At 58.8% G+C, this 57,671-nt stretch carries 36 protein-coding genes and 28 pseudogenes (1 of these 64 running past the window's edge); 30 read left to right on the forward strand and 34 right to left on the reverse strand.

Annotation, left to right across the window (positions count from 1 at the left end; translation table 11 throughout):
- Nucleotides 1-2: 2 nt before the first annotated feature.
- Nucleotides 3-92, forward strand: a pseudogene (locus EIO60_RS01955) (TetR family transcriptional regulator); the annotation flags it as partial.
- Here EIO60_RS01955 and EIO60_RS01960 read toward each other — a convergent pair.
- Entirely contained in the window at nt 52-219 is a 168-nt protein-coding gene (locus EIO60_RS01960) for a YnfA family protein (RefSeq protein ID WP_374058102.1), read from the reverse strand. The pseudogene EIO60_RS01955 and the gene EIO60_RS01960 overlap by 41 nt on opposite strands.
- 149 nt (nt 220-368) lie before the next feature.
- Here EIO60_RS01960 and EIO60_RS01965 point away from each other — a divergent pair, with 149 nt between their 5' ends.
- The 3 genes and pseudogenes from EIO60_RS01965 to EIO60_RS01975 all read left to right on the forward strand — a co-directional run.
- Nucleotides 369-644 carry a DUF1283 family protein gene (locus EIO60_RS01965; RefSeq protein WP_258575772.1) on the forward strand — a complete coding sequence of 92 codons (276 nt, stop codon included), beginning with the start codon at nt 369-371 and terminating at the stop codon, nt 642-644.
- A gap of 49 nt (nt 645-693) precedes the next feature.
- Nucleotides 694-804 (forward strand): annotated as a pseudogene (locus tag EIO60_RS17050) (DUF1161 domain-containing protein); the annotation flags it as partial.
- A 154-nt stretch (nt 805-958) separates the two neighbouring features.
- Nucleotides 959-1,045, forward strand: a pseudogene (locus tag EIO60_RS01975) (CBS domain-containing protein); the annotation flags it as partial.
- A gap of 180 nt (nt 1,046-1,225) precedes the next feature.
- On the opposite strand, the pseudogene EIO60_RS01980 reads toward EIO60_RS01975, so the two are convergent.
- The 3 genes and pseudogenes from EIO60_RS01980 to EIO60_RS01990 all read right to left on the reverse strand — a co-directional run.
- Nucleotides 1,226-1,585 (reverse strand): annotated as a pseudogene (locus EIO60_RS01980) (solute carrier family 23 protein); the annotation flags it as partial.
- 33 nt (nt 1,586-1,618) lie between these two features.
- A complete protein-coding gene (gene mlc / locus EIO60_RS01985; RefSeq protein WP_258575773.1) occupies nt 1,619-2,824 on the reverse strand; it encodes a sugar metabolism global transcriptional regulator Mlc in 1,206 nt (401 codons plus the stop codon).
- 135 nt (nt 2,825-2,959) lie between these two features.
- A complete protein-coding gene (locus EIO60_RS01990; RefSeq protein ID WP_374058103.1) occupies nt 2,960-3,121 on the reverse strand; it encodes a hypothetical protein in 162 nt (53 codons plus the stop codon).
- 125 nt (nt 3,122-3,246) lie between these two features.
- On the opposite strand from EIO60_RS01990, the gene EIO60_RS01995 reads away from it, so the two are divergent.
- A complete protein-coding gene (locus tag EIO60_RS01995) occupies nt 3,247-4,167 on the forward strand; it encodes a LysR substrate-binding domain-containing protein (RefSeq protein WP_258575774.1) in 921 nt (306 codons plus the stop codon).
- Here the strand turns inward: EIO60_RS01995 and EIO60_RS16435 are convergent.
- Nucleotides 4,164-4,346: a Smr/MutS family protein gene (locus EIO60_RS16435; RefSeq protein ID WP_374058104.1), complete on the reverse strand. Its 183-nt coding sequence runs from the start codon at nt 4,344-4,346 to the stop codon at nt 4,164-4,166. The genes EIO60_RS01995 and EIO60_RS16435 overlap by 4 nt on opposite strands.
- A 153-nt stretch (nt 4,347-4,499) precedes the next feature.
- Between EIO60_RS16435 and EIO60_RS02005 the strand changes: the two are divergent.
- Nucleotides 4,500-4,954: pseudogene (locus EIO60_RS02005) on the forward strand (helix-turn-helix domain-containing protein); the annotation flags it as partial.
- Nucleotides 4,955-5,127: 173 nt separating this feature from the next.
- Nucleotides 5,128-6,084 carry a universal stress protein UspE gene (uspE, locus tag EIO60_RS02010; protein ID WP_258575775.1) on the forward strand — a complete coding sequence of 319 codons (957 nt, stop codon included), beginning with the start codon at nt 5,128-5,130 and terminating at the stop codon, nt 6,082-6,084.
- Nucleotides 6,085-6,129: 45 nt separating this feature from the next.
- On the opposite strand, the gene pntB is transcribed toward uspE, so the two are convergent.
- Together pntB and pntA are read right to left on the reverse strand one after the other, a co-directional pair.
- Nucleotides 6,130-7,518: a Re/Si-specific NAD(P)(+) transhydrogenase subunit beta gene (gene pntB, locus EIO60_RS02015; protein WP_258575776.1), complete on the reverse strand. Its 1,389-nt coding sequence runs from the start codon at nt 7,516-7,518 to the stop codon at nt 6,130-6,132.
- 3 nt (nt 7,519-7,521) lie between these two features.
- Entirely contained in the window at nt 7,522-9,054 is a 1,533-nt protein-coding gene (gene pntA / locus EIO60_RS02020; RefSeq protein ID WP_258575777.1) for a Re/Si-specific NAD(P)(+) transhydrogenase subunit alpha, read from the reverse strand.
- A 527-nt stretch (nt 9,055-9,581) separates the two neighbouring features.
- Here pntA and ydgH point away from each other — a divergent pair.
- Nucleotides 9,582-10,525: pseudogene (gene ydgH / locus EIO60_RS02025) on the forward strand (DUF1471 family protein YdgH).
- A 183-nt stretch (nt 10,526-10,708) separates the two neighbouring features.
- Nucleotides 10,709-11,785 (forward strand): annotated as a pseudogene (locus EIO60_RS02030) (amino acid permease).
- On the opposite strand, the pseudogene EIO60_RS02035 reads toward EIO60_RS02030, so the two are convergent.
- Nucleotides 11,782-12,086: pseudogene (locus tag EIO60_RS02035) on the reverse strand (hypothetical protein). The pseudogenes EIO60_RS02030 and EIO60_RS02035 sit on opposite strands and share 4 nt — an antisense overlap.
- 173 nt (nt 12,087-12,259) lie before the next feature.
- Between EIO60_RS02035 and EIO60_RS17200 the strand changes: the two are divergent.
- The 4 genes and pseudogenes from EIO60_RS17200 (at nt 12,260) to EIO60_RS02060 (ending at nt 15,277) form a co-directional block, all read left to right on the forward strand.
- Nucleotides 12,260-12,556: an ATP-binding protein gene (locus EIO60_RS17200; RefSeq protein WP_508278730.1), complete on the forward strand. Its 297-nt coding sequence runs from the start codon at nt 12,260-12,262 to the stop codon at nt 12,554-12,556.
- Between the two features lie 115 nt (nt 12,557-12,671).
- Nucleotides 12,672-13,935 (forward strand): annotated as a pseudogene (locus EIO60_RS02050) (carboxypeptidase M32).
- Nucleotides 13,936-14,073: 138 nt separating this feature from the next.
- A pseudogene (locus tag EIO60_RS02055) lies at nt 14,074-14,278 on the forward strand (hypothetical protein); the annotation flags it as partial.
- A 287-nt stretch (nt 14,279-14,565) separates the two neighbouring features.
- Nucleotides 14,566-15,277, forward strand: a pseudogene (locus tag EIO60_RS02060) (trypsin-like serine peptidase).
- 211 nt (nt 15,278-15,488) lie between these two features.
- Here EIO60_RS02060 and hrpA read toward each other — a convergent pair.
- Entirely contained in the window at nt 15,489-19,382 is a 3,894-nt protein-coding gene (gene hrpA / locus EIO60_RS02065; protein WP_258575778.1) for an ATP-dependent RNA helicase HrpA, read from the reverse strand.
- Between the two features lie 333 nt (nt 19,383-19,715).
- On the opposite strand from hrpA, the gene EIO60_RS02070 reads away from it, so the two are divergent.
- A complete protein-coding gene (locus tag EIO60_RS02070; RefSeq protein WP_258575779.1) occupies nt 19,716-20,708 on the forward strand; it encodes a 2-hydroxyacid dehydrogenase in 993 nt (330 codons plus the stop codon).
- Nucleotides 20,709-20,717: 9 nt separating this feature from the next.
- Here EIO60_RS02070 and EIO60_RS02075 read toward each other — a convergent pair.
- Together EIO60_RS02075 and EIO60_RS02080 are read right to left on the reverse strand one after the other, a co-directional pair.
- Nucleotides 20,718-20,988: pseudogene (locus EIO60_RS02075) on the reverse strand (putative hemolysin).
- Between the two features lie 163 nt (nt 20,989-21,151).
- Nucleotides 21,152-21,599: pseudogene (locus tag EIO60_RS02080) on the reverse strand (ABC transporter substrate-binding protein); the annotation flags it as partial.
- 17 nt (nt 21,600-21,616) lie between these two features.
- Between EIO60_RS02080 and tpx the strand changes: the two are divergent.
- Nucleotides 21,617-22,067, forward strand: a pseudogene (gene tpx / locus EIO60_RS02085) (thiol peroxidase).
- A 21-nt stretch (nt 22,068-22,088) separates the two neighbouring features.
- Here tpx and tyrR read toward each other — a convergent pair.
- The 7 genes and pseudogenes from tyrR to pspA form a co-directional block, all read right to left on the reverse strand.
- Nucleotides 22,089-23,672, reverse strand: coding sequence for a transcriptional regulator TyrR (tyrR, locus tag EIO60_RS02090; protein WP_258575780.1), 1,584 nt, complete (start codon nt 23,670-23,672; stop codon nt 22,089-22,091).
- A gap of 121 nt (nt 23,673-23,793) precedes the next feature.
- Nucleotides 23,794-24,763, reverse strand: a pseudogene (locus tag EIO60_RS02095) (TIGR01620 family protein).
- A pseudogene (locus EIO60_RS02100) lies at nt 24,760-26,154 on the reverse strand (YcjX family GTP-binding protein). The pseudogenes EIO60_RS02095 and EIO60_RS02100 overlap by 4 nt, the downstream one beginning before the upstream one ends.
- On the reverse strand, nt 26,138-26,383 hold the full coding sequence (gene pspD / locus EIO60_RS02105; RefSeq protein ID WP_258575781.1) for a phage shock protein PspD: 246 nt from the start codon (nt 26,381-26,383) through the stop codon (nt 26,138-26,140). Before pspD ends, EIO60_RS02100 begins: the two are co-directional and overlap by 17 nt.
- Nucleotides 26,384-26,439: 56 nt before the next feature.
- Entirely contained in the window at nt 26,440-26,787 is a 348-nt protein-coding gene (pspC, locus tag EIO60_RS02110) for an envelope stress response membrane protein PspC (RefSeq protein ID WP_258575782.1), read from the reverse strand.
- A 2-nt stretch (nt 26,788-26,789) separates the two neighbouring features.
- On the reverse strand, nt 26,790-27,008 hold the full coding sequence (gene pspB / locus EIO60_RS02115) for an envelope stress response membrane protein PspB (RefSeq protein WP_258575783.1): 219 nt from the start codon (nt 27,006-27,008) through the stop codon (nt 26,790-26,792).
- 37 nt (nt 27,009-27,045) lie between these two features.
- The gene (gene pspA / locus EIO60_RS02120) at nt 27,046-27,711 is read right to left on the reverse strand and encodes a phage shock protein PspA (RefSeq protein ID WP_258575784.1); all 666 of its coding nucleotides are present in this window, start codon (nt 27,709-27,711) and stop codon (nt 27,046-27,048) included.
- A gap of 162 nt (nt 27,712-27,873) precedes the next feature.
- On the opposite strand from pspA, the gene pspF reads away from it, so the two are divergent.
- Entirely contained in the window at nt 27,874-28,890 is a 1,017-nt protein-coding gene (pspF, locus tag EIO60_RS02125; RefSeq protein ID WP_258575785.1) for a phage shock protein operon transcriptional activator, read from the forward strand.
- 574 nt (nt 28,891-29,464) lie between these two features.
- Here the strand turns inward: pspF and EIO60_RS02130 are convergent.
- Nucleotides 29,465-29,773: a hypothetical protein gene (locus tag EIO60_RS02130; RefSeq protein ID WP_258575786.1), complete on the reverse strand. Its 309-nt coding sequence runs from the start codon at nt 29,771-29,773 to the stop codon at nt 29,465-29,467.
- 225 nt (nt 29,774-29,998) lie between these two features.
- Between EIO60_RS02130 and fabI the strand changes: the two genes are divergently transcribed.
- Nucleotides 29,999-30,787 (forward strand): enoyl-ACP reductase FabI, encoded by a 789-nt coding sequence (gene fabI, locus EIO60_RS02135; RefSeq protein WP_258575787.1) that lies wholly within the window; start codon nt 29,999-30,001, stop codon nt 30,785-30,787.
- A 232-nt stretch (nt 30,788-31,019) separates the two neighbouring features.
- Here the strand turns inward: fabI and EIO60_RS02145 are convergent.
- Nucleotides 31,020-32,490: pseudogene (locus EIO60_RS02145) on the reverse strand (PTS transporter subunit EIIC).
- 249 nt (nt 32,491-32,739) lie between these two features.
- Here EIO60_RS02145 and EIO60_RS02150 point away from each other — a divergent pair.
- The 4 genes and pseudogenes from EIO60_RS02150 (at nt 32,740) to EIO60_RS02165 (ending at nt 38,344) form a co-directional block, all read left to right on the forward strand.
- Nucleotides 32,740-34,750, forward strand: a pseudogene (locus EIO60_RS02150) (FdhF/YdeP family oxidoreductase).
- 122 nt (nt 34,751-34,872) lie between these two features.
- Nucleotides 34,873-36,807: an exoribonuclease II gene (locus EIO60_RS02155; RefSeq protein ID WP_258575788.1), complete on the forward strand. Its 1,935-nt coding sequence runs from the start codon at nt 34,873-34,875 to the stop codon at nt 36,805-36,807.
- Nucleotides 36,808-36,988: 181 nt separating this feature from the next.
- Nucleotides 36,989-38,067 (forward strand): annotated as a pseudogene (locus EIO60_RS02160) (carbon starvation CstA family protein); the annotation flags it as partial.
- A 12-nt stretch (nt 38,068-38,079) separates the two neighbouring features.
- Nucleotides 38,080-38,344: pseudogene (locus tag EIO60_RS02165) on the forward strand (YbdD/YjiX family protein).
- A 218-nt stretch (nt 38,345-38,562) separates the two neighbouring features.
- On the opposite strand, the gene EIO60_RS02170 reads toward EIO60_RS02165, so the two are convergent.
- From EIO60_RS02170 to pgpB, 7 genes and pseudogenes are all read right to left on the reverse strand, one after another.
- Nucleotides 38,563-38,733, reverse strand: coding sequence for a hypothetical protein (locus tag EIO60_RS02170; RefSeq protein WP_258575789.1), 171 nt, complete (start codon nt 38,731-38,733; stop codon nt 38,563-38,565).
- A 156-nt stretch (nt 38,734-38,889) separates the two neighbouring features.
- Nucleotides 38,890-39,275: pseudogene (locus EIO60_RS02175) on the reverse strand (class II aldolase/adducin family protein).
- Between the two features lie 103 nt (nt 39,276-39,378).
- Nucleotides 39,379-39,495 (reverse strand): annotated as a pseudogene (locus EIO60_RS02180) (SUI1 family translation initiation factor); the annotation flags it as partial.
- Between the two features lie 22 nt (nt 39,496-39,517).
- Entirely contained in the window at nt 39,518-40,249 is a 732-nt protein-coding gene (gene pyrF / locus EIO60_RS02185; RefSeq protein ID WP_258575790.1) for an orotidine-5'-phosphate decarboxylase, read from the reverse strand.
- Nucleotides 40,250-40,435: 186 nt separating this feature from the next.
- Nucleotides 40,436-41,605 carry a lipopolysaccharide assembly protein LapB gene (gene lapB, locus EIO60_RS02190; protein WP_258575791.1) on the reverse strand — a complete coding sequence of 390 codons (1,170 nt, stop codon included), beginning with the start codon at nt 41,603-41,605 and terminating at the stop codon, nt 40,436-40,438.
- A gap of 6 nt (nt 41,606-41,611) precedes the next feature.
- Nucleotides 41,612-41,920 (reverse strand): LapA family protein, encoded by a 309-nt coding sequence (locus EIO60_RS02195; RefSeq protein WP_258575792.1) that lies wholly within the window; start codon nt 41,918-41,920, stop codon nt 41,612-41,614.
- Nucleotides 41,921-42,048: 128 nt separating this feature from the next.
- Nucleotides 42,049-42,813 carry a phosphatidylglycerophosphatase B gene (pgpB, locus tag EIO60_RS02200; protein WP_258575793.1) on the reverse strand — a complete coding sequence of 255 codons (765 nt, stop codon included), beginning with the start codon at nt 42,811-42,813 and terminating at the stop codon, nt 42,049-42,051.
- Between the two features lie 230 nt (nt 42,814-43,043).
- Here pgpB and ribA point away from each other — a divergent pair, with 230 nt between their 5' ends.
- Complete coding sequence (ribA, locus tag EIO60_RS02205; protein ID WP_258575794.1) at nt 43,044-43,640, forward strand: GTP cyclohydrolase II; 597 nt, start codon at nt 43,044-43,046, stop codon at nt 43,638-43,640.
- Between the two features lie 204 nt (nt 43,641-43,844).
- Here the strand turns inward: ribA and EIO60_RS02210 are convergent, their stop codons facing one another.
- From EIO60_RS02210 to topA, 4 genes are all read right to left on the reverse strand, one after another.
- Entirely contained in the window at nt 43,845-44,024 is a 180-nt protein-coding gene (locus EIO60_RS02210; RefSeq protein WP_258575795.1) for a YciX family protein, read from the reverse strand.
- 42 nt (nt 44,025-44,066) lie between these two features.
- A complete protein-coding gene (locus tag EIO60_RS02215; protein WP_258575796.1) occupies nt 44,067-44,186 on the reverse strand; it encodes a YmiA family putative membrane protein in 120 nt (39 codons plus the stop codon).
- A gap of 493 nt (nt 44,187-44,679) precedes the next feature.
- Nucleotides 44,680-45,654: an HTH-type transcriptional regulator CysB gene (gene cysB, locus EIO60_RS02220; RefSeq protein WP_258575797.1), complete on the reverse strand. Its 975-nt coding sequence runs from the start codon at nt 45,652-45,654 to the stop codon at nt 44,680-44,682.
- A gap of 192 nt (nt 45,655-45,846) precedes the next feature.
- The gene (gene topA / locus EIO60_RS02225) at nt 45,847-48,444 is read right to left on the reverse strand and encodes a type I DNA topoisomerase (protein ID WP_258575798.1); all 2,598 of its coding nucleotides are present in this window, start codon (nt 48,442-48,444) and stop codon (nt 45,847-45,849) included.
- Between the two features lie 332 nt (nt 48,445-48,776).
- Here topA and EIO60_RS02230 point away from each other — a divergent pair.
- Together EIO60_RS02230 and cobO are read left to right on the forward strand one after the other, a co-directional pair.
- Nucleotides 48,777-48,974 (forward strand): annotated as a pseudogene (locus EIO60_RS02230) (YciK family oxidoreductase); the annotation flags it as partial.
- A gap of 50 nt (nt 48,975-49,024) precedes the next feature.
- Nucleotides 49,025-49,528 (forward strand): annotated as a pseudogene (gene cobO, locus EIO60_RS02235) (cob(I)yrinic acid a,c-diamide adenosyltransferase).
- A 34-nt stretch (nt 49,529-49,562) separates the two neighbouring features.
- Here the strand turns inward: cobO and rluB are convergent.
- Nucleotides 49,563-50,444, reverse strand: a complete 882-nt coding sequence (gene rluB, locus EIO60_RS02240) for a 23S rRNA pseudouridine(2605) synthase RluB (protein WP_258575799.1) — start codon at nt 50,442-50,444, stop codon at nt 49,563-49,565.
- Between the two features lie 271 nt (nt 50,445-50,715).
- Here rluB and EIO60_RS02245 point away from each other — a divergent pair.
- The 3 genes and pseudogenes from EIO60_RS02245 to EIO60_RS02255 form a co-directional block, all read left to right on the forward strand.
- Nucleotides 50,716-51,388, forward strand: a pseudogene (locus EIO60_RS02245) (MFS transporter); the annotation flags it as partial.
- A gap of 26 nt (nt 51,389-51,414) precedes the next feature.
- Nucleotides 51,415-51,726 carry a hypothetical protein gene (locus tag EIO60_RS02250; protein ID WP_258575800.1) on the forward strand — a complete coding sequence of 104 codons (312 nt, stop codon included), beginning with the start codon at nt 51,415-51,417 and terminating at the stop codon, nt 51,724-51,726.
- Between the two features lie 403 nt (nt 51,727-52,129).
- Nucleotides 52,130-52,702, forward strand: a pseudogene (locus EIO60_RS02255) (serine protease); the annotation flags it as partial.
- A 14-nt stretch (nt 52,703-52,716) separates the two neighbouring features.
- On the opposite strand, the pseudogene EIO60_RS02260 reads toward EIO60_RS02255, so the two are convergent.
- Together EIO60_RS02260 and rnm are read right to left on the reverse strand one after the other, a co-directional pair.
- Nucleotides 52,717-53,125, reverse strand: a pseudogene (locus EIO60_RS02260) (L-threonylcarbamoyladenylate synthase); the annotation flags it as partial.
- Nucleotides 53,126-53,147: 22 nt separating this feature from the next.
- Complete coding sequence (gene rnm, locus EIO60_RS02265) at nt 53,148-54,032, reverse strand: RNase RNM (protein ID WP_258575801.1); 885 nt, start codon at nt 54,030-54,032, stop codon at nt 53,148-53,150.
- Between the two features lie 278 nt (nt 54,033-54,310).
- Between rnm and EIO60_RS02270 the strand changes: the two genes are divergently transcribed.
- From EIO60_RS02270 to trpCF, 3 genes and pseudogenes are all read left to right on the forward strand, one after another.
- Nucleotides 54,311-55,873, forward strand: a complete 1,563-nt coding sequence (locus EIO60_RS02270; protein ID WP_258575802.1) for an anthranilate synthase component 1 — start codon at nt 54,311-54,313, stop codon at nt 55,871-55,873.
- Nucleotides 55,873-57,467 (forward strand): annotated as a pseudogene (gene trpD, locus EIO60_RS02275) (bifunctional anthranilate synthase glutamate amidotransferase component TrpG/anthranilate phosphoribosyltransferase TrpD). Before EIO60_RS02270 ends, trpD begins: the two are co-directional and overlap by 1 nt.
- 2 nt (nt 57,468-57,469) lie before the next feature.
- Nucleotides 57,470-57,671, forward strand: partial view of a bifunctional indole-3-glycerol-phosphate synthase TrpC/phosphoribosylanthranilate isomerase TrpF gene (gene trpCF, locus EIO60_RS02280; RefSeq protein WP_258575803.1) — the 5' end (the start) only. It continues 1,160 nt past the right edge of the window; the window shows 202 of its 1,362 coding nt (coding positions 1-202); the start codon lies at nt 57,470-57,472; its stop codon lies beyond the right edge, outside the window.

Below are 57,671 nucleotides of genomic sequence, written 5' to 3' on the forward strand. Positions count from 1 at the left end.
AACTGATTGACGCAACCCTGGAGACCATCAACGAAGTGGGGATCAACGACGCTACCATCGCGCAGATTGCGCGGCGCACGGGAGTCTCATCAGCATGCCGCAAAAGGCCACCAGCGCTCCGCTCCAGTCCCAGATGCTCAGCCTGACGCCATCTACCAGCCGCAGCCAGGGCAGAAAGCAGCCGACGATCTCCGCCACGGCGGTCAGAAAAAAGAGCAACGAGGTTTTGCTCAGTACGACATCCTCACAGTAAGGTAAACAGGCGGCTTACATCTGGTGAGCAAATTAAGCGCGATGATATACTAACCCGCGTCCGACGTAATCCTTCCCCATCGTCACGCGCCGGACGTCAACCGAAGGAAAATACAATGAAAAGCTTATTTCCGACCCTGATCGCCGCGCTGCTGACCGGCAGCGTTCGCGCCGCCAGCAACGAAGCGGCGCGTCAGAGTAAAGAGCAGTGGAATGACACGCGCAACCTGCGCAACAAGGTGAATACCCGCGTAGAGAAAGAGTTCGACAAGGCAGACCGCGCGTTCGACACCCGCGACGCCTGCGAGAAGAGCTACAACGTTAACGCCTACTGGGAGCCGAACACCCTGCGCTGCCTGGATCGCCGCACCGGCCGCCCGGTAGCCCTCTGATTGTTAGCGGGCTGCTATAGTCAGTAAGGTTCAATAAGGTTCAATAAGCAAGGTTATGGGTCACTGCAATGACACGCAGAAAATTGTCTATAAACGTGTGGCACGCGGCGACGAAAGCAGCGTGCCAGACAGCGCGGGCAGCTCGCAGGACGCCCCCGCCGCCCTTTTTGCCCGCCCGCTGTTCCCCGCGCTAGTCAGCGGCCAGCTGAACTGCTCTACCAGCCAGGCACCGGTGAGCGGACCGATAATCGCCGCCATTTCGCTGATCGGTCAGGGCATCGGCGCGCTGCCCGCCATCACTGCGGTGTTTATCTGACGGTCGCTACAGCGACGAGATTTCCTAGGACTATATCGCCGACTATCTCAGATCCGGTCGTACCCGCCGCCGCCTGAATCCCTGACGGGCCAGCGGCGTCTGCCTGACCAGCGCTGCGGTCCGCGTCGCAGAGGGCGCGGGCCGGCAGCAAGACCTAATGCGCCAGGCGCGTCTTGTAAGCCGCGCCGTCAGATTTCTGGCCGCCCGCCGTTTTGCCCTGCGGCACGTCGTGGCCTGCCGCTTCAGCGCCTCCGGCACCGCCTCTGCCTGCGGCCACTACGCTGCCGAACATCACCAGCATCGCGCGCCCCAGCACCGGCGGCGGGATCTGCTGCATCAGCGCGCCCAATATGGGGAACAGCCCCAGTAGCGCCAGCATGACGCCAATTACCATCCCGACATAGCGGCTCGCCACGCCGGTCATCTGAATGACGCCGTTGTTCTGGGCAAAGGTGGTGTTGGGAAAGGCGGAAAAGATCGCCGTCAGCAGGCAGCTGATGCCGCCCTGCAGGCGACGCTGAAACTAAGGCCCGCTAATCGGCTGCTGCGACAGCAGGCAGTTAGCGGTGATATCGCCCGCCGTCTCGATCACGGAGATCTCTGACACCAGTGCGATCGGCAGGAAGGCAGCTTACGTTAGCGCAAGGTTCAGTCATGCTTATCCTTGCAGCAGATAGCCGCTGTAGAGCGCGTCTTTGATCAGCGCCGCCGCGCCCAGCGTGCCGGGCTCGTTGAATTCCGTCGGCGTCAGCTCTAGGGCGTCGCTGTAGGCGGGCAGCGCCTGCTGGCGAATGGTGCTGCGCACGGCGGGATAAAGCACGTCGGCCGCTTGGTTGAGCGGTGAACCGATCAGGATGCGCTGCGGATTAAAGAGATTCACCATCATCGCCAGCATACGCCCCACGTGTTCTCCGACGCCCGCAATCGCGTCGCGCGCCAGCCGCTCGCCCTGCTGAGCGGCGAGGCAGAGCGACGCCAGCGTCAGCGGCTGCTGGTGCAGTATGCTTTCCGGCCGCGTCTCCAGCCGCCGCGCAGCCAGCGCCAGCAGGCTGCCCGTGCTGGCGACAGTTTCCAGACAGCCGTGATTGCCGCAGTAGCACTGCTGGCCGTAGGGATCGATCTGGGTATGGCCAATCGCCACCAGCGCGCGGCCGTTTTTATGCAGCAGCTGACCGCCGCTGATCACGCCCGCACCGACGGTTTCGTCAATCACGATTTGAATGACATCCTGCGCGCCGCGCGCCGCGCCGAACAGCGACTCTGCCAGCGTCCAGGCGGAAATGTCGTGCTGAACAAAAACCGGCAGGCCGGTGCGCTGTGCCAGCGTGTCACCCAGCGGCATATTCTCTACGCGGTAACTGGGCAGCCGGTGAACCACCCCCGAGGCGGCGTTAATCAGGCCGGGCAGCGTGATGGCGATGGCCATCAGCCGCTCCAGCCTGCGCTGATGGCGAATAAAAAAAGCGTCGACTTCATCCACCAGCGTGGTAAGCAGCGGCTGCTGCGCTTTGTCGAGCAGCGGCAGCCGCTCCTCCACCAGTGCACGGCTGCTGAGATCGCGCAGCGTCAGGGTCAGCGCGCCCTGGTGCAGCCGCACTGCGAGATAGTGCCAGGCGAGGGTGTCGAGGATCAGACCGATTGCCGGCCGTCCGCGTGAGCCCGGCTCCTGAAATTCCGTCTCCTGCACCAGATGCGCATCCAGCATCTCGCGTACGATTTTGGTGATGCTGGCGGGTGCCAGCTGCGCCAAGCGGGAAAGTTCGATACGCGATACGGGACCGTGAAGATCGATCAGGCGATAGACCACGCCTGCGTTAGTCTGTTTGATTTGGTCAATATGGCCAGGCTGAGTGTCTAGATTCACGCCCTGCTCCCGGTTATTTTCGCGCGTCTAAATAAACAGCGGATATGGTGATGCAGTTTGTGGCTGGGCGTCAAATATTTGATTTGAAATGTGATTTACAGCACATAAAAAAGGCTCTTTGGTCACGCTTTGCCCTTATTTTTCCGCTGTGGGCTGCAATAGCTGCATCATATTGCGCATCTGCATCGACGGTTCTCGCTCGCCGGACCAGACCAGCCACACTTCCGACTGCGCATCCGCTTCCTCCAGGGGCAGCCACACCACATCCGCCAGCCCCAGCTGGCAGCTAAACGGCAATATGTTGTGATTTTTCAGCGGCAAAGCGCAGGAACCGGTTTTTGTTAAATTTATTTTGCAGCAAAGTTAACAAATTCGGGCTTTACTGGTTGATGTAACGGGGCAAAACTCATTAAGTTTGCACTATGGACAAAAATATCCTTTTCAATCAGCGCATTCGTCTGCGCCATTTACATACCTTTGTTGCGGTGGCGCAACAGGGCACGCTGGGTCGCGCCGCTGAAACCCTCGGCCTCTCCCAGCCCGCCCTGTCGAAAACCCTTAACGAGCTGGAAGAGCTGGCCGGCGCCCGGCTTTTCGAGCGTGGCCGCCTTGGCGCCCAGCTCACCACCATGGGCGAGCAGTTTCTGATTCACGCCGTGAAGGTGCTCGATGCGCTCAATCATGCGGGTCAGAGCTTTAACCTGCCCAGCTCCACCCGACCGATGGTCATCCGTCTGGGGGCGCTGACCACCGCGGCGATGGGCATGCTGCCGCAAATCCTTGACCGCTTTCATCAGCAGCAGCCGCATACCACGGTGCAGGTCGCAACACTGCACAACAACGTGCTGCTGGCGGGGCTGCGCGCCGGGGAATTCGATTTCGGCATCGGACGTATGGCCGACAGCGAAATGATGGCGGGCCTAACCTATGAACTGCTTTTTTTAGAGTCTCTGAGGCTGGTGGTGCGGCCGGAGCATCCGCTTTTGAGTGACAACGTCACGCTTTCCCGCGCCATGCAGTGGCCTGTGGTGATTTCGCCCGAATGTACCGCGCCGCGCCGCATTGCGCAGCAGATGCTGGATGAGCAAGGCTGCCGTCTGCCCAGCAACTGCGTCGAAACCTCCTCTACCTCGCTGGCGCGTCAGCTGGCGCTGCGCTACGACTATGTGTGGTTTGTGCCTTCCGGCGCCATTAAAGAAGATCTAGCGCACAATGCGGTTTGCGCCCTGCCCATAAGCTCTTCCGGCCCCGGCGAGCCGGTGGGAATTATTACCCGCACCGGCACGACCCTGAGCCTGAGCACCGAGATCCTGATGGCCACCATCCGCAAGGCGCTAGGCTAACGACTGCGCTTGGCGTGGCGTTCGCGGTTATTTAACAAATTCTCTTCAGCGGCGAGCTCTTCCGTCCGACGCGGCGCTTTGCCCGACGGTGATTTCAGCCATAGCGTGCTGGCACTGTCTTTTAATGGTGTGACATCACCCATGGCATCCCGAAACAGGTCTTCATCGTCTAGGTTCATGGAATTTTCTCACGCCGGTTAAACAGGACTGGAGATCAATTTAGCCTCTCCAGATGCAATAACGCCATCCCGTGCCCGCTCTGACATCCCTATACTTTTAAGCCTAAAGCTGCTCGGATGAGTTCTCTTCAGCGCGAAAAATGTTAAAATTGTCAGCTGTGCATTCCCTTCACTCTGAACGAACATGAGCTGGATCAGCTCGACAATATTATCGAGCGTAAAAAAACCGATCCAGAAAGGCCAGACGCTGTTCAAGGCGGGCGACGATCTGCGGTCGCTTTATGCTATCCGCTCTGGCACCATCAAAAGCTATACCATCACCGAACAGGGCGACGAACAGATACCGGCTTCCATCCAAGAAAAACGCCGAAGAGCGCCTCGCCGCCTTTATCTGGAATCTCTATCGCCGCTTCGGTCAGCGCGAGTTCCGCCTCACCATGACGCGTGGCGATATCGGCAACTATCTGGGATTAACGGTCGAAACCATCAGCCGACTGCTGGGCCGCTTTCAAAAATCGGGCGTGCTGGCGGTGAAAGGCAAATATATCACCATTGAAAACCACGACATGCTGGCCGATCTGGCGGGTCAGAGCGTTCAGGCTGCTTAAATAATTGGCAACCTAATGGTTAGCATTGCAGGTATACACCCTTCTCTCTGCAATGCTAACCGGCCCACGCCTTTTGTTAGTTTGTTGATCCCGCTACAACTTTTCCGCTTCTTCCCGCCCTTAACTTGGGTTATCTTTAAACCAGTTCGCGTTGGTTTAAGGAGTAATTCCCTATGTCCCGCTACAAAAATATACTGGTCGCCATCGACTCTCAGCAAGACGATCAACCCGCGCTGCGACGTGCGGTTTACCTCAATCAGCGTATCGGCGGCAAAATCAAAGCCTATCTGCCGATCTACGACTTCTCCTATGAGATGACGACCCTGCTTTCCCCTGACGAGCGCGCCTCCATGCGTCAGGGCGTCATCAGCCAGCGCACCGAATGGATCCGCGAGCAGGCGCGCGCCTATCTGGAAGCGGGCGTGGAGATCGAAATCAAGGTGGTGTGGCACAACCGCCCTTACGAGGCGATTATTCAGGAAGTGCTGACGCACGGGCACGACCTGGTGCTGAAAATGGCGCACCAGCACGATCGGCTGGAGGCGGTGATTTTCACCCCGACCGACTGGCATCTGCTGCGCAAATGCCCCTGCCCGATCTGGATGGTAAAAGACCAGCCCTGGCCGGAGGGCGGCAAAGCGGTGGTAGCCGTTAACCTCGCCAGCGAAGAGCCACATCATGACGCGCTCAACCAGAAGCTGATCCGCGAAACCACGCTTCTGGCGGAGATGGTGAACCATACCAAAGTGCACCTAGTAGGCGCCTATCCCATCACGACAATTAATATCGCCATTGAACTGCCCGATTTCGACCCCAGCGTCTATAATGACGCTATCCGCGGCCAGCACTTGGTGGCTATGAAAGCGCTGCGCCAGAAGTTTTCCATCGGCGAAGAGTTTACCCACGTGGCGAAGGGCCTGCCTGAAGAGGTGATCCCCGATATCGCCAGCCAGCTCAGCGCCGGTATCGTGGTGCTGGGCACCATCGGCCGCACCGGCTTGTCTGCTGCGTTTCTCGGCAATACAGCGGAACAGGTTATCGATCATCTACGCTGCGATCTGCTGGCGATTAAGCCCGACGATTTTCAATCGCCTGTCTCGCTGGACGATGATGACGAAGAGGATGATTGATCCTGCAGTAGAAAAAAAGGGCGGCCCGCCCGGCCGCCCTCTTCGTTACAGCGCTTTGAGGATGCCCTCAACGCTGGCTTTCGCATCGCCAAACAGCATCTGCGTATTTTCTTTGAAGAACAGCGGGTTTTGCACGCCCGCATAGCCAGTGTTCATTGAGCGTTTGAACACGATGACATTCTGCGCCTTCCACACCTCCAGTACCGGCATCCCTGCGATAGGGCTGCGCGGATCGTCCTGCGCCGCCGGGTTAACGGTGTCATTGGCGCCGATAACCAGCACAGTATCGGTGTCGGCGAAATCATCGTTGATCTCATCCATCTCCAGCACCACGTCATAGGGCACCTTCGCCTCCGCCAGCAGCACGTTCATGTGCCCAGGCAGACGGCCAGCGACCGGGTGAATGCCGAAGCGCACTTTAACGCCGCGCGCGCGCAGCTTATCTGTGATCTCCGCCACCGGATACTGCGCCTGCGCCACTGCCATGCCGTAGCCCGGGGTGATGATCACCGAGGAGGAGTGCTTTAGCAGCTCGGCCGTCTCTTCTACGCTGATTTCCCGATGCTCGCCCGCCTCTTCGCTTTCGCCGCCCGCGCTGCTATCGGTGCCAAAGCCGCCGGCGATGACGCTGATAAAGGAGCGGTTCATCGCCTTACACATAATGTAAGAGAGGATGGCGCCCGACGATCCCACCAGCGCGCCGGTAACGATCAGCAGGTCGTTGCTCAGCATAAAGCCCGCCGCCGCCGCCGCCCAGCCGGAGTAGGAGTTAAGCATCGATACTACCACCGGCATATCTGCGCCGCCGATAGATGCCACCAGATGCCAGCCGAAGGCGAGCGCGATTAGCGTCATCAGCAGCAGTGCGAACACCTGCACGCCGGTGCTGTCGGTGCGCACAAACCACAGCAGCAGTAGAAACGAGACCACCAGCGCCAGCAGATTAAGCTTGTGACGATGTGGCAGCATCAGCGGGCGCGACGAAATCTTGCCGCGTAGCTTGCCGAAGGCCACCACCGAACCGGTAAAGGTCACCAAGCCGATAAAGATGCCGAGGAACACCTCGGTGAGATGGATATTTTCCAGCACCGTCGGCAGGCCCGGCGCATGATCGATGTAGCTGTTGAAACCTACCAGCACTGCAGCCAGACCGACGAAGCTGTGCAGGATGGCCACCAGCTCAGGCATTTCGGTCATTTCGACCTTTTTCGCCAGACGCAAGCCAATCGCGCCGCCGATCACCATCGCCAGCAGAATCCAAACGACGTTGCCGCTGTCGGGGCCGAAAATGGTGGCCAGCAGCGCGATCGCCATACCGCTGATGCCGAAGGTATTACCTTGTTTCGAGGTCTCATGTTTCGACAGCCCCGCCAAGCTGAAGATAAAGAGAATTGCGGCAACAATATATGCTGCAGTGACTAATCCGCCAGACATCTGTTACCCCTTACGAAACATTTTCAGCATGCGCTGGGTGACAGTGAAGCCACCGAAAATATTGATGCTGGCAATCAGCACCGCGATAAATGAAATAAATGTGACCCAGTCGCCGTGCCCCATCTGCAGCACCGCGCCGATGACGATAATGCCGGAGATAGCGTTGGTGACCGACATCAGCGGCGTATGCAGCGCGTGGCTGACGTTCCAGACCACGTAGTAGCCGACCACGCAGGAGAGCGCGAATACGGTGAAGTGAGACAGGAACTCCGCCGGCGAGACGTTAGCCAGGCAGGCGAACAGCATCACCGCCAGCGCCAGCAGCAGGTATTTGCACCAGGTCGGCGCGGGTTTCGCCGCCTCTTTTACCACGGGCTGCGCGGCAGCGGCGGCGGCTTTCGGCGCGGCAGAAACCTGAATCGGCGGCGCCGGCCAGGTGATTTCGCCGTCGCGGATCACCGTGACGCCGCGCACCACCACGTCGTCGAAATCGATGGTGATGTCGCCGTTCTTCTCTTTGCACAGCAGCTTCATTAGGTTCACCAAGTTGGTGCCGTAAAGCTGGGAGGATTGGGTCGGCAGACGGCTGGGCAGATCGGTATAGCCGATGATCTTCACGCCGTTATCGGTCACGGTGACGCGATCGGCCACGGTCAGCTCGCAGTTGCCACCGGTTTGCGCCGCTAGGTCGACGATCACGCTGCCAGGCTTCATGCTCGCCACCATCTCGGCGGTAATCAGCTTCGGCGCCGGCTTGCCGGGGATCAGCGCGGTAGTGACGATGATATCCACCTCTTTCGCCTGCGCGTCGAACAGCGCCATCTCCGCTTTGATAAAGGCCTCGGACATCACCTTCGCGTAGCCGTCGCCGCTGCCCGCATTCTCGTCAAAGTCCAGCTCCAGGAACTCGGCGCCCATGCTCTGCACCTGCTCTTTGACCTCCGGGCGGGTATCGAAGGCGCGCACGATGGCACCCAGGCTGCTCGCCGCACCGATGGCCGCCAGACCGGCAACGCCTGCGCCGATCACCATCACCTTCGCCGGCGGCACTTTGCCCGCAGCGGTGATCTGTCCGGTAAAGAAACGGCCAAACTCGTGGGCGGCCTCAACAATGGCGCGATAGCCGGCGATATTGGCCATCGAGCTGAGGGCGTCCATCGACTGCGCGCGCGAGATGCGCGGCACGGCGTCCATCGCCATCACGGTAACCTGACGCGCGGCCAGCTTCTCCAGCAGCGCAGCGTTTTGCGCGGGCCAGATAAAGCTCACCAGCGTGCTGCCGGCGCGCATCAGAGCGATCTCCTCTTCGTCGGGTGCGTTGACCTTCATGACGATGTCGCTCTGCCAGACCTGCTGGCTGTCGCTGAGGCTGGCGCCGACGGCGACAAAACTTTCGTCATCGAAGCTGGCACCTTTGCCCGCGTCATGCTCAACGGTCACTCTAAAACCCTGTTTGATTAGCTGCTCGACGGTCTTGGGCGTCGCGGCGACGCGCGTCTCGTTGGGCAATCGCTCTTTGGGTATTCCAATTAACATATTCTTCCCTTTCATCGGTTAAGGATGATGGCCTGTCGACTGCATAACGGCACAGCGCCCCAAACAGGATTTCAGGCGCTTATGAACGAAATGCACTTTTATCAAAGTATTTATAACCTACTGAAAATATGAACAGCGATCTACAGTCAGAACCTCTGCTTATGACATTCATGCGATTATTCAGCGTCAAATAACAAAAGCCGCGCGATATTAGAAATATCATGCGATATTCCGCTGGGTAGCATCGTATCACGGCGCATATCCTGTCAACAAAGACCTTTATTTAACAATAGATTAACTATTTAACACTAAGAGTGACCAGATTTACAGATAACGCTTATAAATAAACAGCTTAGCAAATGCGTATGACGCCGTAATGAATTTCGCTGTCAATTTCCAGCGTTTTGTCGCATAAATTTGCTGCGACAGCCTGTTTATAACAGGCAATAATCAGCGGCTAATCTGTTATACATCAAGAGTCCAGCACGTTTTCGTACTCATTTTGCGTAAGGCGAAGGATCATTTTTATGAAGCTTAAGAACACCATTCTGGCGTCAACCTTGTTACCACTGCTGGTGGCCAACGCATTTGCCGCGCAGGAACTGACGCCGGAAAAAGCGGCCGAGCTGAAACCATTCGAACTTATTAACGTCACCGGTCGCTTCAATGCTATTGGCGATGCGGCAGAAGCCGTGTCGGAGCGTGCGGATGAGCTGGGCGCGGCCTCTTACTACACAACGACAGCAACGGCAACAGCGGAAACTGGCGCGTCACGGCCGACCTCTACAAAGCAGACGCGCCGAAAGCCCATGATGACGACACCTACCGCGTCATCAACGGCGTGAAAGAGCTGCCGAAAGCGGAAGCCTGTCGCCTCGAGCCTTTCGAGGCCGTTAGCGCCAGCGGCTTCTTCGCCAGCCAGCTGGACGTCAATGACGCCATCAGCAAGGCCGCGAAAGAGAAAGGCGCTGCCGCCTTCTATATCGTGCGTCAGGTCAACGCCAATAACGGCGGCAACCAGTACGTCACCGCCTATGTCTATAAAGCGGACGCGAAGGCGCGCCAGGTGCAGAGCCCGAATCTGATCCCGGCGGATTCCGACGCGGGCAAAGCGGCGCTGGTAGCGGGCGGCGAAGCGGCCAAACGCGTTGAGATCCCGGGCGTCGCCTCGTTAGAGACCCTAAGCAACAATGTGGGTCGCTTCTTCGAGACGCAGACCTCAACCGGCAAGCGTTATACGGTCAATCTGGCGAACGGAAAATCGATTCAGGAAGTGAACTCCATCACCGCCGCGCAAATGCAGTCGTTTGACACAGTGACCTTTAACGGCCACTTCGGCACCCCGACTGAAATCTCCGAAGAGGTGGCCAAGCACGCCGCGGACAAAGGCGCGAAGTACTATCACGTCACCCGTCAGTGGCAGAACCAGAGCGGCGGGAACCTCACCGTCACCGCCGATCTTTTCAAATAATCTCGCTTCAGGGCGGCGCCTGCCGCCCTGCTGTTTGCATCATCCCTTCACAATTTTGCATAACCACGCATTGCCATCCCTTTTCGCACTCCGTAGAATCTGCGCCCTGCTTTTAAGCGAATGCGTCATATAAAAGTAAAATAGTGCGGTTAAATTCGTCGCTCAGAACATAATCCAGCAACTTTGGAGAAAAAATTAGGCCTCAGCGCGCTCACCGCGCTGGTACTTAGCTCAATGCTGGGCGTTGGCGTGTTCAGCCTGCCGCAGGACATGGCGGCGGTCGCCGGTCCCGCCGTGCTGCTGATTGGCTGGGTCATTACCGGCGTCGGCATTGTCTTTCTGGCGCTGGTGATGCTGCTGCTGACCCGGCTCAAGCCCGAGCTGGACGGCGGGATCTTTACCTATGCGCGTGCCGGCTTTGGCAAGCTGGTCGGCTTCTGCTCCGCCTGGGGCTGCTGGCTGTGCGCAGTTATCGCTAACGTCTCCTATCTGGTGATCGTCTTCTCCGCGCTGAGCTTTTTCACCGACTCGCCGGGTCACGTGGTGTTACCTGGCAGGCGATGCTCGGTGCATCGGTGCTGCTGTGGCTGGTGCATCTCCTCGTGCTGCGCGGCCAGCATCAACCTGCTGGCGACGTTGGACAAACTGGTGCCGCTGCTGCCGCTGCTGTCGCTGGGCATCGTGCCATGCGCCGAGCTGGCGCAGATGCGTAATCCGTCAATAGCGGGCCTGATGACGCGCCTGATGGACCATTGGGGCGATGCGGTGATCGCCGGCGGCCTGATCGTCTCGGTATGCGGCGCCTACCTCAGCTGGACAATTATGGCCGCGGAAGAGCTTTATCGCCGCGCAGCAGCGCGCCTGCGGTGTAACTGTGGCTCACCAACTGCAGCGTGCAGATCTGCCTGATTCTGATCGCGTTGACTCACGCCGACTACAACACCCTGTTGACCATCGGAGATGATCCTCGTGCCCTATCTGCTGGAGGGCCTCTATCTGGTGAAGCTGACGCGCGGTCAGGGCAAGCCGCTAGCACTGGCCGTCGGCCTGGGCGCCAGCCTGTACGGCCTGTGGCTGCTCTACGCCTCCGGCCCGTTGCATCTGCTGATGTCGGTGGTGCTCTATGCGCTTGGCCTGCTGCTGTTCCTGTTCGCGCGTCGCGGCAGGCGAAGCGACATCGCGCTGACCCAGCTGGAGCGCGTGGCGATTGTGTTGTTGATGGCGGCGTCGCTGCCAGCGATGTGGCAGCTAATGGCTTAGTGGGGCTGGCCTGAGATCACAGTGCACAGCAGGTCATCCTGCTGTGTCAGATCCAGCGGCTTGCGGTATTCCTGATGAATGGCGTCCAACTGCTGGCTGGAGAGCGGATACGGCAGGCGGTCGTTGCTTGTCGGTGGACTGCGGGCGGAGGATTTGCGCGTCACCATGCCAAAAATCGGCATCACGCCGTAGATGGCGTCGATGAAACTCCAGCGTTTTTACAGGAGGCGGAGAGAAAATCACTGTAGTTGAAGCAGATGCGGTCACTGTATACGGCTGAAGCCAGCTCTTTATCAGACATCCTCACTCTCCCCTGTTTTTCATTACGGTTCATAACCTTGCTTACACATAAACAATGATGGCACAGTTTGCCGTGCAGATACCAGTGACGTAAGGATATTTCGTGCGGTAGCGTAGAGCTTCCGATCGGGAAAAGCTATGCTGCTCGCTAGGCTCATTAGTCGCAGTGGATATATGAACAAAATTGTTTTTGTTAAAGATGAACCCGAAGCCATCGAGACGCGGGGCGACCGCGCCGAAGCGGTGATTGCCGCCGAACAGCCAGACCTGGTGATGCTGGACATCATGCTGCCGGGCAAAGACGGCAAAGAGCTCGATCGCGCCACCGGCGGCTGCAGCCTGGGGCTGGCCATCGTCCACTCCGTGGCGCAGGCGCTGGGCGGCCACGCGACTATCGAGAGCAGACCGCTGGGCGGCGCCAGCGTTCGCTTTTGCTGGCCGGTTGATTTACCCTTGCGCGACGCTTCCTAGCGCCACCTTTCAGCGCCTCTCGCACTTTGGCCATCTGATGGCGATCGCCGGCTGGGACATGCAGACCATGATGCCCGCCGGCAGCAGCTAGGCGCGCGGGGCCGCGCTGGCGGAGATGGGCGTGCTGCGCCATGAAATTATCACCGATGCGCGCATCAGTGAGCTGATTGCCGAGGCGAAGCAAACTGACCTCAACGACGTAGAGCGCGCCAACCTGCAGGAGATAGCGCGCGCGTGGCGACAGGCGTCACTGCTGCCCGTCTCGCTGGTGGATGCGAAATCGCTGGCTGGTTCACGCTGCGAGCATGCTTGGCGCGAACAGCGTCCCGCCAACGACTGGCAGGGCTTCGCCGCTAACCTGAAAGAGGTGGTGTGCCTGAGCCGCGAAGAGGCGCAGCTGCGCGCCGAGGCAGCCGGCACCTCGCGCTACGACGCGCTGCTGGATCTCTACAAGTCGGGCATGACCAGCGCGAGGCTGGATGAAACCTTCGGCGAGCTGAAAAGCTGGCTGCCCGATCTGCTTCAGCAGGTGGTCGCAAAACAGGCGCGGGAAAAAACCGAGCAGCCCAAAGGCCCCTTCCCGGATCACGCGCAGCGCGAGCTGGGCCTGAGCGTGATGGAGACGCTGGGCTTTGACTTCCGCCACGGCCGCCTCGACGTTATCGCCCATCCCTTCTGCGGCGGCGTGCCGGAAGATGTGCGCATCACCACACGCTATAACCAGCAAGAGTTTCTCAGCGCGCTGATGGGCTTGATCCATGAAACCGGCCACGCGCGCTGCGAGCAGGGGCTGCCGGAGCAGTGGCACAGCCAGCCGGCGGGACTGGCGTGCTCCACCTCGATCCACGAGTCGCAGAGCCTGTTTATGGAGATGCAACTGGGCCGCAGCCGCGAGTTCCTGCAGCGCATTCTGCCGCAGGTCACGGCGACGCTGGGCGACCAGCCCGCGCTGCAGGCTGATAACTTTGTGCGCCTGACGCAGCGCGTGCAGCCCGGCTTTATCCGCGTCGACGCCGATGAGCTGAGCTATCCGGCGCACGTGATCCTGCGCTTCGAGATCGAGGATATTCCGGCGCTGTGGGAATAAGAAGATGCAGCGTGCGCTGGGCATTGACACGCGCGGCAACTACCGCAACGGCTGCATGCAGGATATTCACTGGACCGACGGCGCCTTTGGCTATTTCCCCACCTACACGCTGGGCGCCATGTACGCGGCGCGGCTGTTCCTGGCGGTGAAAAAGGCGCTGCCGGATCTCAGTGAGCGTCTGCAGCACGGCAGCCACTTCCCGACCGAAAAGCTGCTGATCAATGCCACCGGCGAGGCACTTAACCCGCGCTACTTCCGCCAGCACCTTGAGCAGCGCTACTTGCAGGGCTGACCGCTGGGCGGCCCGCGCGGACGCCTTTTCCCTGTTTGTACAATCTGTTACACGCCGATACAAATCACCCACGGAAAGTGAACCTCGCTTTACATAATAGTCTGTTCACCGGCCCCGCAGTGGGCTACACATGAAAATATGTTCGAGGAATTTGCAACGAAAAAATTGTTTGCACTGGTCATCGCCGCTGCTATGGCTCTCTCTTCTGTTGCTTTCGCCGCTGACACCACCGCTGCGCCAGCGAAAACCACGCACAAAACCGCACACAAAAAACACAAAGCTGCGCAGAAAAGTGCAGGCGGCTAAAAAGCACCACAAAGTAGCTAAAAAAGCCGCTGCAAAATAATTAAGGTCGCGCGCCTGCGCCTTAAGACGCGTTGATTAATAAAAACAACCTGTTATGCCGGGTGTTTCGTTACTGGAGTTGCGGAAATGGTGCGTCGCTATCGCTTTTGAATTATCTTACTGGTGATGATCCTGTGCAGCATCGTCGCTGCCTGCTTTTTTATTTAGTCGTTGTAGCGTGCTGATTATCCCAATAAAACTCTCTTTTTTACCGCTCACCGACTATAGTTATTGCGCAAGCATGATGGCAACAACCTCTTCTTAAATCTCGCCATTGAGAGACCTATGCGCCTGGCTATTTTGCTGTTGACTGGATTACTTTGTTGCACCACTCTGGCCTAGGCCGATGACGACGATGCGCCGAATCCCACTGAGATTAAAACGCTTTTCTTCGGCAAAGATCACCGCAAAGCGATCAGCGAGATAACTGCTGCGCCCTGGATGCCATTGGCCAGCTGAGAATTGAGAGCGGTAACTCTGCACCGCGACGCTGATCTCCGCCCATCTGGCGCTGACGCCGCCCGGCAACTTTCGACAAGCCGGTGGCGCTGCGCTCTATGGCCAGCGACAGCGGCTAGCGTTATGAAATCCACGATATTGACGCGCGCGCCGCCTGAAGGCGGACGGCGAAGGCTGGATCGTGCCGAGCGACGCCGCGCCCTATGACTACGGGCTGGTGATCCTGCGCAATCCCCCTTCCGCCATTAACCCGATTCCGCTGTTCGACGGCTCGCGCAGCGACCTGACCTCCGCGCGGAAAGAGGCGGGCCGCAAGGTCACTCAGGCGGGCTACCCGGAACGCACAGCGACGCTATTGCATCAGTGCGACACGCTGCCGGGTGACAGCGGCTCGCCGCTGCTGCTGAAAAATGCCAACGTCTGGCAGCTGATTGCAGTGCAAAGCTCCGCGCCAGAGGCGAAAGATCGTTATCTGGCGGATAACCGCGCCATCGCCGTCACCTCCTTTCGCGACCGGCTGGAAGCGCTGGCGCAGTAAGGCGTGCGCAAGGAAAATGAACAGGGGCGGTTGAGCGATCGACCGCGCCTTTTGGTCAGCGGCATAACGTCTTACGTCGCGGCGAGCGGCGCGGAAAAGCCGCCGCGCAGGCGCCTGCCGGAGAGGCGCTACGCCGAAGCTGAAGGGCAAGCGGCGCGCCGCCCAAAAAAACCGTAGTGTTCTGGCTGCGGCTTTTGCCTTTGGTTTGCGGTTACGCCTCCACCTGCTCTATCGCCTTCAGGATGCGCTTGTCCGAGACCGCATACAGGGTGCCCAGCTGCTGCGCGAAGTAGCTAATGCGCAGCTCCTCGATCATCCAGCGGATCTCGCGCACCTCTTCGTCATCCTGACGCTGCGGCGGCAGCTTGTTGCGCCACGCCTGCTCGACCACCTTCACCTTCAGCATGCGTGCGCGGTCGCTATGTGGATCCACCGGCAGTTTTTCCAGACGGCGTTCGATGCCGTGCAGATAGCGTAGCGTGTCGCCCAGACGCTTCCAGCCGTTGCCGGTTACGAAGCCGCGATAGACCAGCCCGCTCATCTGCGCCTTGATGTCGGCGAGCGCCAGCGCCATGGTCATATCAACGCGCCCCTTCAGCCGCTTGTTGATGTTGAACACTACCGTCAGGATCTGCTCGACCTGTTTTGCTATCTCCACCACGGTGTCGTTCAGCTCGGTACGCACCTTCTCGCGCAGCTGCTCGAAATTCTCCTGCTGCCAGGCGGGCCCGCCCGCCTCTACCATCAGCTTGTCGACACCGCAGGCGATGCAGTCGTCGATCAGCTCCAGCACCTTGCTGTAGGGGTTAAAATAGAGGCCGAGCTTCGCCTTGTTCGGCAGCTTTTCGTGCAGATATTTAATCGGCGAGGGAATGTTAAGTAGCAGCAGCCGGCGCTGGCCGCGCCACATCATTTTCTGCTGCTCCTGTTCGCTGTCGAACAGCCGGATGGCGACGCTGTCCTTTTCGTCCACCAGCGCCGGCCAGGCCTTGATCTGATAGCTGCCGCGCTTCTGCTCGTAGCTGCGCGGCAGTTCGCCGAAGCTCCAGATATTTAGACCGCTCTGCTCCAGCCCGTCTTCCGCAACCTTTGACAGCGTCTCCTGCACCTTGCCCTTCAGCTCCGCTTTCAGCGCGCTGAGGTCTTTGCCCTCTTTCAGCTTGCGGTTGTTTTCATCCAGCACGCGGAAGGTCATTTTCAGGTGATCGGGCACCTGTTCCCACTGCCAGTCCTCGCGATCCAGCGTCACGCCGGTCATGCGGCGAAACTCTTTCGCCATCGCGTCCAGCAGCGGCATATCCATAGCAGTGACGCGGCCTAAAAAGGCTTCGGCATAGTTGGGTGCCGGCACCAGATGACGGCGCAGCAGCTTCGGCAGCAACTTGATCAGCGCAATGATCAGCTCGCGGCGCACGCCGGGGATCTGCCACTCAAAGCCCTGGTCTTCTACCTGATTGAGCAGCGGCAGCGGAATATGCACCGTAACGCCGTCGGCGTCCGCCCCCGGCTCGAACTGGTAGCTCAGCTTCAGCTTGAGGTTGCCCTGATGCCAGAAGTTGGGGTAGTCGAGCTGGCTGACCTTTTCGGCGCCCGCCTTAATCAGAATCTGCTTGTCGAAGCTCAGCAGATCGGGGTTGTCGCGGCTCGCCCGCTTCCACCAGCTGTCGAAATGCTTCGCCGACACAACCTCCTGCCCGACACGCTGGTCGTAGAAGGCGAACAGCGTCTCATCGTCCACCAGAATGTCGCGGCGGCGCGATTTATGCTCCAGATCCTCGACTTCACTGCGCAGCTTCTGGTTGTTGCGGAAAAAGGCGTGGCGCGTCTGCCAGTCGTTCTCCACCAGCGCATGGCGGATAAACAGCTCGCGGCTCAGCGTGGGGTCGATGCTGCCGTAGTAAACCTTGCGCGCCGCGACGATCGGCAGCCCGTACAGCGTCACCTTCTCCTGCGCCATCACCGCGCCCTGGCTTTTCTCCCAGTGCGGCTCGCTGTAGCTGCGCTTGATCAGATGCTGCGCCAGCGGCTCGATCCACTCCGGATCGATGCGCGCCGCGATGCGCCCCCACAGACGGCTGGTTTCCACCAGCTCGGCCACCATGGTCCATCTGGGCGGCTTTTTAAACAGCCCGGAGCCGGGGAAAATGGCGAAGCGGGCGTTGCGCGCGCCGGTGAACTCCTGCTTCTCCGCATTCTTAAGGCCGATATGCGACAGCAGGCCGGTCAGCAGCGCGCAGTGCACCTCGCGGAAGCCCGCCGGTTCGCTGTTGACCGGAATGCCCAGCTCGCGCACGACCTGACGCAGCTGGGTATAGATATCCTGCCACTCGCGCACCCGCAGATAGTTGAGGTAATCGCTCTTACACTGGCGGCGAAACTGGTTGCCCGACAGCGCCTTCTGCTGCTCGCCCAGATAGTTCCACAGGTTGACGAACGCGAGAAAATCGGACTCTTTATCGGCGAAGCGGCGATGTTTTTCATCGGCGGCCTGCTGTTTCTCTACCGGACGCTCGCGCGGATCCTGGACCGAGAGCGCGGCGGCGATAATCATCACCTCGCGCACGCAGCCGAACTTAGGCGCCTCCAGCACCATGCGCGCTAGGCGCGGATCCACCGGCAGCTGCGCCAGCTGACGTCCTGCGCCGGTCAGTTTGTAGTGCCCGCTCTCCTCGTTGAGCGTCAGCGCGCCCAGCTCCTCCAGCAGGCGCACGCTGTCTTGGATATTGCGCCTGTCGGGCGCCTCGACAAAGGGGAATGCGGCGATATCGCCCAGCCCCAGCGCGGTCATCTGCAGGATCACCGACGCTAGGTTGGTGCGTAGTATCTCCGGGTCGGTAAATTCCGGGCGGCTGAGGAAGTCATCCTCAGAATAGAGGCGAATACAGATCCCTTCCGACACGCGGCCACAGCGCCCTTTGCGCTGGTTGGCCGAGGCCTGCGAAATCGGCTCAATCGGCAGCCTCTGCACCTTGGTGCGGTAGCTGTAGCGGCTGATGCGCGCGGTGCCGGGGTCGATCACGTATTTGATGCCTGGCACGGTCAGCGACGTTTCCGCCACATTGGTAGCTAGCACGATACGGCGGCCGCTGTGCGGCTGGAATACGCGGTTCTGCTCGGCGTTCGACAGACGCGCGTAGAGCGGCAGGATCTCCGTATGCGGCAGATCGCGCTTCATTAGCGCATCGGCGGTGTCGTGAATTTCGCGCTCGCTGCTCATAAAGATCAGGATATCGCCACGCCCTTCGTCGCCCAGCTCATCCACCGCGTCGAAAATCGCCTGCAGCTGATCGCGCTCACTGTCGTCCGCCTCTTCCACCACCGGACGATAGCGTACCTCCACCGGATAGGTGCGGCCGGATACCTCAATCACCGGCGCGTTGTGGAAGTGGCGCGAAAAGCGCTGCGGATCGATGGTCGCTGAGGTAATGATGATTTTCAGATCGGGCCGGCGCGGCAGTAGCTCGCGCAGGTAGCCGAGCAGAAAGTCGATATTGAGGCTGCGCTCGTGCGCCTCATCGATAATGATGGTGTCATACTGCAGCAGCAGGCGATCCTGCTGGATTTCCGCCAGCAGAATACCGTCGGTCATTAGCTTGACCTGGGTGCTGTCGCTGACCTGATCGTTGAAGCGCACCTTGTAGCCGATGCAGCCGCCGAGCGAGGTGTCCAGCTCGTCGGCGATGCGATTGGCAACGGTGCGCGCCGCCAGTCGACGCGGCTGGGTATGGCCGATCAGCCTTTTTACCCCGCGCCCCAGCGTCAGGCAGATTTTCGGCAGCTGGGTGGTTTTGCCCGAGCCGGTTTCGCCGGCGACGATCACAACCTGATGATCGCGGATCGCATCGGCGATCTGCTGCTGCTTCTGGCTGACCGGCAGATTGTCGGGAAAGGTGATGCGCGGCGTCGCGGCGGCACGCGCGGCGACGCGCTGTTCGGCCGCGGCGATCTCCTGGCTGAGTTCGTCGGCGATGCTCTGCTGGGCGGCGGGATCCTTCACCCGGGCCGCGCCCTGCAGGAGGCGTTGCAGGTGCTGGCGGTCGCACAGCATCAGATTGTCGAGTCGCGGCCAGAGCGACTCGAAAGCGGAGGAAGCCGGTGATGACATAGTCGTGAAGTACCTTCTTAGACGGATCCGCTACACGGTGCAGCGTCCCGAAGCCGGGTTAACCGGCTGATTCTACAAATTGTCTTGTGCAAGGTTAACACATTTCCGCCTGTTCGCCTGCGCCTTGCATTCCACGCTTATTCAAGAAATTCGAATATCACTCTCGAAATATTGCGCTTTAACCCCAGCGATGAACGTCATAGAGTATAACATCCTTATCCTGACAGTGATGATGGCACGTAATCGGCAAGAGTTGAAGGCGCGCCGCCGACTGCGGCAAAACAGACTATTAACCGTTATGCTGTGTGGATACCCGAATGCAGGAGCGTAACGATGAAAATTGCGGTTTACAGCACCAAACACTACGACCGGAAGTATCTCGACCACGTCAACGAGGGCTACCGCCTCGAGATGGTCTATTTCGATTTTCTGCTGACCGAGGCGACGGCCAAAAACGCCGTCGACTGCGACGCCGTCTGCATCTTCGTCAATGATGACGGCAGCCGCCCGGTGCTGGAGGAGCTGGCGGCGCTGGGCGTGAAGTATATCGCGCTGCGCTGTGCCGGCTTCAACAACGTCGATTTTGCTGTCACCGAGGAGCTGGGGCTGAAGGTAGTGCGCGTGCCTGCCTACTCGCCGGAAGCGGTAGCCGAGCATACGGTGGGGCTGATGATGACCCTTAACCGCCGCATTCATCGTGCCTATCAGCGCACGCGCGACGCCAACTTCTCGCTCGACGGCTTAACCGGCTTCAATATGCATGGCAAAGCGGCGGGCGTGGTCGGCACCGGCAACATCGGGGTGGCGACAATGCGCATTCTGAAAGGCTTTGGCATGCGGCTGCTGGCGTTCGATCCCTACCTGAGCGAGCAGGCGCTGGCGCTGGGCGCGGAATATGTCGATCTGAAGACCCTGTTCGCCGAGTCGCACGTGATCACGCTGCACTGCCCGCTGACGCCGGAAAATCACTACATGCTGAATGCGGCCGCCTTTAGCCAGATGCGAGACGGGGTGATGATTATCAACACCAGCCGCGGCGGCCTGATCGATTCGCAGGCCGCTATCGAAGCGCTGAAGCAGCAAAAAATCGGCTCGCTCGGCATGGACGTGTATGAAAATGAGCGCGACCTGTTTTTTGAAGACAAGTCGAATGACGTGATTCCGGACGATGTGTTTCGTAGGCTCTCCGCCTGTCACAATGTGCTGTTTACCGGCCATCAGGCGTTTTTGACCGCCGAGGCGCTGACGGCCATTTCAGAAACGACCCTGTCGAACCTGAACCAGCTGGAGCACGGCGAAGCGTGCCCGAATCAGCTGTCGGTCTAGCCTGATGGCTTAACGGGCGCAGCGACCGCCGATCAACGCCTGCTCGTCGCAGCGGCGTCCGTTAGCCAGCTGGCACATGCTGATGCGTGAACCGTCCAGCCGGTAAGAAAAGGCGAGCGTGCCGCCGGCGCAGTTGCTTTCCGCCAGCGATGACATCACCATGTGCGGCTGAAAAAATATGGGCAGCGGTGGCTTGTTGCGGCGGCTCGTTATCGCTGTTGCTGCTGCAGGCGGCGAGCAGCAGTGCGGCACCGGCCAGCAGAAAGGGGGCGGCTTTTATCAGTCGGACTCTGATAATGTCAGGGGTTAGAGGCTAGTCAAGCATAAGGCAGCCGCTGCGGAGGGTTGAGAGGTGACACAAGTTTTTATAAAATTCTCTCCCACACTTTGCAAGCGGAATTATCTTGTTTAACGGAGATGGGATAGCCTTTGACCCACGGCTAAATCAGACGGCCGTTGGTGTACTGGATCGGCGCGATCGGCGCCTGCTCCGTCAGGATCTGTTCCGCTTTGTTGTAGTCACTGTTGTGCGCCTCCGCTTGGGTTTCGCGGCTGGCCTGAGCCAGCGCCGCGTCATAGTCGGCGTTGCTGAAGCGGGCGATATTGCTGCTGTTGCCGCTGGTGAGCAGGCTGAGGAATATCGACGGCTCGTTGTAGTTCCCAACCCAGGAGGCGCGGATCACGTCGAAATTGCCGCTGTTGCGGCTGTCAATATAGGTTTTCCACTCCTGGTTTTGCAGCTTGACCTCTACGCCGAGGTTCTTCTTCCACATAGACGCCACGGCGACGGCGATCTTCTTGTGGCTTTCCGAGGTGTTGTAGAGCAGCGTCAGCCGCAGCGGTCAGCAGCGCCTTCGCCTGCACGTTCAGCTCCTGCTGGCTATGCTGCTCAAGCTTAAGGAATCGCTATGTCGCACACCGTTCATTTTCAGGGCAACCCGGTCGAGGTTGCAGGTCACTTCTCCCTGGCGGGCGAGCAGGCAAAACCCTTTTAGCTGGTGGCGAAAAACCTCGCCGATCTGCCGCTCTCTGATTTTCCAAGCATCGATACCGGCGTCTGCGCCGCCTTGGTGCGCCGCGTTAACCAGCTGGCCAGCGATCTGAACAATACGGTAGTGCTGTGCATTTCCGCCGATCATGCCGTTCGCTCAGTCGCGCTTCTGCGGCGCCGATAACCTGAACAACGTCGTCACGCTGTCGACCCTGCGCGGCGCGGAATTCAAACAGGATTATGGCGTGGAGATCGCGGCGCGCGCGGTGGTGGTGCTGGATGAGCAGGATAAGGTGCTGTACAGCCAGCTGGTGGATGAGATCACCACCGAGCCGGATTACGATGCCGCACTGGCTGTACTGAAGTGATGTTTACCGCGGCGGCGCGACTCAGCCGCCGCTCTTTTCGCCCTGTTCCCCGCGCTTCTGTCCCAGGCCATACTCGCGCAGCTTGTTGGCGATCGCCGTATGGGAGACGCCTAGCCGCTTCGCCAGCTTGCGCGTGCTGGGATAGGATAGGTAGAGACGAGTCAGCACCGAGCGCTCGAAGCGGCTGGTGATCTCGTCAAGCGTGCCCTCCATCGCCTCCTCGCCCAGCGAGGCGTCCAGCGCCTGCTCCGGTAGCACGATATCCTGCGGCCGCAGCTCATACCCTTCCAGCTGCGTCAGCGCGCGATAGAGCGCGTTTTTCAGCTGCCGCACGTTGCCGGGCCAGCTGTAGCGGGTAAGAAATGCGTTGAGCTGCGGCGACAGGCGCGGACGCGGAATGCCCTGCTCGTCGGCGAAGCGCGCCACAAACATCTCCGTAAGCGGCAGGATATCCTGCGGACGCTCGCGCAGCGGCGGCAGATGCAGCGTCAGAACGTTGAGGCGGTAAAACAGATCTTCGCGGAATTCGCCGCGCTGCACCAGCTCGATCAGGTTCTTCTGCGTGGCGCAGATGACGCGCACGTCGACGTGCACCTCATGCTCCTCACCGACGCGGCGGAAGGTGCCGTCGTTGAGAAAGCGCAGCAGCTTGGTCTGCATGCGCGGCGACATCTCGCCAATCTCATCCAGCAGTACCGAACCGCCGTTGGCCTGCTCGAAGAAGCCCTTTTTGCCCTCCAGCGCGTTTAGATAGGCGCCCGCGGCGTGGCCAAACAGCTCGCTTTCCGCCACGTCATCCGGCAGCGAGGCGCAGTTCAGCGCCAGGAAGGGCTTTTTGCCGCGTGCGCTGCGCAGATGGCAGGCACGCGCCAGCATATCTTTGCCGGTTCCGGTATCGCCAACGATCAGCAGCGGCGCGTCGTGCATCGCCAGCTTGCGCGCCTGATCGATTACATGACGCATTTTCAGCGTCACCGCCACGATATGGTCGAACTCCGACTCGTCGGTGACGATCAGGTTTTGCAGCTGGCGTCCCATGCGGGCGGTGGATTTCAGCATCACCATCGCGCCGACCGGCTGGTCGCCAGCGCCCTCATCGGCGGTGAGGTAGATTGGCCGCGCCTCCATCAGAAAATCGCGGCCGTCGATCACCACGTGCTGCGCCTGCGCCTCGACGCGATCGCTCTCCAGCCAGCGCTGGAAGTTAAAGCCAGCGATCAGGTTGCCGGCGCTGTAGTTGCGGATCTTCTGCTCGTCGAGGTCAAACAGGTTGAGCGCCGCCGGGTTAGCAAGCTCGACCTTGCTTTTAAAATCCACGGAGAATACCGGCTCCGGCATCGCCACCAGCAGCGCTCTCAGGGCGCGATGCTCGCACTCCGACGGCATATAGGCGACGGTGCGCACGTCGGTGACGCCCGGGGTGCGGCGGATCTCAGCCATCAGGCTGCTGAACTGGTCAAATTCAAGCGCGGAGGAGAAGTTGAGGTAGATACGGCCCAGCGCCGCGATTTCAATGCCGCGTAAATCGATATTACGGGCCACTAACAGATCGAGTAACTCGCGCGCCAGACCGATGCGGTCCTGGCAAAAGACTTCAAGACTCATGGCAATGGCCTTAGTCAGGTAAAGAATCTGGAGATAATATGCCAACTTGCGGCCGGTCTGAAGGGTTTGTTCAGCGAATGGTGCGCCAACTAGACAGCGGCGCACCGGAAGGGAGAAGCGCTTAGCTTTCGCGCTTGACGCCACCTTTGGGCAGCGTCTCTTTCAGCTTCGTCACCAGATCGCGCCAGAAGTCGCCGAGGCGCGGCTTGTCGTTCTCCAGTCACGGCAGCGGCCGGCACGGCTCCATCGCCTTTACGCCTAGCCGCGCCGTCAGCAGCCCGGCGCCGATACCCTGCGCGGCGCGGGCGGAGAGCCGCGCCAAGATGTCCTGCGACCTCGCGCACCAGCTCCGACGTGCCTGCGAACGCCATATTGAGCAGCACCAGCCGGGACAGACGCAGCCGGCTGAAATAGCCCAGCTCGATGCCGTAGATGGCCGCGATGCGGTTGACCAGATGCAGGCCTGCGGGCTGACGGCGATCATCAGCGTCGACTCCACCGCGTGGCGGCTAATTTCAGCCGCGCCAGGCGTTCCTGCACCGGCTGCACCAGCTGCGCATAGAGCCTGACGGTCTCGCAGTCATTCTGCGTCTCGTGCAGCGAGGCGTGCCAGCGCTGCAGCGCCGGGTGCGCCTGATCGATGCCGGCCTGCTGCGCCAGCTTTTCGCAGAAGGGGCGGCCCTAGCCCACGCTGTGGCTGTGCAGCAGCGCGCGGCCCAGATCGCGCGTTTCCGCGCGGGCGCGCAGCTTCCACAGATGCCGCCATTCACTGACTAGCGCGACGACGATCAGGCCGCCCGCCGCGCCGCTGCCGAGCGCGAACCAGTCGCGCGCCAGCCAGGCGTTCCAAACCCACTGCACGCTGTTTGCCACCGCGCTGGCGACAAACAGCGCCACGCCCGGCGCCCACCAGCTTGCGCCACAGGCTGCGCTTCGGCCGCAGCGCCTGATCGCCCGCGCCCTTCCTCAGCGGCGAGAAAGGCCTGCTGCGCGTCGGCGTTGAACGCCTGCGCCGGGCGCAGCGTCTCTTCGCACGGCGTCTCCAGCTGTCGCGCGAAATCGATGCGCGGCTTCAGGTTTTCATTGTTCATCGCAGCTTGTCTCCTAATAAAAATTCCAGCGCGGCGTCCATACGGATATGTGGCAGAGGACGATCGATTTTCAGCGGACGCGGCCGGAACTGTTCAAACTGAAAGCTCTGCTGCTGCCAGAAGGTGTGGCCCGGCAGGCGCGGCAGCACCTCGCCTGGGTAGAAAGTCAGCGCCTCACCGTCCGCCAACCGCTCGCCGCGTAGCGCCGGGATTTTTTCGCCGCGGTGATCCACCAGTCCGCTCTGCGTGGCCTGCACCGACGCCAGCCCGATACACTCCATGCTGATGCCTTTGAACGCCGCGTTTTGCCACGCGCCCTGCACCAGCTGCTGAAGCAGCGACACCATATTGGCATGCTGATCCGCCGTGATGTGGTCCGCTTTGGTGACGGCGAACAGCAGCTTATCGATGAGCGGGGAAAAGAGACGGCGGAACAGCGTGCGCTGGCCGTAGTGGAAGCTTAGCATCAGCTGGGTCAGCGCCAGCCGCATATCGTTGAACGCCTGCGGGCTGCTATTGAGCGGCTGCAGACAGTCCACCAGCACGATCTGGCGATCGAAGCGCAGAAAGTGATTGCGGTAAAAATCTTCACCACGTGCTGAAGTAGTAGCGGTAGCGCTGCTGCAGCATCGTGAAGTTGCTGCCCTTGTCCGCCTGCGCCAGCCTGCCGCGCGCCGCTTCGTCAGCGAGGGGCCAGGGGGAAAACTGCAGCGCCGGCGCGCCCGCCATCTCACCCGGCAGCACAAAGCGGCCCGGCTGGATAAAGTGCAGCCCCTCCACTTTGCAGCGGTGCAGATAGTCGGTCCAGGCGGCAGTGATCTTGGCCAGCCGATTTTCGTCGGCGGGCGCAAACGGATCGAGGTCAGCGCATAGCGCGCGCCACGGCTGTGCCCCACTGCGCGCGATCGCCCTGCAGCAGGCTCAGCATCTGCCGCGACCAGTCGAGATACTCCTTGTGCCAGCATCGGCAGATCGAGCAACCATTCGTCGGGATAGTCAACAATTTCCAGATAGAGCGTCGCGCTTTCCCGGAAGTTGCGCAGCATCGACTCCTGCGAGCAGTAGCTCAGCGCCAGTCGCATTTCGCTGATGCCGCGCGTCGGGGTCGGCCAGGCGGGCGGCGTACCGTAAAGCTGCGCCAGCCCCTAGTCATAGGTAAAACGCGCCGTGCCCATATCGCGCTGCGGGATACGCTTGACGCCCAGCAGGCGCCCGTCGCGCGCCACGGAAAAGAGCGGCAGCCGCGAGCCGCTGTGCACTTTCAGCAGTTGATTAACCAGCGAGGTGATAAAGGCGGGTTTGCCGCTGCGGCTCAGCCCGGTGACCGCCAGGCGCAGATGGCGATCTGCACCGCGGTTAAGTATTGAGAGTAGTTCAGACTTGTTTATCATCTTTTTCCCTGATGAAGCGCGCTGCCGCCCGCTTCATGACGCGCTGCAGCAGCGGCTCCAGCGCCAGGGAAAGCAGAATGCGCAGAGGACGATGTGCAACAGATTTTACCACCCAGCCGGTCAGGCCGGCAGGCCCGTAACTCACGGCATTGATAATGATGAATTTCCTGACCGACTTCAACGCGGGGGTCGCGCGGCGGCGAAAGGCGGACGTACGTGAATATGACAAAGTAAACCTCCGGTTGAACAGGATAAAGGAGCCAGCAGGGCTCCATTCAGGAAATATCAGAGCTGACGAAAGCGGCTGCGCACACTAAAGGTTTCCGAGGTGACATAGCGCTCGATATCGCGCACGCTCTGATCGTCGCGGTGCAGCGCGGTTTCCAGCCGATCCAGCAGTTCGCCGGCGCTCGGCGCGCCAGGCCCCTCTTCGGCGTCGGCCGGCTTCACGTCGAGCACAAACCCCAGAATAAAGTAGGCGCTGACAGTGATCATAAACAGACCGAAAAACAGCGACAGCACCACAATCACGCGCAGCAGACGCACCGGAATGTCGAGATATTCCGCTATCCCGGCGCAGACGCCCATCAGCTTGCCGTCGTCAGGCTTGCGCCACAGCTTGCGTTTGATCATGACTACCTCCAGTTGGGATGCTCGGCATCCAGAATCGACTCCAGCGCGTGGATACGGTCGCGCATGCGTTCGGCATCCTGCGTCAGCTGCTGCAGGCGCTGGATGTCACCCGCAGACAGCTCGTTGCCGCTGCGCCGGTTGCTGTAGTGCAGCCATAACCAGATCGGCGCGACGAACAGCACGAATATGGTCAGCGGAATGGCGAGAAAAAGTGCGCTCATTGACTATCCTTCATCAGTCTCGCAGTTAACGTTATGGTTATTTGCTGCGGTTCATTTTGGCTTTCAGCGCTTCCAGCTGCTGGCTGATCTCATCGTCCGCCTGCAGATCGGCAAACTGCGCATCCAGCGATTTTGACTTACCGAAGCGCTGGCTTTCCGCTTCCGCTTCCATATGGTCGATGCGACGCTCGAAGGACTCAAAACGCGCCATCGCCTCATCCAGCTTGCCGCTGTCTAGCTGACGGCGGACGTCGCGCGATGAAGAAGCCGCCTGGTGACGCAGCGTCAGCGCCTGCTGGCGCGTCCGCGTTTCGCTCAGCTTCTTTTCCAGCTCGCCAATTTCGCCTTTCATGCGCGCTAGGGTCTCTTCAACCTGCCCCACTTCCTGCTGCAGCGTGGCGATCAGTTCGGTAAGCTTCTGCTTTTCGCTCAGCGCCGCACGCGCCAGATCCTCTTTCTCTTTACGCAGCGCCAGCTCAGCTTTTTCCTGCCATTCCGCCTGCTGGATTTCAGCCTGCTCAATGCGGCGGTTAAGCTGTTTTTTCTCTGCCAGCGCGCGCGCCGAGGTGGATCGCACTTCAATCAGCGTGTCTTCCATTTCCTGAATCATCAGGCGTACCAACTTCCGCGGATCTTCCGCACGCTCCAGCAGCGAATTGATGTTGGCGTTAATGATGTCGGCGAAGCGAGAAAAAATACCCATAATTATACTCCTCTTGAATTATGTTGATGCGCGATGCGCCAATTGACATTTCAAAAAACGTGCCAATTTTTAATTTATTAAACTTAAATGGTTTTTAAATTTTACAGCGCGCAGCGCGTCGCGTAAGGTAGTGAAATTGATTAACAGTTGGTGAATTTCATAATGGCGAACGGTAACGACACCCTGTTGGGAGAATCTAACAATTTTCTCGAGATGCTGGAGCAGGTTTCCATGCTGGCACCGCTTGAGAAGCCAGTGCTGGTGGTCGGCGAACGCGGTACGGGTAAAGAGCTGATCGCCAGCCGCCTGCACTATCTCTCCGAGCGCTGGCAGGGGCCGTTTATTTCACTCAACTGCGCGGCGTTAAACGAGAGCCTGCTCGACTCCGAGCTGTTCGGCCATGAAGCGGGCGCCTTTACCGGCGCACAGAAGTGTCACCTGGGCCGCTTTGAGCGTGCGGATGGCGGCACGCTGTTTCTCGACGAGCTGGCAACCGCGCCGATGCTGCTGCAGGAGAAGTTGCTGCGCTTCATTGAGTATGGCCAGCTGGAGCGCGTCGGCGGCAATCACGCCCTGCAGGTTAACGTGCGGTTGGTATGCGCCACTAACGAGGACCTGCCCGCGCTGGCGGCGACGGGCAGGTTTCGCGCCGATCTGCTCGACCGTCTCGCCTTTGACGTGGTGCAGCTTCCGCCGCTGCGAGAGCGGCGCGGCGATATTCTGCTTATGGCAGAGCACTTTGCTATTCAGATGTGCCGCGAGCTGGGCCTGCCGCTGTTTCTCGGCTTTACCCCCGAGGCGCAGGCGACGCTGCTCGACTGGTCATGGCCGGGCAACGTGCGCGAGTTGAAGAACGTGGTGGAACGCTCGGTATATCGCCACCACAGCAGCGAGACGCCGCTGGACAGGATTATCATTAACCCCTTTGCGCCGCACGCGCAGCCGGTGCCCGCAGCGGATGCCGAGACGATCGCCTCACCGGCATCCCAACCGCTATCGAGTGTCCTGCCCGACCTGCCGCTCGATCTGCGACAGTGGCAGAACCAGCAGGAGCGCGCGCTGGTAGAGACGAGCCTGGAGCAGGCGAAGTATAACCAGCGCCGCGCGGCCGACTTGCTGGGCGTGACCTACCACCAGCTGCGGGCAATGATGAAGAAGCACGGTATAGAGAGGGAGTAATTTAATATTTAAATGAATCAGCTAAATCAAAACCACCCGTTTTTTTCGCTTTGATTTTTACTCTTTAGCAGCCTGTTTTAACTGCTTTTTTAGAATGGTTTTGGGGAAGGACTCTGCCTTATTTTTGCTTCTTTCAATGTGAAGTGCCAGTTCAGCTTCTCCAGCTCTTTGACGAAGTCGACCGTAGTCACTGTAAACCGGCCTTTTTTGGGCTCTTTTAATCGCACTTCGGAATGCTGTTTATTTTTCGTACTCGCGCGGCATGAAGAATTCCCTTCAAAAATCACTGCATATAAATACAGTTATAATTGAAGAGATTTTTGGCAAGCCGCTGCGCTTCAGGTTTTGGAAGGTATTTGTCAGAAAGGCATTTTCGTGAAGGGTACGGGATCAGATGACTAAACTTTAGTCACCCACCCCGCAGTCTACTGAAGATGGGGCGGTACACCTCTGCCCCGTCGCCGGGCCCTTTTTCGATGCACGCGTGGTTGTAGCAGGCTCATAGCCAGCGCATAAACCGGCTCGCATTCATACTCGCTGAAAATCGCGCGAACTTTTTCTTCGACCGCATCGGTCATAATCGCCTGTTCGCCTCACACGCCAATAGCCCCCCTGTCGATTCCATCAGCGATGCGTTAAAGCTGCGTAGCATCCAGGCGGCCAGATAACCAGACTCTTGCGCCGCCGACAGTCTGATTACATTATCCCCCTGCGTGGCAAGGATCAGAACGGGTATATCTATCTGGCGCAGGCTCTGCTGAGTAAAACCCGGCGCTAAGCCCAGGTCGAGCGAAACAATGGCGTTAATCCTTGCGTCTCGGTAATTTGCCGACAGCTTTTCGCGCGTCAGATCCGAATTAATTCCCAGCTTTTCGATTAACACGCAATCATTCCGCTGCGGTCGCAGCTGGCAGTCATCAATAAATTGCCTGGCGTCGAATTTTGGCGAAGCACTGACGGCAGAAGCCCGGCGTCGGGAACGCTAAAACAGGTTGGTTTACCCCATTTGCCTGAGATGTGCTAGAATCGCACGTCGATTAACGTCGGTCGCCTTTTTTTTAACCAGCAAATGCGACCGCCAACAACAATGACCATAAGGATTACAGCTATGGGTTTTCTTTCCGGTAAGCGCATTCTGATTACTGGCGTTGCCAGTAAACTCTCTATTGCCTACGGAATTGCGCAGGCGATGCACAAGCAGGGCGCAGAATTGGCTTTCACCTACCAGAACGACAAACTGAACGGTCGGGTGGAAGAATTTGCTAAAGAACTGGGTTCAGACATTGTTCTGCCGTGCGATGTGGCTAAAGACGAAAGCATCAAATCGCTGTTTACTGAACTGGCGAAAACCTGGCCGAAATTTGACGGCTTTGTTCACTCCATCGGTTTCGCCCCGGGCGACCAGCTGGATGGCGACTATGTGAACGCCGTAACCCGCGAAGGCTTTAAAATCGCTCACGACATCAGCGCCTACAGCTTTGTGGCGATGGCGAAAGAGTGCCGCGAGATACTGAACCCGGGCTCCGCCCTGCTGACGCTCTCCTACTTGGGCGCAGAGCGCGCCATCCCGAACTACAACGTGATGGGCCTAGCAAAGGCGTCACTGGAAGCCAACGTTCGCTATATGGCGAACGCGATGGGTCCGGAAGGCGTGCGCGTCAACGCTGTTTCCGCGGGTCCGATCCGTACCTTGGCGGCGTCTGGCATCAAAGATTTCCGTAAGATGCTGGCGCACTGCGAAGCGGTCACTCCGATTCGCCGCACCGTCACTATCGAAGACGTCGGCAACTCCGCCGCGTTCCTCTGCTCTGACCTGGCTGGTGGCATCACCGGCGAGGTGGTTCACGTTGACGGCGGCTTCAGCATCGCCGCGATGAACGAACTGGAACTGAAATAAATTTCTGAAGGCGAGCCTGGCTCGCCCTTTTCTTTTCCGCTTCTGCGCAATTTTCCCACCTTCAACGATCGTTTCCTGCTCGGCTTGCAGCAGGAAGCGCACGCGCTGCAGCCGATACTGCTGGCGTCGCGCGATCTCTGCCAGCTGCTGTTTCCCGATCGCCTGACGGCGACGCTGACCCTTATTGGCTTCCATTCTGTTAAGTGTAGACCTAATTACTGCTCACTCCTGCTCAGGCCACACCAAGCGCGGTTTTCACCTCATTGGCGATTTTATCCACCTGCGGGCCGTAGATCACCTGAATGTCGTGCTCGCTGACGCGGTTGACCCCGGTGGTGAGCAGCGTCTGATCTACCACCTCTTTCATATCCTTCACCCGCACACGCAGGCGGGTAAAGCAGCAGTCCATCTCTTCGATGTTACCCTGGCCGCTGATGATCACCTGGGTGCTTTCGTCTGCCGCCACCTGCTGCTACGGCTTCTCCTCTTCCGACTCGCGTCCCGGCGTTTACACGCCCATGCGCGTAGTCACGAAGCGAAGCCCATAGTAGTAGAGCGGCGCGTAAACCGCTCCCAGCGCCAACGTCCACCACCAGTGGGTTTTGCTGCCGCCCAGCACGCCGAAGACGATCAGATCGATAATGCCGCCCTTGCACGTTGCCAATCATCAGGTGCAGCATCGACATCAGCATAAAGGAGAGGCCGGTAAGCAGCGCATGTAGCAACGCGTCTTATGCTCAGGGCGCGCCGTATGGTTGATCGCCAGTGCGGCGGCGGGCAGACCGAACATCATCACCGGAATTTTGCCCTGCGCCAGAAACTGCGTGGCGTTGCGCAGCACGTCGTCGGGCACCGTGCCGAGATGGATCTGCGAGGCGTTGAAGATATTGAGCGCGCCTACCTGCGTCTGCTCGTCTACCATGGCAATGCCGCCAATCGGGGTAAAGCGCACGGTCTCATTGAAAATATGGTGCAGGCCGGTGGGGATCAGGATGCGTTCCACCGCGCCAAGTAGAAAGGCGCCGTACTGGCCGCTTTTGCCGATCATCTGGCCGACCCAGGCGATGCCTGCGCCGAGCGTCAGCCAGATCAGCGCCAGCAGCACGCCCACCAGCGGCAGAAAGACAATGGTCACGATGGGCACGAAGCGACGGCCGCCGAATAAGCTGATCGCGGTCGGCAGCTGCTGGGTATAGAAGCGGTTGTGCAGCACCACCGTCAGCAGCCCGGTGATCACGCCGCCCAGCACGCTCATGTTATAGGTGAAGATGTCCAGCATCTCGATATATTCTGCCGAGTTCATCATCGCCGCAGTCTATCGAGGCCCGCCTGCTGCAGCGCCTCTGGCGTGGTAGTGGCCGCTGTCAGCCCTTTCGCCGCCACCGTCGCGTTAATACCGACGTTTACGGCGATATAGCCAATCACAGCGGTGAAGGCCGCGGTCGGCTTCTCCGCCTTCGCCAGGCCAATGGCGCTGGCGACCGCGAAGAAAACCGGCAGGTTGGAGAACAGCGCGCCCGGCACTTGCGGATAAAGCCGATGATCAGCTGCGGCACCTGCATCTGTGCAAAGGCGTCGCCGGCTATCGCCGGGTTTCGCATCGCCGCCGCCAGCCCGAGGAAGATCCCCGCAGCGGCGATAACCGAGATCGGCATCATTAAGGCTTTGCCAAACGCATGGAGCTGGCTGGTGAGCTGTGTCATGGGGAGCGCCTTTTCGATAAGAAAGGGAAAGTATTGACCCGATGCGGCGGTAACTCCCGTTACCTTCAGGTTATCTGCGAGTAAATTTTGAACACCACCATACTTTGCCAGCTGGCGCGATAAACGCGGGCTATCGCACCATTAAGTCAATCAATTAGACAACTTATGATTGCAGTCGCACACATCCCTCATCATCAGGATTATAACCTGATAACAAACTTCCTACAAAAATATAAGCCTGCACTCGCCATGAAATTTAAACGAAAAATTAAACCTTATCGCGCCGCTGCGGCGGATGGGGATCGCTGGAAGCTACCCCCGTTTCGTTCTCGACAGCAAAGCCGCGCTGAAAAACTTGCGCAACCTGATGCGCATGAACAAAGCGCGCGGCTTCGACTGCCCGGGCTGCGCCTGGGGCGACGACGACAAGAGCACGTTCAACTTCTGTGAAAACGGTGCCAAAGCGGTGACCTGGGAAGCGACGAGCCGCGTGGTCAATACCGACTTTTTCGCCCAGCACAGCGTGACCAAACTCTATGCGCAGAGCGACTACTTCCTGGAATATCAGGGCCGCCTGACCCATCCGCTGCGCTACAACGCCGAAACCGATCACTATGAGCCGATCGGCTGGGACTACGCCTTTGCGCTGATCGCGCAGCATATCAAAGCGATGGACAACCCAAACCAGATGGAGCTTTACACCTCCGGCCGCGCCAGCAACGAGGTCTCCTGACTCTATCAGCTGTTCGGCCGCTTGGTGGGTACCAACAACTTCCCCGACTGCTCCAATATGTGCCACGAAGCGAGCGGCACCGGCCTGAAACGCAGCATCGGCGTCGGCAAAGCGCGCGTGACCGCCGGCGAGAAAGGCCTGTTTGACGAAACCTTTATCAACGCCACCACGCACGGCGTGGAAGCCTATTTCGACGTGGTAGACCGCACCGACTGGATGCAGATCGTGCAGCCGTCGGCCTGAGCGAAGCGCAGATCCGTGAAGACGCCGCCATCTATCAGAGTGCTGACCGCTTGATTTGCTCATGGGCGATGGGCATCCCCAGCACAAGCACTCGGTGGATACGGTGCGCGAAATCGTTAACCTGCAGCTGCTGTTTGGCCTGCTGGGCAAAAAAGCGCTGGCCTCTGTCCGGTGCGCGGCCACAGCAACGTGCAGGGCAACCGCACTATGGGCATCGACGAGAAGCCTAACAAGGCGTTTCTCAACGCGCTGGGCAACCACTTCGGCTTCGAGCCGCCGTGCGAGCACGGCCACAATACCGTTGAAGCGCTGAACACCATGCTGCGCGACGAGATCAAAGTGCTGATCGCGCAGGGCGGCAACCTGGCGGCCGCCGCACCGGACTCGCCGCTTACCGAAGAAGCGCTGCAGCGCTGCGGCCTGACCGTGCACATCAGCACCAAACTCAACCGCAGCCATCTGGTGCCGGGCGCAGAAAGCCTGATCCTGCCGACGCTGGGCCGCACCGAGCGCGATATCTAGGCGTATCCAGGCGAACGGCAACCAGTTCATCACCGTGGAAGACTCCTTCAGCATAGTGCACGCCTCTGAAGGCGTCGGCGTTCCGCTGGCGGACACGCAGCGCTCCGAGAACGCTATCGTGGTGGGCATCGCGCACGCGGTGCTGGGTGACGAGAAGGTGAAATGGCGCGATCTGGCTGGCGATTACAACCTGATCCGCAACCATATCGCCGCGACGATTCCGGGCTTCGCCGACTTCAACGCGAGGTGCGATCAGCCGGGCGGCTTCTATCTGGGCAACGCGGCGGCAGAGCTACGCTTCAACACGCCGACGCAGAAAGCGGGATTCAGCAGCGCGGCGCTGCCCGCCTCTCTGTTCCCGCAGGATCTGCCGGAAGTGCCGTTTACGCTGCAAACCCTGCGTTCGCACGATTAGTACAACACCACCATTTACGGCCTCGACGATCGCTACCGCGGCGTCTACGGCCAGCACGAAGTAGTGTTTATCAACCCGGAATATATGCAGTCGCTCGGCTTCTGAGAGGGACAGGAAGTGGATATCGAGACCCTGTGGAACGACGGCATTTCGCGTCGCGTCAGCGGCTTCAATTCAAGCTGGTGCTCTATAATATTCCGCGCGGCAACCTCGCGGCCTATTATCCGGAAACCAACCAGCTGGTGCCGCTGAACAGCTTCGGCGACGGCAGCGGCACGCCGACCTCGAAATCTGTTCCGGTGAAGCCGGAACTCTCCATCGCCCAGCCGACCCAGCGCATTGCGTAAGGTCAAACGTATCACAGCTAAAAGCCGGTTAATCTGGCTTTTTTACCCCTTTTTGCCTTGCCGCGCGCCCCTGATTCGCGTAAAACTAGCAGCCGCTCTTAGACCACGAAACGATACTGACTATGTTCCAGGATAATCCGCTGCTCGCGCAGCTTAAAGAAAAGCTTCACGCGCAGACGCCTCGCGCTGTAGGTGTTGTCAAAGGCACCGAAAAAGGTTTCGGCTTTCTTGAAGTCGACGCGCAGAAAAGCTATTTCATTCCGCCGCCGCAGATGAAGAAAGTGATGCATGGCGATCGTATCTCCGCCATCATCCACAGTGACAAGGACCGCGAAAGCGCCGAGCCGGAAACGCTGATTGAACCCTTCCTCAGCCGCTTTGTCGGCCGCGTGCAGAAGAAAGATGACCGCCTCTCTATCGTCCCGGATCACCCGCTGTTAAAAGATGCCATTCCTTGCCGTCCGGTGCGTGTCCTGAGCCATGAATTTCAGGCAGGCGACTGGGCCGTTGCCGAAATGCGTCGCCATCCGCTGAAAGGCGCTCGCGGCTTCTATGCCGAACTGACTGAATTTATCGTGAAGGCCGACGACCACCTCGCGCCCTGGTGGGTCACCCTGTCGCGCCACAACCTCGAGCGTGAAGCGCCGATCGTGGGCTTCGGCGACATGCAGGACGAGCAGCTGACGCGAGAAGATCTCACCGCGCTGGAATTCGTCACCATCGACAGCGCCAGCACCGAAGATATGGACGACGCGCTCTATGTTGAAGAGAACGTTGACGGTACACTGCGCCTGACCATCGCCATCGCCGATCCCACCGCCTACGTGCCGGAAGGCAGCGAGCTGGACAAACTGGCGGCGCAGCGCGCCTTCACCAACTACCTGCCGGGCTTCAATATCCCGATGCTGCCGCGCGAACTCTCCGACGACGTCTGCTCGCTACGCCCCAACGCGCGCCGTCCGGCGCTGTGCTGCCGCGTCACCGTCGCGCAGGATGGCTTGCTGGGCGACGACGTGCACTTCTTCGCCGCGTGGATCGAGTCAAAAGCCAAACTGGTTTACGACGAGGTCTCCGACTGGCTGGAGAACCGCGGCGACTGGCAGCCGCAGAGCGAGGCAATTGCACAGCAAATTCGTCTGCTGCACCGCATCTGCTTGGCGCGCGGCGAATGGCGTCACAACTACGCGCTGGTGTTTAAAGATCGTCCCGACTACCGCTTCGTGCTGGGCGAAAAAGGCGAAGTGCTGGATATCGTCGCCGCGCCGCGCCGTATCGCCAACCGAATCGTGGAGGAGGCGATGATCCTCGCCAATGTCTGCGCCGGTAAAGTGCTGCGCGAGAAGCTCGGCTTTGGCGTCTATAACGTGCACACCGGCTTCGACGCCGCCAACGCCGAGCAGGCTGCCGCGGTGCTGGCGAATCACGGCGTGACCGTGGACGCCGCCGCCATTACCACGCTGGAAGGCTTCCGCCAGCTGCGCCGCGAGCTCGACGCACAGCCGACGCAGTATCTCGACAGCCGCATCCGCCGCTTCCAGTCGTTGGCCGAAATCAGCACCGAGCCGGGTCCCCACTTCGGCCTAGGCTTGGATGCTTACGCAACCTGGACCTCGCCAATCCGTAAGTCGGGCGACATGATCAACCATCGTCTGCTGAAGGCGATTATCCGCGGCGAGCAAGGCGCACGTCCGGATGAGGCGTTAACCACCATTATGAGCGAGCGTCGTCGCCTGAAACGTATGGCGGAACGCGACGTCGGCGACTGGCTGTATGCGCGCTGGCTGGCGCCGCACGCCGGCACTGACCGCAAGTTCAGCGCCGAGATCATAGACGTGTCGCGCGGCGGCATGCGTGTGCGCCTGCTGGAGAACGGCGCAGTCGCCTTTATCTCGGCGCCCTTTATCCACGCGGTGCGCGACGAGCTGGTGTGCAGCCAGGAGAACGGCACCGTGCAGATCAAAGGCGAGATCGCCTATCGCGTCACCGACGTGATTGACGTGACCATTGCTGAAGTGCGTATGGAAACGCGCAGCGTCGTGGCGCGCCCCGCCGTCTGAGCATGAAAGGCTGCGGGATAACCTCTGTTATCCCGCATTTTAGCCCATAGCCCTCTCCGCGATGCGATATTTGTATCCCGCTTCACACTTCTTGATTGATTAACTTTCACTTACATTCCATTATATTACCTTTAGCTCGTTGTCTTTGAACGTCTTTTCGGTTCATATAAGGAGTGAGGTCATGAAGAACGTCAAAATCGGCATTGTCTGTTAGCCGTGGCGTTAATCGGCGCGGGCGCTTTCGCCATGCTGGCGATCAATCGCGGCGAGCCTGTCAACGCGGTATGGTTGGTGGTCGCCGCCGTCGTCTGCTATAGCATCGCCTACCGTTTTTACAGTCTGTTTATCGCCCGCAATATTTTCGAGCTGGACGATCGCCGCCGCACGCCCGCACGCCGAGCGGTTCAACGACGGGCTCGATTATGTGTCCACACAACAAGTGAGTGCTATTTGGCCATCACTTCGCCGCTATCGCCGGCGCGGGGCCGTTGGTCGGCCCGATTCTGGCGGCGCAGATGGGCTTTCTGCCCGGCACTACCTGGATCCTGGCGGGCGCGGTGCAGGATTTTCTGGTGCTGTTTATCTCCACCCAGCCGTGACGGCTGCTCGCTGGGCGAGATGGCGCGCCAGGAGCTGGACGCCTTCGCTAGCGTTATCACCATGCTGGGCGTGATGATCATTATCGTCTCCGCGCTGGCGCTGTTGGTGGTGAAAGCGCTGGCCGACTCGCCGTGGGAGCTCTTCACCATCGCCGCCACCATACCCATCGCGCTGCTGATGGGCGTCTATATGCGCTTTAGCCGTCCGGGCAAAATCGCCGAGGTGTCGCTGATCGGCTTCGTGCTGATGATGGCGGCGATTATCTTTGGCGGCAACGTGGCGTAGGATCCCCCTACTGGGGCCCCTTCTTTACCCTGAAAGGCACCTCGCTGACCTAGGTGCTGCTGCTGGCGCCGCGCGAATACCTTTCCACCTTCCTGAAAATCGGCGTGATCGTCGGGCTGGCGGTCGGCATTCTGTTCACCCTGCCGGAGATGAAACTTCCGGCTTCCACGCGCTGGTCTCCAGCGGCACCACACCGAGGCTGGTGGAGCGTGAAAGCCATATCCGCTTTATCGGCTATGGCGCGATGCTGATGGAATCCTTTGTTGCCATTATGGCGCTGCTCTGCGCCTCGGTGATCGATCCGGGTGTCTACTTCGCCATGAACTCCCCTGTGGCGTTGATCGGACCACGGTAGAGAGCGCCTCGCAGGTAATCAGGAGGCGCGCCATGTCTGACACCGTGTTTCGCGCAACCCGTCCGGCGCGCCTGGGCTTGGGTGACGCGCTGTCGGCCGCCGCGCGGCGGCTGTGGCACGGGCTGCAGCAGAGCTTCCGTCTGATGGTCGGGGTCCAGGATTATCAAAATTATCTTCAGCATATGCGGCAGCATCACCCGGATCTGCCGCCGATGAGTGAGCGCGAATTCCATAGTTACTGTCTTGACGCCCGGTTCCCCAGTCAGGCGGGTAAAGCTGAGGAAATGTCCTTATTAAGCAGAATGTTCGGTCCCGCGACGCGGGGTCTTTTTGTGCCATTCTTTACCAGACTGGAAAATATATTGGCTGGCCTCTTGTTCTGAGGTGAGATACCGAATACTGTTGATAAAATAATGAGATAATGCCAGCAGAGCACTCCCCCGGAGGACGTTTCCATGACCGATGAACAAGGGCAAACGTTGTTGAATACGGGGTGTTGCAGCGGAAAACAGTGATTAAATCGCAAAAGTGAAGCGCTGTTTTAATTTTTGCAGAAACCATGTTTCATTAATTTGGTCGCCTTCGCCATACAAAGGCTTCAGGCCGCATGCTGCGTGCATTTGAGTGGCGATTTGAGGCAGGGTGCGGCGGGCAAGCACAGAGAGGCAAACGCGGCATTGCTGCACGCTCGGTCTGCGCAGAGGTGCCTTATTTTGCGACGCGCTTTGGTTATGGCCTGGAGGATGTTGGCATTGATGTGAAGTGAAGACGGAGGGTCGATCGCTGGCCGTCAGCCAGGGCGACGATGCAGCGGACTACGCTTTCTGGCCGTACCAGGCGTTTTAGCCGTGCTTGCGCAGGTAGTGCAAATCGAGCAGCGTCTGATTGATAGGCGGCAGATCCGGCCATAGCTGCTGACTGAACAGCCCCATACAGCGACCTCCCCCAGCACCACGGCGCTGTGCTCGGAGGCGTAAGCGTCGCGGCCCCAGGCGAACGGCTCATGCGAGTTCACCAGCACGGCGGGGATGGCGGTGGGAGAGCGCGCGCGCTGGGCAAAGCTCTCAATAATGACGCGGCCGGTATAGCTGACGCCGGAAGGCTTGATCACCAACACGCCTTGCTCGCGATCGATTGCACTGACGTTGCCCCAGGCAAAGGTGACTAGGTTGTAGCGCGGCAAGTCCAGGTTCGCTTCCAGAACCTGCTGTTTCAGTTGCTCCAGCATTCTCGTGTCCTGGCTCAAGTTAATCCCTGAATTGTGCAGTTCAGCCTGAAAACGTTATGGAGCGATTGGCTGAAAAAAGGCGGAAAACGGCTGATCGCTAAACTTTGACCGCGCCACCGCAGCCGCACTTCTTCTTCAGCTCCGCGCCCAGCTTCGCCAGCGCGTCGTCATCCAGATCGAAACCGGTGATCAAGCAGACGCCCTTGCCTTTGCGGCCAGTTTCGATTGAGTAAACCTGAGGATTATCGCGGCTCATGACGCTCTCGAAGGCTGGTCAGAATCGCGGCAAGCGTCGCCGCCGGATCGGCTGACTGGGTAATGGGACGCCCAATCACCATATAGTCCACGCCCGTCTGCTGCGCCTGCTGCGGAGTTATGATGCGGCGCTGGTCGCCGGCGTCGCTGCCTGCCGGTCGGATACCCGGCGTTACCAGCGCGAAATCTTCGCCGATGGCCTGTTTGAAACGCGCAGCTTCATGCGCCGAGCAGACCACGCCGTTCAGTCCGCACGCCTGCGTCAGCTTCGCCAGCCGCTCCGCCTGCTCGGCGGGCGACAGGGTGATGCCGAGGCCGAGCAGATCGTCGGCGTCCATGCTGGTCAAGACGGTGACCGCGATCAGCAGCGGCGCCTCTTTGCCGTAGGGCAGCAGCGCTTCGCGCGCCGCGTTCATCATGCGCGCCCCGCCGCTGGCGTGAACGTTGACCATCCAGACGCCGAGATCGGCGGCCGCGGCCACCGCATGGGCGGTAGTGTTGGGAATATCGTGATATTTAAGATCGAGGAAAATCTCGAAGCCGCGCTGCTGCAGGGTTTTCACTAGCGACGGACCGAACAGCGTAAACATCTCTTTGCCGAGTTTTAGTCGGCAGCTCGCGGGATCAATCTGGTCGACGAAACGCAGCGCGCTGTCGAGATCGTGATAGTCGAGCGCCACCAGAATGGGCGAAGCGGTTTCAGTTGGCGACAGGGGCATAGCGGTTCCTCGCGGTTGACGGCGGCGTGCCTGTAAGACAAACGGCAAGCATTCTACCCGCGCGACGCGTGATGGACAACGTTTGCGGCCGTCCGTTTCCCTGCGCGGCCATCAGCTGCATCGTGAGTGTTTAACTCTTCAAATATGTTATAACTACTAAAAAGGTCGGCGCCGACTCGCGCGCGGCTACTGGCCGTCCAGCCCGCGAATCGGCTTCACGGAAGACCAGGTACGGCAGGATGGGCAGTGCCAGTAGAGCGCGTGCGCGGTAAAGCCGCATTTCTGGCAGCGATAGCGCGGCTTGGTGCGGATCTGTTCGCCCACCATATTGCGCAGCACTATCAGGCTCTCTTTGGCACGGCCATCTTCCGCCTCATGCAGGTGGTAATCCATCAGGCGATGGAACACGCGCATCGTAGGATGACGTTGCAGCTGGCGGTTGATATAGAGCTGAGCAGCTTCCGGCCCCTCTTTGCGCTCGAGGATATCGGAGAGATAGAGTTCTGCCGCCGCGCCGGTGTTCTCCTCGACGCAGCGCTGGAGAAACGTCGCCCAGGCGTCGGGCTGGTTAAGGCGCTGATAGCAGGTCTCCAGCATCGGCAAGGTTTCGCTCACCAGCTCTTTGTCCTGTTCCAGCACGCGCTGCAGATGTTCAATCGCTCTGGCATAATCGCCCTTTTCTATCAGGATACGCCCCATCATAATCGAGACGCGCGCGCTCTGACGATCGGCGGCTTCGCCCTTTTTAAGCAGGCTCATGGCGCGGTCGAGATCGTCGCTGCTCATCGCCTGCAGCGCCAGCTCGCAGTAGAAGTGGGCGATTTCGCCCTTTTGTCTCTCTTTGCCGAGCTTCACCAGCCGTTCCGCTACCTCAATCGCCTGCTGCCAGTCGCTGGTGGCCTGATAGATCAGCAGCAGCTGCTGCAGGGCGCTGATGCGAAAGTCGGTCTCGTCCGTCAGCTGCTTGAACATATCTTCGGCGCGGTCGTAAAAGCCGGCGGCCATATAGTCGCGGCCCAGCTGCTGGATCGCCAGCAGTCGCTGGTCGTAGTTCAGCGAGGCGCTCTCCATCAGCGACTGATGAATGCGAATGGCGCGATCGACCTCGCCCCGCGAGCGGAACAGGTTGCCCAGCGTCAGGTGCGCCTCGACCGTTCCGCTGTCCTCTTTCAACATGTCGAGGAAGAGATCGACCGCTTTATCCTGCTGGTTGGAGAGCAGAAAGTTGACGCCCGCCACGTAATCCCGCGACAAGCGGATTGCCTCCTGCTGCTTGTCCTGTTGCGCACTACGTCGCCCCATATACCAGCCGTAAGCCGCTGCGATCGGCAGCAACAGAAAAAGCAGTTCAAGCATGGAGTGTTATTCCCGGCCTGCGACGGCAGTCGAAGAGGCCACGGGCGGCACGCCTTTTTCCAGTTGCGCCTGCATGCGTTTTATCTTGCGCTGAGCATGCGCCAGCGAGACGCGGACGCGCAGCCAGAAGAGGCCGCAAATGGCCCAGCCTAGCACAAAGCCTGCGCCGAACAGCGCGGCGAGCAGCGTGGAGATGCGGAATTCGCCCTGCGCCAGCAGATAATTGAAGGTGATAATCTGGTCGTTATGCGCGCCTAAGGTGACGGAGATGATAAAAATGACCAATACTACTAAGAAAATCAGCAAATATTTCACAGTGCATCCTGTTGTGAGGTTATCCAGTAGAAGTATGCCAAAAAAGCGGCAACAATGCTGCTCCATGCAGCACGGGGCGAAAGATCGTTACGCAAGCGCAATCAATAATATGGGGATAGCTCGCCGAATTACAATCCGCTTTCCCGCTGCGCTACTTCCTTTCGCTTTTCCGGCGGCAAGGTTAGCGGACCGCAAAAACGCTGCGACAGCCAGGTCGCTATCGTTACTAGCAGCCAGGCCAGCAGAACCGCCATCGCCAGATCGCCGGGCCAGTGCATACCGAGCAGCAAACGGCTGGCCATCACCGCGCCCGCCCAGAGACCGACCACGGCCAGAGTGATATAGCGGCGACGCGGCCAGAGCAGCCCCATCACCAGTAGCCCCCAGCTGGCGGCAAACAGCGTATGGCCGGAAGGAAACGCGAAGCCGGTTTCAAACGCCCAGTGCCGCTTTAGCCAGCCCGGCAGTACCCGATCGCTGGCGAGCAGCTCGTCCACCCGCTGGCCGCGCGCCTCGCGCGTCATGCTGTAGAATTCGCGCTCGTCCAGTCCGTGATGGTGCTCTAGCCAGACTACATAGGGACGCGGCTCCTGCACCTGATCTTTAATATAGGATTTGGTGTACTGGCCGGTAAGTACGGTGACGTTCATGATCAAAAGTAGCAGCAAAGCCGGCTTGAGACGAAAGCGCAGACACCAGAGCACCCACAGGCTGAGCGGCAGGCTGGTCAGCGTGCCCCACGGGCGCGTGACCGTTTCCGTCATCCAGAACAGGAAGCGCAGAAGCGCGTTGCTTTCACCCGGCTGCCACTGCCAGCCGGAGAGCCAGGCCACTGCCGGAATAATCATCAGCAGCAGCATGGCTGCCGTTGTGCGCCGTAAAATGTCAAGCATTCTTTTTCCCTTCGTCTGGCTGTAATCTGCCGCTCGCTAATAACTTTATTTTTAAAAATAATAACATAACATGTTGCGCCTTGGATAATTGTGCTTTATCACTACAATCGTTCTGACAAATTACCAGCCCAACTTCGCGTTGTGGCACAATATTGCCAATTTTGTCAGCCCATAGTTGGCCTGCGCGCTGTTTCAGAATAGCGCATCCTCTGTAGGTTCTGGAGAGTCACATGCAGCTTAAACGGGTGGCAGAAGCCAAACTGCCCACGCCCTGGGGCGATTTCCTTATGGTAGGTTTTGAAGAACTGGCAACCGGTCACGATCACGTCACCCTGGTTTATGGCGATATCAGCGATAACACGCCCGTACTGGCGCGCGTCCATTCGGAATGTCTTACCGGCGACGCGCTGTTCAGCTTACGCTGCGATTGTGGTTTTCAACTGGAAGCGGCGCTGAATGCCATTGCCGAAGAGGGTCGAGGCGTGCTGCTTTACCATCGTCAGGAAGGCCGCAATATTGGTCTGCTGAACAAAATTAGCGCCTATGCGCTGCAGGATAAAGGGTACGACACGGTGGAAGCTAACCACCAGCTCGGCTTTGCCGCGGACGAACGCGACTTCACGCTGTGCGCCGATATGTTCAAGCTGCTGGGCGTCAACGAAGTGCGTCTGCTGACCAACAATCCGCGTAAGGTGGAGATCCTCAGCGAAGCGGGCATCAATATCGTTGAGCGCGTGCCGCTGATTGTCGGCCGCAACCCAGAAAACGCGCACTATCTGGATACCAAAGCGGAAAAGATGGGGCATCTGCTGCCGAAGTCGGAGTAACCGCGCTGGCCGTAAAGCGCCAGGCGCCGTGGAGCACATCGTCGCGCCGTTTTAAACAGCGCAGCGGCCTGATAACAGAGCACCTCAGGGATGAGGTGCGTATTAAGGCAGGACGAGCAAGACATCTTGATAATATTCGTAGTCACTCCTCCCAAATTTGAGCGTAAAAAATTCTGTAGCCATCAAAGGTGATGACGTTTGTTTTTATTTAGCTTTCAAGTCCATGAAAGACTCGATGAAACGATGCTGATTGTCATTCAGCTCCCAGCTGTCGGGAATCATCACATTGTGTTCCGTCACATTATTCTCTTTGTTTTTGCAGGCTGTCGCTTTACGTTGCGGCGCGGTCAACAATCGTTTATGGCTGAGTGCATTTGCCCACATGGTTTAACCCCATAGACGCCAGATTATCAATGCCACTACCACCTAGAACAGTACAGAAGCAGTAAACACGGTAAGCCAGGCTTTACGGCGGATACTAGCAGAGCACTTAACCTTAGTGCTTTTTGCCCGGAAGCCGGGTTGTACAGTCAGTCTCGTGGCCACAGTTTCTGGCAATCACCCTCAATAAAACGATTGATAACATCGATTAAGATTTAGGACGAATCCTAAAATCATTAAAGCCGAAAACCCAGTTATTTTTATTGAGTACAACGATTAAAGCTATTTATCAAAATCTCCAGATAACGCAAGAAATAATGAATCGCGACAAGTTTCCTTAATTGAATTATTGCGTTGCAAATTTGAGTTAAATTGCTATAAGGCCAGTTAAAATCCAAGTAAACTTAAAGAAGTCTGATAAAAGCGCTTTCACATCAAATCTAAACTAGAATCTAGGAATAATCTTTGCAGGGCGCAAAGCGGCAGGGTAAATTTTGTATATTGTCTCTCATTTTAAGAAACGCTAACGGGGAAACATGTGATCGATGTTTCAATTACAAAAAAATAATCAACTTTGTCGATATACCGGTGGCGCTAACCTGCATGTCAAAAAAGGCTGCCCTGGGCAGCCTTAAATAACCTTAATGAGTCTCATTCTTTAGTTAAAGGGTAGCTTGATGTCCTTGAACATCGCTTCGATATCTTCGTTGGAGCGTAGCGCGACGGCGGCATCCACCACTTCACGTGTTAAATGCGGCGCGAAGCGCTGAATAAAATCATACATATAGCTACGTAGGAAGATACTGCGCCTGAAGCCAATTTTGGTGGTGCTGTTGGTGAAAATATCGTCGGCTTTAATGCGCACCAGGTCGGGATCGGCATGGGGATCGACCGCCATGCTGGCAATAACGCCCACCCCAAGACCGAGGCGAACATAAGTTTTAATCACGTCTGCATCCGTGGCGGTGAAGACAATACGCGGTGTCAGCCCGGCGCGGTTGAAGGCGGTGTCCAGTTCCGAGCGGCCGGTAAAGCCGAAGGTGTAGGTGACCAGCGGAAAATCCGCCAGCTCCTGAATTGTCACCTGCTCTTTGCCCGCCAGCGGATGATCGGGCGTGACCACAATCGCCCGGTTCCAGTGGTAGCACGGCAGCATAATCAGATCGTCATAGAGATGCAGCGCTTCGGTGGCGATAGCGAAGTCTGCGTTGCCTTTAGAGACCGCTTCGGCAATCTGCGTCGGCGACCCCTGATGCATATGCAGCGAGACGCGTGGATAGCGCTCGATAAATCCTTTGATGACGCCGGGCAGCGCATAGCGCGCCTGCGTATGGGTGGTGGCGACATAGAGCGACCCTTTGTCTGGCCATGTATGCTCGCCCGCCACTGACTTAATGGCGTCAACCTTCGACAAGACCTCTTGCGCGATGCGGATAATCTCTTCACCAGCCGGTGTCACTTGCGTCAAGTGTTTGCCGCTGCGCGCGAATATCTGCACGCCCAGCTCATCCTCCAGCATGCGCACCTGCTTACTGATGCCGGGCTGCGAGGTATAGAGTCCTTCTGCCGTCGAAGAGACGTTGAGGTTGTGATTAACCACTTCGACGATATAGCGCAACTGCTGCAATTTCATATCTGTTCCATCCCAGTAAGCTACAGAGCGGCATCCCCGATTGACGTATTTGCGCCGTATCGGTGAGAAATAAAGCAAGGCGTAGGAACATGTCGGAAATGCTATAACAACTATATCACTGCAGGGAGGAATGTATAACGTTTTGATATAAGGCCAAGAAAAAGGCCAGCAGTGCTGGCCTTAATAAGGGGATTACTTTTTCGCTTCCTGCCACTTGCCGTCAATATAGAAAACTGACCAGCCGGTGGCTTTGCCCTTTTTATCCGAGGCAACATACTGCTGCTTGGTCTTGCGGCTGTAGCGCACCAGCGTTTTGTTGCCGTCGGGATTGGTCGCCGGCGCCTCAGCAAGGTAGCGCAGCTTCTCCGGCAGGCGATCTTTAAAGCGCTGCAGCTCCTCAACCAGCGGCGCGCGGGTCTCGCGCGATTTGGGGAAGGTGTTGGCGGCGAGGAAAACGCCAGCCGCGCCGTTGCGCAGCACAAAGTAGGCGTCCGACTTTTCGCACGGCAGCTCCGGCAGCGGCACCGGATCCTCTTTCGGCGGCGCGACTTCGCCGTTACGCAGAATCTTACGCGTGTTTTTACACTCGTCGTTGGTGCAGGCCATGTATTTGCCGAAACGCCCCATTTTCAGGTGCATCTCTGAACCACACTTCTCGCACTCCACCACCGGGCCATCGTAGCCTTTGATGCGGAACACACCCTGCTCGATCTCGTAGCCGTCGCACTCCGGGTTGTTGCCGCAGACGTGCAGCTTGCGCTGCGGATCGATCAGATAGCTGTCCATCGCCGTACCACACTTCTGGCAGCGGCGGCGCGCGCGCAACGCGTTGGTTTCGGCGTCATCGCCCTCCAGCACGTTAAGCACTTCGTTTTCCGGGATCAGGTTGATGGTCTGCTTGCAGCGCTTTTTCGGCGGCAGCGCATAGCCGGAACAGCCGAGGAACACGCCAGTGCTGGCAGTACGGATGCCCATTTTGCGTCCGCAGGTCGGGCAGTCGATAGAGGTCAGCACCATCTGGTTGGGCTGCATGCCGCCCTCTTCTGGATCCTTCTCCGCATTGTCGAGCTGCTGACTGAAGTCGCTGAAGAAGGTGTCCAGCACCCCTTTCCACTCCGCCTCGTTATTGGCGACCCGGTCGAGGCTGTCTTCCATCGTGGCGGTAAAGTCGTAACTCATCATATCGCGGAAGTTCTCTTCCAGCCGATCGGTGACGATTTCGCCCATTTTTTCCGCATAGAAACGGCGGTTTTCCACGCGTACGTAGCCGCGATCCTGAATGGTCGAGATAATGGCGGCGTAGGTCGACGGGCGGCCGATGCCGCGTTTCTCCAGCTCGCGCACCAGCAAGGCTTCGCTGAAGCGCGCCGGCGGTTTGGTAAAGTGCTGGCTGGGCATCAGCTGTTGCAGATCGAGCGTTTCGCCAATGTCCACCGGCGGCAGCGTGCGATCTTCGTCATTCTTACGCAGCGCAGGCATCACGCGCGTCCAGCCGTCAAAGCGTAGCGTGCGCCCTTTCGCCTTCAGCTTATAGCCAGCGGCGGCGACGGTCAGGGTGGTGGAATCATACTGCGCGGGCACCATCTGACAGGCCACGAATTGACGCCAGATCAGCTGATAGAGCTTCTGCGCGTCCGCTTCCATATCCTTGAGCTTTTCCGCCACCACGTTGACGTCAGAAGGACGAATCGCCTCGTGCGCTTCCTGTGAATTCTCTTTGCTGGCGTAGGTATTCGCCGACGCCGGCAGATACTTGCTACCGAAGGAGGCGTCGATATAGTAGCGCGCCATCGCCACCGCATCCTGACTCAGGTTGGTGGAGTCGGTACGCATATAGGTAATGTGGCCCGCTTCGTAGAGGCGCTGCGTCATCATCATGGTCTTTTTCACCCCGAAGCCGAGGCGCGTGCTGGCCGCCTGCTGCAGCGTTGAGGTGATATAGGGCGCGCCAGGCTTGCTGCTGGTCGGTTTATCTTCACGGTCGACCACCTCGAAACGCGCTTTTTCCAGCAGCGCGACGGCGGCCTGGGTCTGCTCGCTGTTAACCGGACGGAACGGGCTGTCACCCTGATGCGTCACCGCCATTGCCAGCAGATCGCCCTTCTTGGTATGCAGGTCGGCGTTCAGCTCCCAGTACTCTTCGGGAACAAAGGCTTTGATTTCGCGTTCGCGCTCGACCACGAGGCGTACCGCCACCGACTGAACGCGGCCGGCAGAAAGGCCGCGCGCGATCTTTTTCCACAGCAGCGGCGACACCATATAGCCGACGACGCGGTCCATAAAGCGACGCGCCTGCTGCGCGTTAACGCGGTCGATATTCAGCTCGCCCGGCTTTTCAAACGCCTGACGAATCGCATTTTGGGTGATTTCGTTAAACACCACGCGGCTGAAGCGCTTGTCGTCGCCGCCAATTACTTCCCGCAGGTGCCAGGCGATCGCCTCTCCTTCACGGTCAAGGTCGGTTGCGAGATAGATATGGTCGGCGTTGGCCGCCAGCGCTTTCAGCTCCGAGACCACCTTCTCTTTACCGGGCAGGATTTGATAGTCCGCTTTCCAGCCGTGATAAGGATCGACGCCCATGCGGCTGACCAGCGCGGCTTTTTCATCCTTTTTCACTTTTTTGGCTTTTTTGTCGCCCGCCCCGTCAGCACTCTTTTTTGCGGTTGAACCACTGGTCGGCAAATCACGGATATGACCGACGCTGGATTTCACCACGTAGTCACTACCGAGATATTTATTGATTGTTTTGGCCTTTGCCGGGGACTCAACGATAACGAGTGCTTTACCCATATGTACCTTTACCTAATGAAAACGTCCTGATAAACGGGAGAGGATTAGATGCCCTGAAACCTAACGGATTCAATATTGTTACGCCTTTTACGCTTTTCAAGGCGGTGGGTTCAATCTCAGGTTAGGCTGCATGGACTAATGCAACGATATGAATAAGAGCGATTTTTTCATCTGACGCAGCCACACTTCCCGGTGTGAACTCCCTGAAATCTGAATCGCCCAAACTCTACCTAATAAAATTCGTTACGCAACTTAATTAGCACTCTGTCTAATTTTGCGCCAGCTTTTGTCAATTTTTGCCCATTTGCCGCGCAGTGGTTTTGGCAAGTAAGCGCGTCAACTGCATTAACCCGGGCGGCATGCGTACCAAAATGCGTGCCACCGCCTTCCCAGAGGAAGACGCCAACAAGTTGAAAACGCCCGCCGATCTGATGCCGCTCTACCTTTATGTTATGGGCGACGACAGCCGACGCAAAAGCGGCGTCAGCTTTGACACACAGCCGGGCCGCAAGCCAGGAGCGGCGGAATAATGCGCGACGATCGCCACCAGCAGCGGTTAAAAGAGTAGGTTGACGCCCGCATCGCCGCCGCGACCGAGACGCGCAGCATTCTGATAGTCTTTACCGGCAACGGCAAAACCACCGCCGCCTTCGGCACCGCACTGCGCGCCGCCGGGCATGGCAAAAAGGTGGGCGTCATTCAGTTTATCAAGGGCGAACGGCCAAACGGGGAGCGCAATCTGCTGGCGCAGCACGACGTCGAATTTCAGGTGATGGCCACCTGCTTCACCTAGGAGACGCAGAATCGCGCCACCGATACCAATGCCTGCCTAGCGGTGTGGCAGCATGCCCAGCGCATGCTGGCGTACGCCACTCTGGACCTGGTGCAGCTGGATGAGATCACCTATATGGTGAGCATGGATTATCTGCCGCTGTAGGCGCTGACGCGCGCCCTGCGCGAACGTCCGGCAGAGCATGATCGTCACCGGGCGCTGACAGAGATGGCGGATACCGTGACCGAGATGCGCCCCGTCAAGCACGCTTTCGATGCGGGCATTCAGGCGCAGCAGAGCATCGACTGGTAGCAAAAAAAACGCAGCCCGAGAGCTGCGTTTTCGCTTAGCAGCCGCGTTTCGTGCCGCCGCCGCTGCGTCGGCCGTTGCCGCTCACCTGCGTATGGCGCTTCACCGCGCGACGAATCTGGTTGGCCTTAGTGCGGCGGCGATCTTTCTTTACCGCCAGCTTGGTCACGGTTTCGTCGTCCATGCCCACCAGCGAGCGCAGATAGTTGACCGCGGCCAGATCCATCTCCATCCAGCCGCCGCGTGGCAGGCCTTTTGGCAGAGTGATGTCGCCATAGCGCACGCGCATCAGGCGGCTGACCTGCACGCCGACCGCTTCCCACAGGCGACGCACTTCGCGATTGCGCCCTTCGGTCAGCGTGACGTTGTACCACTGGTTCACCCCTTCGCCGCCGGCGAAGCGCAGCGTTTTAAACGCCGCCGGACCATCTTCCAGCTGCACGCCCTTGCTCAGCTGGCGAATCTTGTCGTCATCCACCTGGCCAAACACGCGCACGGCATACTCGCGCTCCATTTCACGACTCGGGTGCATCAGGCGGTTCGCCAGCTCACCGTCGGTGGTGAACAGCAGCAGGCCGCAGGTGTTGACGTCCAGACGCCCTACCGCGATCCAGCGCGACCCGCGCAGGCGCGGTAGACGATCGAATACCGTGGGGCGTCCTTCCGGATCGCGTCGGGTGCAGAGTTCGCCTTCCGGCTTGTAATAGGCCAGCACGCGGCAGACTTTGGTCGCGGACTCTGCAATAGAGACCAGGTGACCGTCGATACGGATTTTCAGGGATTTTTCGTTTTCAATGCGGTCGCCAAGGGTGGCGAGTTTGCCGTCGATACTGACGCGACCGGCGGCGATTTTGGCTTCGATTTCACGGCGGGAACCGTGGCCTGCGCGAGCCAGGACTTTCTGTAATTTTTCGCCCATTGCGGCCTCACTGTCGCCTTCCTAGGCGTCATTTTAGTTAAAACCCTTAAAAATAAATAACTTAATTTATAATATTCCGCTCATTATACCTTTATTTACTGATTTGTAACCTGCTTTATCGGACAGGCGGGCACCTCGTCAGTCGCCCCCCTTCGCGTCTGATGAGTAAAGTCCAGTTCACGCTGCGGCGCCAGCTATTGCACGTTTATTCAACTGTGATCCCCTTAACAGTGACAGTTCAGGTAGGCTTGTATGGTATGCCCACCTCTGGCAGAAGGGAACACTTATGATAACGGTATCAACCTCCCCAACCCCTTGCGGCATCAGCAACGGCCGACAACAAGCTGATGATGCTAGCTGGGTGCAAATCGGCGCGCCCACCGATTCCTGCTGCCGCTGGCGCGTGCCCTTTTTGCTCTCCGCCTTGCTAGTGATCGTTGACCTGTTTATCCGGCTACGCATTGATGAATCGCCGGTTTTCACGGCCATCCGCGCCACCAAAGCCGCGGAGTCGCGCCCGCTGAAAGAGGTGATTCAGGCGCACCCTAGGCTGGTGATGAACGGCGTCGCAGCCAAACTGATCGAGGCGTGCGACTTTGCCCTGTTCACGGTGATTATCCTTGCATGGGGCAAAGCCAATCATGCTCGACAGCACACTGTTAATGGAGAGCATGATCGTCGCGGTGATCCTGGAGATTTTCGCCATTCCGCTGATGGGCGCGCTGCTGATTGCGGTGTCGATCGTACCCTTTTTCCTCGCGCTGCAGCACAACAGCTACTGGCTGACGCAAAGCGCGATGATCGTGGCGCTGACGCAGGGGCACAGCATGTGCTACGCCCCACAGGCGTCCTGGTTCCCGGAGCTGTTTCTTCGCTGCAGCGGCATTACCGTGATCTGGCAGATAGGCTCACTGATCGGCAGCGGCATGTTTGCTGCGCTTGCCGGAAACAGCCCCGGGACGGCGCAGCGATGAGTATCATCGCTGGCAACAGCGCTGACGGGTCGCTCTCCCGCCTTAACCTTGCCGCCGGCGCGGGCGGCAAGGTCATGCATGCAGAGTGCGGCATCTGCCGATTTTTTCTGCATCCTTTTGAAGAATACAGAGCCAACATCTCTGATGCATCACTGTTTTCTCTGTACCAATCGATGCCTGCCTCTAATATATTGGCGTTACAGCATTTTTGCCGGGCAAACGCGATAGTTAAAAGTAAATTAAGCTTTGACTACCTTTTGTTTGGATTATTTCATTCAGAGCCACACCACAGTGTAAGATGTTGGTAATTTCGCTTAATCCGCAGCAAACTCAGCGCAAAACGCCGCAACACCGCCTGTTCACAGCGCAGATTGAATTAATGCTCTATTAGCCCACCTGTTTTATTAAGATTAATCTTAACCGATTGTCCTTCGCCTAAATTTACGTAGAATCAGAGCCAGAAACGCAGGGAATAACTTTCGTATTATTAATATTAATTAGCAGCATCACGAAATTTATTAACCAATTCTTAACGTAATCCTTGCTATTTCTTAAATAATATAAATCGGCGCTACCGGGAATGCAGCGTTAATACGGCACAATCAGGCGCCTGAATTCGCATGTCAAAAGTCTTCATCAGGGATTTTCCGACATGCCACAATGAAAATCACTCCCATGAGAAAACTGTTCTTATAGCCGGCGTTTGCTGCGCTGCCGCTGAGCGGTTGCTCAGTGGGCCATACCGAATACAGCCGTACGGAAGTGCAGCACGTGGACATCAGCTTCACCGGCATTCCGACGATTCTCGGCCTTAGCACGCTGGGCAGCAGCATTCCTAGTACGCCTAAATATAGCCTGACGGCAGCGCACGTAGCGAAATTCGCCGTACAGCGCGTCAAGGCTTATCACCCTTATTGCGATCTGGCGGTTATTTACCACAAAAATGATGCCGACACGCTGGCTAAATTCCGCAGCGGCGCCATTGGCGATCCGATAAGAATGTATGGCTACAGTTTTATTTCCGCCATGCCGGTTGAATCGTCCGGCAGTAATTTAGCGCGCACCGCCATTCGCAACAGCTGGAATAAAAAAACATGTATGGCGATGGCATCAAATGCGGGCGTAGTGAAAGGCATATCGGGCGGCGCGGTTTATAACGCCGACAATACGCTGGGCGGCGTGATTGTGGATTTCAGCGATGAAATCAAAAGCAATCGCAGCGGTAAAATCGTGCTGAAAGACGTTTCCCTCTATATCCCCTATTTCGACTTCAAAAACTGGTTGAATCAGATTATCGTGAGCGCCTCCAGCAGCGCCAGCGCAACCGGGTTGGACGGCACGCGCAGCCCGATGGTTTTCCGCTTTTCATTCATCAGTCGACGCGGCACGATTTTGGTCGCCTTGAGAATAAAGGTGTAGCTGCCCGGCGTGTTGTTTTTCAGCAGGCGAAACGCGCTGTTGTCGACCTGCGAGTAGCTGGAAATTTCCGACAGGTCGCGGCACATCAGGGTGAAGTTGTGACTGCCGTCCAGCTGGCGAATGCGGCAGATGTGTTCCTAGCGCGTTTTTCTCTTCCAGCCGGCAGCCCAGCGCACAGCCGGAGTCGGTCGGATAGACAATCACGCCGCCCTTGTTGAGATAGTCGACGGCCTGCGCGATCAGGCGCGGCTGCGGATTGTCGGGGTGAATGTGAAACAGTTGACTCATATGACTCATAAAAAACCTCGTGTCACCTCTCCGCTTCAGAGCAGGCGGGCGCCAGCGTGGGAAAGCGTTTCCATACGGGCTCGACGCCCGCCGGGAGCCAGAGCTTGCGGCCCAGCTCAATCCACGGACAGGGTTGATGAAAATCGGAGCCTTGAGAGGCGGCCAGATCGTCATCGCGGGCGTACTGCGCCAGCTGCGTGCGCTCATTGGGTGCCTGCTGACACTGCGCCACCTCAATGGCGTCACCGCCCGCTTCGCGAAAGTGCGCGATCAAACGCTTCAGCCATTTTGACGATAAACCGTAGCGGCCAGGGTGCGCCAGCACCGCGCAGCCGCCAGAATGATGAATCGCATCAATGGCTTGTTTAATTGTACACCATTTTGGCGGAACGTAACCGGTTTTACCGCGCGCCAGATAATTTTTGAAAACCTGCGCCACCGTGTTGGCCTTGCCCTGCTCCATTAAAAAGCGGGCAAAGTGGCCACGCGTAATCACCCCGCCGTCCGCCAGCCGGGTCGCGCCCGCCAGCGTGCCGGGTATGCGCGCCTTCTCCAGCCGCTCGGCAATCTGCTCCGCGCGCGCCTGACGGCTCTGATGCTGCTGCGCCAGGAAGGCAGTCAGCGCCGCATGATGAATATCAAGGTTCAGCCCGACGATGTGGATCTCGTGGTTCTCCCACAGCGTTGACGCCTCCACGCCCGCCAGCATCTTCAGCGGCAAACCCTGTTCCGCCACGGCGCGCTGCGCCGGCTCGACGCCCGCCACGCTGTCGTGATCGGTAATCGCCAGCACGCCGATCCGCATGCTGACAGCGCGCTGCGCTAGCGCCTCTGGCGTCAGCAGCCCGTCGGACGCGCGCGTATGGCTGTGTAAATCGTAAAGAGGAAAACGGGCAATGTCGCTCAAAAGGCGCTCCTGCTGCTGATTGAAACGGCCAGTATGATAACGATTTTAGGCACGGGTGAAAAAGTGTATTGACATTTATCGACTGGACCCGTTAACTAGTACACAAGTTCACAACTAAACGGGTTACTCATCATGGCGATGAATCTTCACTTTTCAGCAGGCTGGTGGCGCGATGTTCCCCGATACGGGCAACGTCGAGCGCCGCATGCGTAACGCAGTGCAGAGACCCGAGCCCGCTTAAAGCGGGCTTTTTTTAGGCGAATTTCAGAGAGTCCACCATGCCAAATGCGAAACCTACAGTGAAGTTGATTACTGGCAACGCGCCCTACCGCGAAGATCCGGCCGCAGTGTTCCATCAGCTGTGCGGCGCACGTCCGGCAACCCTGCTGCTTGAATCAGCGGATATCGACAGCAAACGCAACCTAAAAAGCCTGCTGATTGTCGACAGCGCCCTGCGCGTCAGCGCGCTGGGCGCCTGCGTCACGGTGCAGGCGCTGTCGGAAAACGGCCGCGTGCTGCTGCCGCTGCTGGATGCAGCGCTTCCCGACAGCGTCACTATCGCCCCGCGTCCGGATGGCCGCAAGCTCTTTTTCCCCGTCGCTGACGACATGCAGGATGAAGATACCCGCCTACAGGCGCTCTCTGTGTTTGAAGCGCTGCGCCTGATCCCGCACCTGGTGAACTCGCCCGCCGACGAGCGCGAGGCGATGCTGCTGGGCGGCCTTTTCGCCTATGACCTAGTAGCGGGCTTTGAAGGTCTGCCCGCGCTGGAGAATCAGCAGCGCTGCCCGGACTACTGTTTTTACCTGGCGGAAACGCTGCTGGTGCTCGATCACCAGACGCGCAGCGCGAAGCTGCAGGCGAGCCTGTTCTGCCCCTCCGCCAGCGAGTTTCAGCGCCTGCAGCGCCGCATTGATCAGCTGCACGGCCAGATGCTACAGCCGGCGCCCGCGCTGCCGGTGCAGAAAGTGAAGCAGATGACGCTGAGCGTCAGCCAGAGTGACGAGGCCTACTGCGACATGGTGCGCAAGATGCAGGAAGCGATCCGCATCGGCGAGATTTTCCAGGTGGTGCCGTCGCGCCGCTTCTTGCTGCCCTGCCCGTCGCCGCTCGCCGCCTATGAGACGCTGAAGAACAGTAACCCCAGCCCCTATATGTTCTTTATACAGGACCAGGATTTCGCGCTGTTCGGCGCCTCGCCGGAAAGCTCACTGAAATATGACGCCGTGTCGCGCCAGATTGAGATCTACCCGATCGCTGGCACGCGGCCGCGCGGCCGTCACGCCGACGGCTCGCTGGACCGCGATCTCGACAGCCGTATCGAGCTGGAGATGCGCACAGATCATAAAGAGCTGGCCGAGCACCTGATGCTGGTGGATCTGGCGCGCAACGACCTGGCGCGCATCTGCGTGCCGGGCAGCCGCTACGTTGCCGACCTCACCAAGGTCGACCGCTACTCCTTCGTGATGCATCTGGTGTCGCGCGTGGTCGGCACGCTGCGCAGCGATCTTGACGTGCTGCACGCCTACCGCGCCTGCATGAACATGGGCACCCTGAGCGGCGCGCCGAAGGTGCGCGCCATGCAGCTGATCGCCGCGGCGGAAGGCACGCGGCGCGGCAGCTACGGCGGCGCAGTCGGCTACTTCACCGCGCACGGCGATCTCGACACCTGCATCGTCATCCGCTCCGCCTGGGTGGAAGACAGCATCGCAACGGTTCAGGCGGGCGCGGGCGTGGTGCTCGACTCTAACCCGCAGGCCGAAGCGGACGAAAGCCGCAACAAGGCGCGCGCCGTGCTGCGCGCCATCGCGACCGCCCATCATTGCAAGGAGATTTTCTGATGGCCGATATCCTGCTGCTCGATAACATCGACTCCTTTACCTACAACCTCGTTGATCAGCTGCGCGCCTTCGGCCACAACGTGATGATCTACCGCAACAACGTGCCGGCGGCCGTTCTGATCGAACGCCTGCAGCGCATGGAGAATCCGGTGCTGATGCTCTCCCCTGGCCCGGGCGCGCCGAAAGACGCCGGCTGCATGCCTGAGCTGCTGCAGACCCTGCGCGGCCGCCTGCCGATTATCGGCATCTGCCTCGGCCATCAGGCGATCGTCGAGGCCTACGGCGGGTACGTCGGCCAGGCGGGCGAGATCCTGCACGGCAAGGCGTCGGAGGTAAACCACGACGGCGAGGCGATGTTTTCCGGACTGAGCAATCCGCTGCCGGTGGCGCGCTATCACTCGCTAGTGGGCAGCAATACGCCGGCGGAGCTGACGGTCAACGCCAGCTACAACGGCATGGTGATGGCTGTTCGCCACGACGCACATTGCGTCTGCGGCTTTCAGTTTCATCCCGAATCCATTCTGACGACTCAGGGCGCCCGTCTGCTGGAGCAGACGCTGGCCTGGGCGCTGGCGACATCACAGGGAGAATGATCATGCATGCCATCCTGGAAAAACTCTATCAGGCGCAGACGCTGACGCAGGGCGAAAGCCACCAGCTGTTCAGCGCTATTATTACCGGCCAGCTTGAGCCCACGCAGCTTGCCGCCGCGCTAATCGCCATGAAGGTTCGCGGCGAGTCGCCGCAGGAGATTGCCGGCGCGGCCAGCGCGCTGTTGGCGGATGCCAAGCCGTTCCCACGCCCGGACTACGTCTTTGCCGATATCGTTGGCGCCGGCGGCGACGGCAGCAACAGCATCAATATCTCCACCGCCAGCGCCTTTGTCGCCGCCACCTGCGGCCTAAAAGTGGCCAAGCACGGCAACCGCAGCGTCTCGAGCAAATCCGGCTCTTCCGATCTGCTGGCGGCGTTCGGCATCAATCTCGATATGCCTGCGCCGCAGGCGCGCGCCGCGCTGGACGAGCTTAACGTCTGCTTCCTGTTTGCGCCACAGTATCACACTGGGTTTCGCCACGCGATGCTGGTGCGCCAGCAGTTGAAAACCTGCACGCTGTTCAACGTGCTCGGCCCGCTGATCAACCCGGCGCGGCCGCCGCTGGCGGTGATTGGCGTCTACAGCCCGGAACTGGTGCTGCCGATCGCCGAGACGCTGAAGATGCTGGGCTATCAGCGCGCCGCCGTGGTGCACGGCGGCGGCATGGACGAGGTGGCGCTGCACAGCGACACCCACGTCGCCGAGCTGCGCGACGGCGAAATTACCCGCTATCAGCTGACGCCGGAGGATTTCGGTTTCGGCTTCCATCCCAAGGAGGCGCTGGCGGGCGGAACGCCGGAAGAAAACCGTGACATTCTGACACGTTTACTTCAGGGTAATGGCCAGCAGGCCCACGAGCAGGCGGTCGCTGTCAATGTGGCGATGCTGCTGAAGGTGTTCGGCCATGAAGATTTGCGTGAAAACGCGAAGCGTGCGCTCCTGGCCATCCGCAGCGGACAGGCTTACGAGCGCGTTATCGCTCTGGCAGCAAGAGGATAACTATGCAAGGTACCATTCTAGAGAAGATTGTTCAGGATAAGGTGCAGTGGGTAGCGGCGCGCAAGGCGCAGCAGCCGCTGGCGACTTTTCAGGATGCGGTGCAGCCCGCTGTGCGCAGCTTTTACCATGCGCTGCAGGGCGCCCGCACCGTGTTTATTCTGGAGTGCAAAAAGGCGTCGCCCTCTAAAGGGCTGATCCGTGATG

This window comes from Candidatus Pantoea persica (assembly GCF_013753875.1).
Lineage (GTDB): Bacteria > Pseudomonadota > Gammaproteobacteria > Enterobacterales > Enterobacteriaceae > Pantoea > Pantoea persica.

Excerpts from the sequence above, each read along its gene's own strand:
- EIO60_RS01965 (WP_258575772.1), top strand. The coding sequence starts at position 369 with ATGAAAAGCTTATTTCCGACCCTGATCGCCGCGCTGCTGACCGGCAGC.
- EIO60_RS01995 (WP_258575774.1), top strand. The coding sequence starts at position 3,247 with ATGGACAAAAATATCCTTTTCAATCAGCGCATTCGTCTGCGCCATTTA.
- EIO60_RS16435 (WP_374058104.1), bottom strand. The coding sequence starts at position 4,346 with ATGAACCTAGACGATGAAGACCTGTTTCGGGATGCCATGGGTGATGTC.
- uspE (WP_258575775.1), top strand. The coding sequence starts at position 5,128 with ATGTCCCGCTACAAAAATATACTGGTCGCCATCGACTCTCAGCAAGAC.
- pntB (WP_258575776.1), bottom strand. The coding sequence starts at position 7,518 with ATGTCTGGCGGATTAGTCACTGCAGCATATATTGTTGCCGCAATTCTC.
- pntA (WP_258575777.1), bottom strand. The coding sequence starts at position 9,054 with ATGTTAATTGGAATACCCAAAGAGCGATTGCCCAACGAGACGCGCGTC.
- EIO60_RS17200 (WP_508278730.1), top strand. The coding sequence starts at position 12,260 with ATGAACAAAATTGTTTTTGTTAAAGATGAACCCGAAGCCATCGAGACG.
- hrpA (WP_258575778.1), bottom strand. The coding sequence starts at position 19,382 with ATGTCATCACCGGCTTCCTCCGCTTTCGAGTCGCTCTGGCCGCGACTC.
- EIO60_RS02070 (WP_258575779.1), top strand. The coding sequence starts at position 19,716 with ATGAAAATTGCGGTTTACAGCACCAAACACTACGACCGGAAGTATCTC.
- tyrR (WP_258575780.1), bottom strand. The coding sequence starts at position 23,672 with ATGAGTCTTGAAGTCTTTTGCCAGGACCGCATCGGTCTGGCGCGCGAG.
- pspC (WP_258575782.1), bottom strand. The coding sequence starts at position 26,787 with ATGATCAAACGCAAGCTGTGGCGCAAGCCTGACGACGGCAAGCTGATG.
- pspB (WP_258575783.1), bottom strand. The coding sequence starts at position 27,008 with ATGAGCGCACTTTTTCTCGCCATTCCGCTGACCATATTCGTGCTGTTC.
- pspA (WP_258575784.1), bottom strand. The coding sequence starts at position 27,711 with ATGGGTATTTTTTCTCGCTTCGCCGACATCATTAACGCCAACATCAAT.
- pspF (WP_258575785.1), top strand. The coding sequence starts at position 27,874 with ATGGCGAACGGTAACGACACCCTGTTGGGAGAATCTAACAATTTTCTC.
- fabI (WP_258575787.1), top strand. The coding sequence starts at position 29,999 with ATGGGTTTTCTTTCCGGTAAGCGCATTCTGATTACTGGCGTTGCCAGT.
- EIO60_RS02155 (WP_258575788.1), top strand. The coding sequence starts at position 34,873 with ATGTTCCAGGATAATCCGCTGCTCGCGCAGCTTAAAGAAAAGCTTCAC.
- pyrF (WP_258575790.1), bottom strand. The coding sequence starts at position 40,249 with ATGCCCCTGTCGCCAACTGAAACCGCTTCGCCCATTCTGGTGGCGCTC.
- lapB (WP_258575791.1), bottom strand. The coding sequence starts at position 41,605 with ATGCTTGAACTGCTTTTTCTGTTGCTGCCGATCGCAGCGGCTTACGGC.
- pgpB (WP_258575793.1), bottom strand. The coding sequence starts at position 42,813 with ATGCTTGACATTTTACGGCGCACAACGGCAGCCATGCTGCTGCTGATG.
- ribA (WP_258575794.1), top strand. The coding sequence starts at position 43,044 with ATGCAGCTTAAACGGGTGGCAGAAGCCAAACTGCCCACGCCCTGGGGC.
- EIO60_RS02210 (WP_258575795.1), bottom strand. The coding sequence starts at position 44,024 with ATGTGGGCAAATGCACTCAGCCATAAACGATTGTTGACCGCGCCGCAA.
- cysB (WP_258575797.1), bottom strand. The coding sequence starts at position 45,654 with ATGAAATTGCAGCAGTTGCGCTATATCGTCGAAGTGGTTAATCACAAC.
- topA (WP_258575798.1), bottom strand. The coding sequence starts at position 48,444 with ATGGGTAAAGCACTCGTTATCGTTGAGTCCCCGGCAAAGGCCAAAACA.
- rluB (WP_258575799.1), bottom strand. The coding sequence starts at position 50,444 with ATGGGCGAAAAATTACAGAAAGTCCTGGCTCGCGCAGGCCACGGTTCC.
- EIO60_RS02250 (WP_258575800.1), top strand. The coding sequence starts at position 51,415 with ATGAGTATCATCGCTGGCAACAGCGCTGACGGGTCGCTCTCCCGCCTT.
- EIO60_RS02270 (WP_258575802.1), top strand. The coding sequence starts at position 54,311 with ATGCCAAATGCGAAACCTACAGTGAAGTTGATTACTGGCAACGCGCCC.